Origin of the sequence: Seminibacterium arietis, from assembly GCF_042675725.1 — a bacterium.
Classification (GTDB): Bacteria; Pseudomonadota; Gammaproteobacteria; order Enterobacterales; family Pasteurellaceae; genus Seminibacterium; species Seminibacterium arietis.
The window spans coordinates 1-53,765 of the sequence record NZ_JBHTJN010000012.1; the positions used below are offsets into that span (position 1 = coordinate 1).

General features: G+C 35.7%; 71 protein-coding genes, 2 tRNA genes and 1 pseudogene (1 of these 74 running past the window's edge). 21 read left to right on the forward strand and 53 right to left on the reverse strand.

What is annotated here, in order from left to right; genetic code table 11:
• Positions 1–232: 232 nt before the first annotated feature.
• The 9 genes from ACFQ02_RS07040 to hflD all read right to left on the reverse strand — a co-directional run bounded on the left by ACFQ02_RS07040 (position 233) and on the right by hflD (position 8,204).
• Positions 233–308: transfer RNA gene (locus tag ACFQ02_RS07040), tRNA-Asn, on the reverse strand.
• A gap of 2 nt (positions 309–310) precedes the next feature.
• A tRNA-Phe gene (locus tag ACFQ02_RS07045) sits at positions 311–386 on the reverse strand.
• Positions 387–563: 177 nt separating this feature from the next.
• Positions 564–1,637: a membrane-bound lytic murein transglycosylase MltC gene (gene mltC / locus ACFQ02_RS07050; RefSeq protein ID WP_380821054.1), complete on the reverse strand. Its 1,074-nt coding sequence runs from the start codon at positions 1,635–1,637 to the stop codon at positions 564–566.
• 1 nt (position 1,638) lies between these two features.
• Positions 1,639–1,914: an oxidative damage protection protein gene (locus ACFQ02_RS07055; RefSeq protein ID WP_380821057.1), complete on the reverse strand. Its 276-nt coding sequence runs from the start codon at positions 1,912–1,914 to the stop codon at positions 1,639–1,641.
• Between the two features lie 3 nt (positions 1,915–1,917).
• The gene (gene mutY, locus ACFQ02_RS07060; protein WP_380821060.1) at positions 1,918–3,030 is read right to left on the reverse strand and encodes an A/G-specific adenine glycosylase; all 1,113 of its coding nucleotides are present in this window, start codon (positions 3,028–3,030) and stop codon (positions 1,918–1,920) included.
• A gap of 109 nt (positions 3,031–3,139) precedes the next feature.
• Positions 3,140–4,741, reverse strand: coding sequence for an ABC transporter substrate-binding protein (locus tag ACFQ02_RS07065; protein WP_380821063.1), 1,602 nt, complete (start codon positions 4,739–4,741; stop codon positions 3,140–3,142).
• Between the two features lie 198 nt (positions 4,742–4,939).
• Complete coding sequence (gltS, locus tag ACFQ02_RS07070; RefSeq protein ID WP_380821066.1) at positions 4,940–6,148, reverse strand: sodium/glutamate symporter; 1,209 nt, start codon at positions 6,146–6,148, stop codon at positions 4,940–4,942.
• 61 nt (positions 6,149–6,209) lie between these two features.
• Positions 6,210–7,580 carry an adenylosuccinate lyase gene (purB, locus tag ACFQ02_RS07075; RefSeq protein WP_380821069.1) on the reverse strand — a complete coding sequence of 457 codons (1,371 nt, stop codon included), beginning with the start codon at positions 7,578–7,580 and terminating at the stop codon, positions 6,210–6,212.
• A 12-nt stretch (positions 7,581–7,592) separates the two neighbouring features.
• Positions 7,593–8,204: a high frequency lysogenization protein HflD gene (hflD, locus tag ACFQ02_RS07080; RefSeq protein WP_380821072.1), complete on the reverse strand. Its 612-nt coding sequence runs from the start codon at positions 8,202–8,204 to the stop codon at positions 7,593–7,595.
• 122 nt (positions 8,205–8,326) lie between these two features.
• Between hflD and ACFQ02_RS07085 the strand changes: the two genes are divergently transcribed.
• Positions 8,327–8,728 (forward strand): copper chaperone PCu(A)C, encoded by a 402-nt coding sequence (locus ACFQ02_RS07085; RefSeq protein ID WP_380821075.1) that lies wholly within the window; start codon positions 8,327–8,329, stop codon positions 8,726–8,728.
• Positions 8,729–8,792: 64 nt separating this feature from the next.
• On the opposite strand, the gene mnmA is transcribed toward ACFQ02_RS07085, so the two are convergent.
• The 10 genes from mnmA to ACFQ02_RS07135 form a co-directional block, all read right to left on the reverse strand.
• The gene (gene mnmA, locus ACFQ02_RS07090; RefSeq protein ID WP_380821078.1) at positions 8,793–9,944 is read right to left on the reverse strand and encodes a tRNA 2-thiouridine(34) synthase MnmA; all 1,152 of its coding nucleotides are present in this window, start codon (positions 9,942–9,944) and stop codon (positions 8,793–8,795) included.
• Positions 9,945–9,971: 27 nt separating this feature from the next.
• Positions 9,972–10,211 carry a (Na+)-NQR maturation NqrM gene (nqrM, locus tag ACFQ02_RS07095; RefSeq protein ID WP_380821081.1) on the reverse strand — a complete coding sequence of 80 codons (240 nt, stop codon included), beginning with the start codon at positions 10,209–10,211 and terminating at the stop codon, positions 9,972–9,974.
• 2 nt (positions 10,212–10,213) lie between these two features.
• Positions 10,214–11,248 carry an FAD:protein FMN transferase gene (locus ACFQ02_RS07100; protein ID WP_380821590.1) on the reverse strand — a complete coding sequence of 345 codons (1,035 nt, stop codon included), beginning with the start codon at positions 11,246–11,248 and terminating at the stop codon, positions 10,214–10,216.
• 111 nt (positions 11,249–11,359) lie between these two features.
• Positions 11,360–12,583 (reverse strand): NADH:ubiquinone reductase (Na(+)-transporting) subunit F, encoded by a 1,224-nt coding sequence (nqrF, locus tag ACFQ02_RS07105; protein ID WP_380821084.1) that lies wholly within the window; start codon positions 12,581–12,583, stop codon positions 11,360–11,362.
• Between the two features lie 10 nt (positions 12,584–12,593).
• Positions 12,594–13,190, reverse strand: a complete 597-nt coding sequence (gene nqrE, locus ACFQ02_RS07110) for an NADH:ubiquinone reductase (Na(+)-transporting) subunit E (protein WP_380821087.1) — start codon at positions 13,188–13,190, stop codon at positions 12,594–12,596.
• 3 nt (positions 13,191–13,193) lie between these two features.
• Positions 13,194–13,817, reverse strand: a complete 624-nt coding sequence (locus ACFQ02_RS07115) for an NADH:ubiquinone reductase (Na(+)-transporting) subunit D (RefSeq protein WP_380821090.1) — start codon at positions 13,815–13,817, stop codon at positions 13,194–13,196.
• On the reverse strand, positions 13,817–14,590 hold the full coding sequence (locus ACFQ02_RS07120; RefSeq protein ID WP_380821093.1) for a Na(+)-translocating NADH-quinone reductase subunit C: 774 nt from the start codon (positions 14,588–14,590) through the stop codon (positions 13,817–13,819). The genes ACFQ02_RS07115 and ACFQ02_RS07120 overlap by 1 nt, the downstream gene beginning before the upstream one ends.
• A complete protein-coding gene (locus ACFQ02_RS07125) occupies positions 14,583–15,848 on the reverse strand; it encodes an NADH:ubiquinone reductase (Na(+)-transporting) subunit B (RefSeq protein WP_380821096.1) in 1,266 nt (421 codons plus the stop codon). Before ACFQ02_RS07125 ends, ACFQ02_RS07120 begins: the two co-directional genes overlap by 8 nt.
• A 2-nt stretch (positions 15,849–15,850) precedes the next feature.
• A complete protein-coding gene (locus tag ACFQ02_RS07130) occupies positions 15,851–17,191 on the reverse strand; it encodes a Na(+)-translocating NADH-quinone reductase subunit A (RefSeq protein WP_380821098.1) in 1,341 nt (446 codons plus the stop codon).
• A gap of 392 nt (positions 17,192–17,583) precedes the next feature.
• Positions 17,584–17,895 (reverse strand): BolA family protein, encoded by a 312-nt coding sequence (locus ACFQ02_RS07135; protein WP_380821101.1) that lies wholly within the window; start codon positions 17,893–17,895, stop codon positions 17,584–17,586.
• 101 nt (positions 17,896–17,996) lie between these two features.
• On the opposite strand from ACFQ02_RS07135, the gene ACFQ02_RS07140 reads away from it, so the two are divergent.
• Entirely contained in the window at positions 17,997–18,593 is a 597-nt protein-coding gene (locus ACFQ02_RS07140; RefSeq protein ID WP_380821105.1) for a YajG family lipoprotein, read from the forward strand.
• A gap of 512 nt (positions 18,594–19,105) precedes the next feature.
• Here the strand turns inward: ACFQ02_RS07140 and rplQ are convergent.
• The 31 genes from rplQ to rpsJ all read right to left on the reverse strand — a co-directional run bounded on the left by rplQ (position 19,106) and on the right by rpsJ (position 35,154).
• Positions 19,106–19,495 carry a 50S ribosomal protein L17 gene (gene rplQ / locus ACFQ02_RS07145; RefSeq protein WP_380821108.1) on the reverse strand — a complete coding sequence of 130 codons (390 nt, stop codon included), beginning with the start codon at positions 19,493–19,495 and terminating at the stop codon, positions 19,106–19,108.
• Positions 19,496–19,535: 40 nt separating this feature from the next.
• On the reverse strand, positions 19,536–20,525 hold the full coding sequence (locus tag ACFQ02_RS07150; protein WP_380821111.1) for a DNA-directed RNA polymerase subunit alpha: 990 nt from the start codon (positions 20,523–20,525) through the stop codon (positions 19,536–19,538).
• 32 nt (positions 20,526–20,557) lie between these two features.
• Positions 20,558–21,178: a 30S ribosomal protein S4 gene (rpsD, locus tag ACFQ02_RS07155; protein ID WP_380821114.1), complete on the reverse strand. Its 621-nt coding sequence runs from the start codon at positions 21,176–21,178 to the stop codon at positions 20,558–20,560.
• Positions 21,179–21,205: 27 nt separating this feature from the next.
• Positions 21,206–21,595 (reverse strand): 30S ribosomal protein S11, encoded by a 390-nt coding sequence (rpsK, locus tag ACFQ02_RS07160; protein ID WP_077415376.1) that lies wholly within the window; start codon positions 21,593–21,595, stop codon positions 21,206–21,208.
• A gap of 15 nt (positions 21,596–21,610) precedes the next feature.
• On the reverse strand, positions 21,611–21,967 hold the full coding sequence (gene rpsM, locus ACFQ02_RS07165; RefSeq protein ID WP_380821118.1) for a 30S ribosomal protein S13: 357 nt from the start codon (positions 21,965–21,967) through the stop codon (positions 21,611–21,613).
• A gap of 139 nt (positions 21,968–22,106) precedes the next feature.
• Positions 22,107–22,220: a 50S ribosomal protein L36 gene (gene rpmJ, locus ACFQ02_RS07170; RefSeq protein WP_380821121.1), complete on the reverse strand. Its 114-nt coding sequence runs from the start codon at positions 22,218–22,220 to the stop codon at positions 22,107–22,109.
• A 28-nt stretch (positions 22,221–22,248) separates the two neighbouring features.
• Positions 22,249–23,574, reverse strand: coding sequence for a preprotein translocase subunit SecY (gene secY, locus ACFQ02_RS07175; RefSeq protein ID WP_380821124.1), 1,326 nt, complete (start codon positions 23,572–23,574; stop codon positions 22,249–22,251).
• Positions 23,575–23,581: 7 nt separating this feature from the next.
• A complete protein-coding gene (gene rplO, locus ACFQ02_RS07180) occupies positions 23,582–24,016 on the reverse strand; it encodes a 50S ribosomal protein L15 (RefSeq protein WP_380821127.1) in 435 nt (144 codons plus the stop codon).
• Positions 24,017–24,019: 3 nt separating this feature from the next.
• Positions 24,020–24,199: a 50S ribosomal protein L30 gene (rpmD, locus tag ACFQ02_RS07185; RefSeq protein ID WP_103854522.1), complete on the reverse strand. Its 180-nt coding sequence runs from the start codon at positions 24,197–24,199 to the stop codon at positions 24,020–24,022.
• Positions 24,200–24,205: 6 nt separating this feature from the next.
• Entirely contained in the window at positions 24,206–24,706 is a 501-nt protein-coding gene (gene rpsE, locus ACFQ02_RS07190) for a 30S ribosomal protein S5 (RefSeq protein ID WP_380821130.1), read from the reverse strand.
• Between the two features lie 16 nt (positions 24,707–24,722).
• The gene (gene rplR, locus ACFQ02_RS07195) at positions 24,723–25,076 is read right to left on the reverse strand and encodes a 50S ribosomal protein L18 (protein WP_380821133.1); all 354 of its coding nucleotides are present in this window, start codon (positions 25,074–25,076) and stop codon (positions 24,723–24,725) included.
• A 13-nt stretch (positions 25,077–25,089) separates the two neighbouring features.
• Positions 25,090–25,623, reverse strand: coding sequence for a 50S ribosomal protein L6 (gene rplF, locus ACFQ02_RS07200; RefSeq protein WP_380821136.1), 534 nt, complete (start codon positions 25,621–25,623; stop codon positions 25,090–25,092).
• A gap of 15 nt (positions 25,624–25,638) precedes the next feature.
• Positions 25,639–26,031 carry a 30S ribosomal protein S8 gene (rpsH, locus tag ACFQ02_RS07205; RefSeq protein ID WP_380821139.1) on the reverse strand — a complete coding sequence of 131 codons (393 nt, stop codon included), beginning with the start codon at positions 26,029–26,031 and terminating at the stop codon, positions 25,639–25,641.
• A gap of 36 nt (positions 26,032–26,067) precedes the next feature.
• On the reverse strand, positions 26,068–26,373 hold the full coding sequence (gene rpsN, locus ACFQ02_RS07210; RefSeq protein WP_380821142.1) for a 30S ribosomal protein S14: 306 nt from the start codon (positions 26,371–26,373) through the stop codon (positions 26,068–26,070).
• 12 nt (positions 26,374–26,385) lie between these two features.
• Complete coding sequence (gene rplE / locus ACFQ02_RS07215; RefSeq protein WP_380821145.1) at positions 26,386–26,925, reverse strand: 50S ribosomal protein L5; 540 nt, start codon at positions 26,923–26,925, stop codon at positions 26,386–26,388.
• A gap of 17 nt (positions 26,926–26,942) precedes the next feature.
• Entirely contained in the window at positions 26,943–27,254 is a 312-nt protein-coding gene (gene rplX / locus ACFQ02_RS07220) for a 50S ribosomal protein L24 (RefSeq protein ID WP_380821148.1), read from the reverse strand.
• A 13-nt stretch (positions 27,255–27,267) separates the two neighbouring features.
• The gene (gene rplN / locus ACFQ02_RS07225) at positions 27,268–27,639 is read right to left on the reverse strand and encodes a 50S ribosomal protein L14 (RefSeq protein WP_017805535.1); all 372 of its coding nucleotides are present in this window, start codon (positions 27,637–27,639) and stop codon (positions 27,268–27,270) included.
• 163 nt (positions 27,640–27,802) lie between these two features.
• Positions 27,803–28,525 (reverse strand): hypothetical protein, encoded by a 723-nt coding sequence (locus ACFQ02_RS07230; protein WP_380821152.1) that lies wholly within the window; start codon positions 28,523–28,525, stop codon positions 27,803–27,805.
• Between the two features lie 104 nt (positions 28,526–28,629).
• On the reverse strand, positions 28,630–29,751 hold the full coding sequence (locus ACFQ02_RS07235; RefSeq protein WP_380821154.1) for a hypothetical protein: 1,122 nt from the start codon (positions 29,749–29,751) through the stop codon (positions 28,630–28,632).
• A 47-nt stretch (positions 29,752–29,798) separates the two neighbouring features.
• Entirely contained in the window at positions 29,799–30,002 is a 204-nt protein-coding gene (locus ACFQ02_RS07240) for a hypothetical protein (RefSeq protein WP_380821157.1), read from the reverse strand.
• Between the two features lie 192 nt (positions 30,003–30,194).
• Complete coding sequence (gene rpsQ / locus ACFQ02_RS07245) at positions 30,195–30,452, reverse strand: 30S ribosomal protein S17 (protein WP_380821158.1); 258 nt, start codon at positions 30,450–30,452, stop codon at positions 30,195–30,197.
• Positions 30,452–30,643: a 50S ribosomal protein L29 gene (gene rpmC, locus ACFQ02_RS07250; RefSeq protein WP_380821160.1), complete on the reverse strand. Its 192-nt coding sequence runs from the start codon at positions 30,641–30,643 to the stop codon at positions 30,452–30,454. The genes rpsQ and rpmC overlap by 1 nt, the downstream gene beginning before the upstream one ends.
• A complete protein-coding gene (rplP, locus tag ACFQ02_RS07255; RefSeq protein ID WP_380821163.1) occupies positions 30,643–31,053 on the reverse strand; it encodes a 50S ribosomal protein L16 in 411 nt (136 codons plus the stop codon). The genes rpmC and rplP overlap by 1 nt, the downstream gene beginning before the upstream one ends.
• A gap of 13 nt (positions 31,054–31,066) precedes the next feature.
• A complete protein-coding gene (gene rpsC, locus ACFQ02_RS07260) occupies positions 31,067–31,774 on the reverse strand; it encodes a 30S ribosomal protein S3 (protein WP_380821165.1) in 708 nt (235 codons plus the stop codon).
• 16 nt (positions 31,775–31,790) lie between these two features.
• Entirely contained in the window at positions 31,791–32,123 is a 333-nt protein-coding gene (gene rplV, locus ACFQ02_RS07265) for a 50S ribosomal protein L22 (RefSeq protein WP_380821168.1), read from the reverse strand.
• Between the two features lie 10 nt (positions 32,124–32,133).
• On the reverse strand, positions 32,134–32,409 hold the full coding sequence (gene rpsS, locus ACFQ02_RS07270; RefSeq protein WP_005539416.1) for a 30S ribosomal protein S19: 276 nt from the start codon (positions 32,407–32,409) through the stop codon (positions 32,134–32,136).
• A 25-nt stretch (positions 32,410–32,434) separates the two neighbouring features.
• Complete coding sequence (rplB, locus tag ACFQ02_RS07275; RefSeq protein ID WP_380821172.1) at positions 32,435–33,256, reverse strand: 50S ribosomal protein L2; 822 nt, start codon at positions 33,254–33,256, stop codon at positions 32,435–32,437.
• 20 nt (positions 33,257–33,276) lie between these two features.
• The gene (gene rplW, locus ACFQ02_RS07280; RefSeq protein ID WP_380821174.1) at positions 33,277–33,582 is read right to left on the reverse strand and encodes a 50S ribosomal protein L23; all 306 of its coding nucleotides are present in this window, start codon (positions 33,580–33,582) and stop codon (positions 33,277–33,279) included.
• Positions 33,579–34,181 (reverse strand): 50S ribosomal protein L4, encoded by a 603-nt coding sequence (gene rplD, locus ACFQ02_RS07285; RefSeq protein WP_380821177.1) that lies wholly within the window; start codon positions 34,179–34,181, stop codon positions 33,579–33,581. The genes rplW and rplD overlap by 4 nt, the downstream gene beginning before the upstream one ends.
• A gap of 15 nt (positions 34,182–34,196) precedes the next feature.
• The gene (rplC, locus tag ACFQ02_RS07290; RefSeq protein ID WP_380821180.1) at positions 34,197–34,826 is read right to left on the reverse strand and encodes a 50S ribosomal protein L3; all 630 of its coding nucleotides are present in this window, start codon (positions 34,824–34,826) and stop codon (positions 34,197–34,199) included.
• A gap of 16 nt (positions 34,827–34,842) precedes the next feature.
• Positions 34,843–35,154, reverse strand: coding sequence for a 30S ribosomal protein S10 (gene rpsJ, locus ACFQ02_RS07295; RefSeq protein ID WP_001181005.1), 312 nt, complete (start codon positions 35,152–35,154; stop codon positions 34,843–34,845).
• Between the two features lie 558 nt (positions 35,155–35,712).
• On the opposite strand from rpsJ, the gene ACFQ02_RS07300 reads away from it, so the two are divergent.
• Complete coding sequence (locus tag ACFQ02_RS07300) at positions 35,713–36,369, forward strand: TfoX/Sxy family DNA transformation protein (protein WP_380821183.1); 657 nt, start codon at positions 35,713–35,715, stop codon at positions 36,367–36,369.
• Positions 36,370–36,454: 85 nt separating this feature from the next.
• Here the strand turns inward: ACFQ02_RS07300 and ACFQ02_RS07305 are convergent, their stop codons facing one another.
• Entirely contained in the window at positions 36,455–37,954 is a 1,500-nt protein-coding gene (locus ACFQ02_RS07305) for a helicase HerA-like C-terminal domain-containing protein (RefSeq protein WP_380821186.1), read from the reverse strand.
• 125 nt (positions 37,955–38,079) lie between these two features.
• Between ACFQ02_RS07305 and ACFQ02_RS07310 the strand changes: the two genes are divergently transcribed.
• From ACFQ02_RS07310 to dtd, 9 genes are all read left to right on the forward strand, one after another.
• Positions 38,080–38,574, forward strand: a complete 495-nt coding sequence (locus ACFQ02_RS07310; protein WP_380821188.1) for a YchJ family protein — start codon at positions 38,080–38,082, stop codon at positions 38,572–38,574.
• On the forward strand, positions 38,550–39,398 hold the full coding sequence (locus ACFQ02_RS07315; protein WP_380821191.1) for a virulence factor BrkB family protein: 849 nt from the start codon (positions 38,550–38,552) through the stop codon (positions 39,396–39,398). The genes ACFQ02_RS07310 and ACFQ02_RS07315 overlap by 25 nt, the downstream gene beginning before the upstream one ends.
• Before the next feature lie 132 nt (positions 39,399–39,530).
• Positions 39,531–40,025, forward strand: a complete 495-nt coding sequence (locus ACFQ02_RS07320; protein ID WP_380821193.1) for an HvfX family Cu-binding RiPP maturation protein — start codon at positions 39,531–39,533, stop codon at positions 40,023–40,025.
• On the forward strand, positions 40,022–40,270 hold the full coding sequence (locus tag ACFQ02_RS07325; protein ID WP_380821196.1) for an HvfA family oxazolone/thioamide-modified RiPP metallophore: 249 nt from the start codon (positions 40,022–40,024) through the stop codon (positions 40,268–40,270). The genes ACFQ02_RS07320 and ACFQ02_RS07325 overlap by 4 nt, the downstream gene beginning before the upstream one ends.
• 83 nt (positions 40,271–40,353) lie before the next feature.
• Positions 40,354–41,280 carry an HvfB family MNIO-type RiPP peptide maturase gene (locus ACFQ02_RS07330; RefSeq protein WP_380821199.1) on the forward strand — a complete coding sequence of 309 codons (927 nt, stop codon included), beginning with the start codon at positions 40,354–40,356 and terminating at the stop codon, positions 41,278–41,280.
• Positions 41,273–41,980, forward strand: coding sequence for an HvfC family RiPP maturation protein (locus ACFQ02_RS07335; RefSeq protein WP_380821202.1), 708 nt, complete (start codon positions 41,273–41,275; stop codon positions 41,978–41,980). Before ACFQ02_RS07330 ends, ACFQ02_RS07335 begins: the two co-directional genes overlap by 8 nt.
• Positions 41,981–41,989: 9 nt before the next feature.
• The gene (locus ACFQ02_RS07340; protein ID WP_380821205.1) at positions 41,990–42,583 is read left to right on the forward strand and encodes a sigma-70 family RNA polymerase sigma factor; all 594 of its coding nucleotides are present in this window, start codon (positions 41,990–41,992) and stop codon (positions 42,581–42,583) included.
• Entirely contained in the window at positions 42,570–42,743 is a 174-nt protein-coding gene (locus ACFQ02_RS07345; RefSeq protein ID WP_380821208.1) for a zf-HC2 domain-containing protein, read from the forward strand. Before ACFQ02_RS07340 ends, ACFQ02_RS07345 begins: the two co-directional genes overlap by 14 nt.
• Before the next feature lie 105 nt (positions 42,744–42,848).
• On the forward strand, positions 42,849–43,283 hold the full coding sequence (gene dtd, locus ACFQ02_RS07350; RefSeq protein ID WP_380821211.1) for a D-aminoacyl-tRNA deacylase: 435 nt from the start codon (positions 42,849–42,851) through the stop codon (positions 43,281–43,283).
• Positions 43,284–43,342: 59 nt separating this feature from the next.
• On the opposite strand, the gene ACFQ02_RS07355 is transcribed toward dtd, so the two are convergent.
• Entirely contained in the window at positions 43,343–45,265 is a 1,923-nt protein-coding gene (locus ACFQ02_RS07355; protein WP_380821214.1) for an ABC transporter ATP-binding protein, read from the reverse strand.
• A gap of 83 nt (positions 45,266–45,348) precedes the next feature.
• Here ACFQ02_RS07355 and ACFQ02_RS07360 point away from each other — a divergent pair, with 83 nt between their 5' ends.
• From ACFQ02_RS07360 to ACFQ02_RS07385, 6 genes and pseudogenes are all read left to right on the forward strand, one after another.
• Complete coding sequence (locus tag ACFQ02_RS07360) at positions 45,349–45,966, forward strand: MarC family protein (protein WP_380821217.1); 618 nt, start codon at positions 45,349–45,351, stop codon at positions 45,964–45,966.
• A gap of 136 nt (positions 45,967–46,102) precedes the next feature.
• Positions 46,103–46,354, forward strand: coding sequence for an oxaloacetate decarboxylase subunit gamma (locus tag ACFQ02_RS07365; protein ID WP_380821220.1), 252 nt, complete (start codon positions 46,103–46,105; stop codon positions 46,352–46,354).
• A 15-nt stretch (positions 46,355–46,369) separates the two neighbouring features.
• Positions 46,370–47,029, forward strand: a complete 660-nt coding sequence (locus tag ACFQ02_RS07370) for a hypothetical protein (protein WP_380821223.1) — start codon at positions 46,370–46,372, stop codon at positions 47,027–47,029.
• On the forward strand, positions 47,017–48,177 hold the full coding sequence (locus ACFQ02_RS07375; protein ID WP_380821226.1) for a biotin/lipoyl-containing protein: 1,161 nt from the start codon (positions 47,017–47,019) through the stop codon (positions 48,175–48,177). The genes ACFQ02_RS07370 and ACFQ02_RS07375 overlap by 13 nt, the downstream gene beginning before the upstream one ends.
• Before the next feature lie 10 nt (positions 48,178–48,187).
• Positions 48,188–49,495, forward strand: coding sequence for a sodium ion-translocating decarboxylase subunit beta (locus ACFQ02_RS07380; RefSeq protein ID WP_380821229.1), 1,308 nt, complete (start codon positions 48,188–48,190; stop codon positions 49,493–49,495).
• A gap of 102 nt (positions 49,496–49,597) precedes the next feature.
• Positions 49,598–50,011: pseudogene (locus ACFQ02_RS07385) on the forward strand (PACE efflux transporter); the annotation flags it as partial.
• 102 nt (positions 50,012–50,113) lie between these two features.
• Here the strand turns inward: ACFQ02_RS07385 and ald are convergent.
• Positions 50,114–51,223, reverse strand: coding sequence for an alanine dehydrogenase (ald, locus tag ACFQ02_RS07390; protein WP_380821232.1), 1,110 nt, complete (start codon positions 51,221–51,223; stop codon positions 50,114–50,116).
• 255 nt (positions 51,224–51,478) lie between these two features.
• On the opposite strand from ald, the gene ACFQ02_RS07395 reads away from it, so the two are divergent.
• The 3 genes in view from ACFQ02_RS07395 to ACFQ02_RS07405 are tightly spaced (each overlapping or abutting the next) and all read left to right on the forward strand, a layout consistent with a single transcriptional unit that may run on beyond the window.
• Complete coding sequence (locus tag ACFQ02_RS07395) at positions 51,479–52,327, forward strand: heme/hemin ABC transporter substrate-binding protein (RefSeq protein ID WP_380821235.1); 849 nt, start codon at positions 51,479–51,481, stop codon at positions 52,325–52,327.
• The gene (locus ACFQ02_RS07400) at positions 52,327–53,316 is read left to right on the forward strand and encodes a FecCD family ABC transporter permease (RefSeq protein ID WP_380821237.1); all 990 of its coding nucleotides are present in this window, start codon (positions 52,327–52,329) and stop codon (positions 53,314–53,316) included. The genes ACFQ02_RS07395 and ACFQ02_RS07400 overlap by 1 nt, the downstream gene beginning before the upstream one ends.
• A protein-coding gene (locus tag ACFQ02_RS07405) for a heme ABC transporter ATP-binding protein (RefSeq protein WP_380821240.1) crosses the window boundary here: on the forward strand, positions 53,316–53,765 show its 5' portion. The gene runs 336 nt beyond the window's last position; only the first 450 of its 786 coding nucleotides appear in the window; it begins with the start codon at positions 53,316–53,318; its stop codon lies off the right edge, out of view. Before ACFQ02_RS07400 ends, ACFQ02_RS07405 begins: the two co-directional genes overlap by 1 nt.

The following is a 53,765-nucleotide window of genomic DNA, read 5'->3' on the forward strand; positions in this document are numbered from 1 at the left end:
TCATAACCCTACTAATCACTAACGTAATTTCTCAATGAATAATCAGTCAGCACTAATAAAGCTTAGTTAATTCAATATATCAATATACAAAAAAACAAATCTCCAAAGTGCCCACACAGATTGTCTACCAGTTGTTAAAGAACAAAAAACCATATCAAATTCACTTTGACATGCAATCAATTTTAACTTCAAAAATAAAACCACTAAATCTTTAGCGGCTTCATCTAGAATTTGGCTCCTCCTGCTGGACTTGAACCAGCGACATATGGATTAACAGTCCACCGTTCTACCGACTGAACTAAGGAGGAGTTGGTGCCTCGAGGCGGAATCGAACCACCGACACGGGGATTTTCAATCCCCTGCTCTACCGACTGAGCTATCGAGGCATAACGCTTAACTGCGTCAACGGCGTGTATTAAACTTTTTTTTAGCGTCCAAGTCAACAAATAATTTAAAAATTTATACTTTTTTTTTCTATTTGAACATTTAACAAACGAAAAGCATATAAATAAACCAAATTTACAGTGAAAAAATCACATTTTGAACCGCACTTCTGGCAATACCTATTTTCTTACTCTATAGCTTTTTTGTGCTTTATCTACTTTGATAAGATAATTCCTAGCCTGTTCTGAAGGGTGGTTTTGAGTCAGAATTCGATAAACTTGCTCTGGATAAAGGCTATTAATTTTTTCTATAGCTACTTCGCGGTCTTCATCAAAAACACGTAAAACTGCTCCCGCACCACTATTATATGCGGAAATCATGGCAAAACGCTTTGAAGCTGGATTCGTTATACCATCTAGATATTTATTCTGTAATATCCACAAATAAGCTGCTCCAGTATCAATGTTTTTTACAGGATCAAATAAATAGCGTTTTGATGGCTCACCACTTTCACCTTTCAGCTGAAATACATCACGTCCTGCTGTATGTGGAACTATTTGCATCAAACCAATAGCATTTGCATAGCTAATTGCATAAGGATTAAAGCTTGATTCTGTTTGCATAATTCCCAATATCAAACTTTCATCCAATCCATACCGCCGTGCTGTTGCTCGTACTATAGGAACATATTTCTTAGCCCGTACAGCAATATGGTTAGCAATCATTGGAATAGTAACAAACAATACATTTTTACCATTTTTTAATATTCGAGATTGCAATCTATTTTGAATTAAATATGAAGCAAAATTAGTAGCGACTGCAGGATCTTTAATCTGTCCCCCTAAATGATCAACTACTTGTCCAAGTAAAAATGGTCGATTGCTAATTGGCACATCGCCTGAATCAAATAAATCAATACCTTTCGCATCAGAACCCATCAATAAAGTATGCACGATAGCGTAATGTAATCGATTAACATCACTTTGAGTCTCAATACTAATTATCCCCTCATCGAAGCTAACATGACTTCTTGTATAATAATTATCGGTGTACTTTACGTAATCTTTACGACTAGCTACTAATAATTCGGTCACTCCCCAAATTTGATCAATATTATGAGAGAATTGTCCAGTTAAGATATCTAAGCCTTGAGTATCTTTTGCAAATGCTTCATCAAATTGTAATCCTTTTTTATTTGAGCTACCACATGCAAATAAAAAAGGGATTAAAACCATAATAATATATTTTTTCATCTTATTTTTCTGTAGGTGCAACATAGCCTTCAATATGAATATCTTTTCCTTCAAACAAAAAACGAACCATCTCTTGTTCTAACAATTTACGGTGTTCAAGGTTCATCATATTTAATTTTTTTTCATTAACTAACATTGTCTGTTTTTTGATCCACTCACTCCAAGCTTGTTTGCTGATTCCATTAAAAATACGCTTACCTAGTTCATTTGGATAAAGTTGGAAATCAAGTCCTTCTGCTTCTTGTTGTAGATATTCGCAAAATACTATTCTTGCCATGTGTTACTTCTCTCTTTGAAATTGAATTAATAAATTTTTTACAGGAGTTGCTAACCCTATTGAATCAGGATTTTTCAGATCATACCAATATTTGACCGCACTTGATACAGAAGATTCATATTCAACTAAATTTTCCTTAATTATCTTCCAGTCTGTACTCTGAGTTTTAATATGAATAGGCTGTAACTGAGCATAAATTGGATAAATATCTAAATGAAAATGACTAAACGTATGACGAAAGCTTTCTCCCTCTCGATAGTATTGCACTCCTAATTTTTTTAAATAAATCAGTAGGCTATCTTTTGTTTGAAATTGCGGGAAACAATATAAACCACCCCAAATACCCTTACTTTCACGCTGCTCCAACGCTACTTTTCCATTATCCGATAAAATTAAAAAATAAGATTTACGTTCTGGTAAAGTTTTCTTCGGTTTTTTTGCTGGATACCGATTCCAACTTTCCATTAGATTTGCCTGACAATCTATTTTTACTGGACATAAATTACACTTCGGGTTTGTTCTAGTACAAACCATCGAACCTATATCCATCATGGCTTGATTAAAATCAGCGACTCTTTCCGTTGGTGTAACTTGTGAACTTAATTGCCATAAACGATTCTCTACTATTTTTTCACCAGTCCAGCCCTCGACTGCAAAATATCTCGATAATACTCGTTTTACATTACCATCTAAAATAGGATAAGGTGCATTTAAACAAGAAGATAACACTGCTCCTGCGGTACTTCTTCCAATTCCAGCAAGCTGCAAAACCTGTTCAAAATCTGTAGGAAATTGCCCACTATATTGATCACGAATAGTCTGTGCTGTTTTATGTAAATTTCTTGCTCTCGCATAATAGCCTAATCCTGTCCACAAATGTAATACTTCATCTAAAGGTGAGTTGGCTAGTGCAATAATAGTTGGAAAAGTTTTAATAAAACGCTCGAAATAAGGAATAACTGTTGTGACTTGTGTTTGTTGCAACATAATTTCTGATAACCAGACTTTATAAAGAGTCTTATCTTGTTGCCAAGGTAAAAGCTTACGACCAAATCGATCATACCAAGTCAACACAGAACGAGCAAACAATGAGTCAACAGAAGCTTGAGCTAACATAACAAAAGTGCGGTTAAAATAAGGCGAAGTTTAACAGGGTTATTACTTTTGTCAAATCGACAAAAGAAAACTGCGATTGTATCAATCGCAGTTAATCCTTACTAATTAGTTATTCTACTCTTACTCCATAGAACGAACTATAACCAAATGGACTCAGTTTATAATCTTTTACTCTCAAACTTAGTGGAGTAAAAGTCACTGAATGAGCGATTGTAATCCAAGGTGCTTGCTCTTTTGCAATAACCTGTGCTTTTTTATACAATTCTGCACGTTGATTTTTGTCTTTTAAATGAATGGCTTTGTCTAACAAAGCATCAAATTCTTTATTTTTCCAGCGAGAGTAATTACTGTTCCCTGCATTATCTCCACCAAGTAGTGGTGATAAAAAGTTATCAGGATCACCATTATCACCCGACCAACCATAAATACCTGCTGTAAATAGCCCCTCTTTAGTTCGCTTAATGTAATCACCCCATTCATAGCTAACTAATTTTGCTTTTACACCTATCTTTTCCCAATCACTTTGTAAAATTTCTGCTGTACGGCGAGGATTTGGATTAGAATTCCGTACTACTGGTTGGACCCAAAGTTCTGTTTCAAATCCATTTGGATAGCCTGCTTCTGCTAATAACTGCTTAGCTTTTTCTAGATCATAAGGATAATCTTTAACTTCATCATTATAACTCCAAATTGTTGGTGGTAGCGGATTTTTCGCCACGATACCCGCACCTTGATAAACTACACTAATAATAGTTTTTTTATCTGCAGCGTAATTCAATGCTTGACGAACTTTGACATTATCAAAAGGCGGTTTTTCTGTATTGAACGCTATATAAGCAACATTCAACCCTTCTTGAGACATAAGCTGCACTTTTGGATCCTTTTTCATCTGTTCTAAATCAGCTGAATTTGGAAAATCCATCATATCGCAAGCTCCTGTGCGTAATTTTGCATAACGAGCTGTGGCATCTGGCGTAATACTGAAAATTAAACGATCAATAGGTGTTTTTCCTTTCCAATAATCTTTATTAGCAAAAAACCGAATAGCTTGGTCTAACTGATAGCCTGCAAATACAAAAGGACCAGTTCCAATTGGTGTAATATCAATAGTCTCTGGTTTACCTGCTTTCATCATTTTATCTGCATATTCTGCGGAATAAATAGAAATAAAATCCATTCCTAAACTTGCAAGAAAAGTAGCATCAGGCTTATTCAATGTAATCTTAATAGTATAGTCGTCTATTTTTTCAATTGATTTTAACAACTTATCAAACTTCATTGCTTTGAAATAAGGGTAGGTTCCACTTGATACATTATGATAAGGATGATTAGGATCTAATTGTCGATTAAAAGAAAACAGCACGTCATCAGCATTAAAATCACGACTAGGTTTAAATTCCTTACTAGAGTGGAATTTTACTCCTTTTCGCAAGTGAAAAGTATAAACTAACCCATCATCGCTGATATCCCAACTTTCAGCCAATCCTGGTTCTAAATCTGTACTTCCCCGTTTAAATTCGATTAAACGATTGTAAACTTGCTGTGAACTAGCATTATAAGAAATACCATCCATTACTAAAGCTGGACTAAACCCTGTAGGTGAACGACTAGTACAATTAATAAAAGTAGCTTCTTTAGCTTGTACTATTTGAGTAAAAGTAGCTAACGATACTGCTACAGCCGCTAATGATAATGCTGGTTTTAAATTCATATTTCCTCCGAATTATCAATATGATTATCAGAATAGCCTAACTATATAGTTAAAGTGCGGTTTATTTAAAGAATAAAATGATATTTACTATAACAAAACACTATAAAATTACGAAAAATTACTATTGTAGTATAATAAACATACAAAAATAAAAATGTAACTAAATTTTAATTTAGTCCACCGCACTTTGTATTTCACTTAATGAAAATAAGTAGCAATTTCTACAAAAATCTTAAGCAAACTCGCATTTAATAAGTCAATAAAAAATGCTCCGACCATAGGCACAATTAAGAAGGCCTTGTGTGATGGTCCATAGTGTGAAGTAATTACTTGCATATTAGCCACGGCCGTTGGTGTTGCTCCTAGACCAAAGCCACAATGTCCCGCACTTAATACGACTGAATCATAATCTTTGCCCATTGCTCTATAAGTAACGAAAGTGCTGTATAGTGCCATAATCAACACTTGAACTATTAATAAAATAAAGATCGGTAATGCTAATCCTGCTAACTCCCATAATTTTAATGACATCAATGCAATCGCTAAGAAAATAGATAATCCTACTGTACCTAAAACATCTACAGCTTCCTCTGCAACTTTAAATTTAAATAAATGAGAAAGCGTATTTCGAATAACTACCCCCGTAAATAAGCACCAAACAAACGTTGGTAATTGTAATATTGTACTTTTTGTTGAGGCATCTAAATATTGTCCTACAAATAGACAAATGGACATCATCGTTACTGTTTCAATAATAGAACGAGTATTAATTTTGCGACGATACTTTGGTTTCTCGAATGCTGCCTCTATATCATCGACACTTTCATCTTCCTCAATCTCAGCTTTCTTCATGCGTTTTAATAAAAAACGAGCAACAGGTCCTCCTATCAAACCTCCTGACACTAAACCAAAAGTGGCACAAGCCATTGCTAGCTCCATCGCTCCCTGAACGCCAAATTGTTCAGTAAATACTTCAGCCCAGGCTACACCTGTGCCATGACCACCAGTCAACGTTACGGATCCCGCAATTAGCCCATAGACAGGTTTAAGCCCCAATGCAATTGAACCTAAAATACCCACCGTATTTTGAATAATAATTAGCCCAGCTGCTACAAAAAGGAAAACGATTAAAGGCTTACCACCTTTAACCAAACGAGAAAAATTTGCACTTAGCCCAATAGAACTAAAAAACACAAGCATCATCGTACGCTGTAGATTAGTATCAAAAGTAAATGTCAACTCCCAAACCTGATTTAAGATTGTAACAGCTACCGCTACGATGAAGCCACCTACTACTGGCTCAGGGATATTAAAATCATTTAATAATTTTACTCGTTTTACTAAAAAGTAACCTAATAACAATGCCAAACAGGCCAATGCCAATGTTTCATAAATATCAAATATCATATAATCTTCTCCTTGATTATTTGCTTATATACTACTCTACAGCGAATAAAAAAGAATGAACTTAAACTAGTAGCTCAACCAAACTCTGAGACATACCAATATAAGTAGCTGGTGTCAGTTTCTGTAAACGATTTTTTTCCGATTCAGGTATTTCTAAATTATTAATAAATACTCTTATTGCTTGCTCATCAACCCGTTTACCTCGAGTTAATTCTTTTAACTTTTCATAAGGTTTTTCAATACCATAACGTCTCATCACTGTCTGTATTGGTTCTGCTAATACTTCCCAATTTTGATTAAGTTCGCTAAGCAAGTGCGGTTCATTTACTTCTAATTTACTGATTCCCTTGAGAGTAGCAGCATAAGCAACCAAACAATAACCCAATCCAATCCCAAGATTTCTCAATACAGTAGAGTCTGTTAAATCACGTTGCCAACGAGAAATTGGCAATTTAGCTCCTAAATGACTCATGATCGCATTCGCCAATCCCAAGTTACCTTCAGAATTTTCAAAATCTATTGGATTTACTTTATGTGGCATAGTGGAAGAACCTATTTCACCTGATATCGTACGTTGTTTAAAATGGTTAAGTGCAATATAACCCCATAAGTCACGATCAAAATCAATGATAATTGTATTAAACCGAATGATATTATCAAAAAGTTCCGCAATATAATCATGAGGCTCAATTTGAGTAGTATATGGATTCCAGCAAATACCTAGTGAAGTTACAAATTCTTCACTAAATTTGTGCCAATTTATATCAGGATAAGCAGATAAATGAGCATTATAATTACCAACAGCACCATTAATTTTTCCTAATATTTCAATTTGTTGTAGCTGTTTAAACTGACGTTTCAAGCGATACACCACATTTGCCATCTCTTTACCGATAGTTGTTGGTGATGCAGGTTGACCATGAGTACGAGATAATAATGGTATATTTTTATATTCCATTGCTAACCGACTAATTTCATCAATTAGTTTTTGCCACTGAGGTAAAACTATCTGTTCTCGAGCTGTTTTTAACATAAGAGCATGAGAAAGGTTATTAATATCTTCAGATGTACAGGCAAAATGTATAAATTCACTCACTTTAGCTAACTCAGATTTTGCCATTATTTTCTCTTTAAGAAAATATTCTACAGCTTTAACATCGTGGTTAGTTATTCGCTCAATCTCTTTGATACGTTGAGCATCTTCCAAATTAAATTGTTCTATAATGTGATTGAGATAATTTTGTGCTTCTTGCGATAAAGCTGGAACTTCTTTAATTTCTACAGTAGATGCCAATTTTTGTAGCCATCGAATTTCAACAATAACTCGAAACTTCAACAAACCAAATTCACTGAAGATACAACGTAAATCGTTGACTTTATCTTGATAACGTCCATCAATAGGGGAAAGTGCGGTTAATGCGGTCAATTGCATGTAAAATAGCTCCTAAAATGTTGAATGAATTTTTTGTGCAGTGTTAATAAGTTTGCCACGTGAAAATAGAATTTGCCATTTTGTACCACCTACTTGTCGCCACAAAACAGCTGATCGTATTCCCGATAACAAACAGGCTCTGATACGATGATGCATCGAAATTTGCTGTAAATATTTAGGCGAACCTTTAACTTGAATTTTATTGCCTAATGGACTAATAATATCAACGTAAATATCTGCTAACTTAGCTATAAATTCACTATCAAACGACTCATTGTGATATGACTGAATTGGTAAATGGCGTATTCTGTGAGCAAGAATAGCTTTAGCTTTACAGTTTTTATTTAATTTATTTTCTAATGCCAATATGTTCAACCAATATTGATTTAAATCTACATCATTACCATTTAATTGATTAATTAGAGTCTTCAATCCTAATGTTAAATTAGATTCTTGCCCACCATAAACATCTAGAACATCTTTTGGTGCAGTTTGTAACAAAGTACAAATACTGGTATTAAACGAATTTTCATCAGCTAGTCCTGTTATTGCTAGTTCCTGTACTAACTTTGCTGATTGACATACGCCAGCTAAGGCTAAAGTAATTTCGTAAAAATTTGCCATAGTCATGATGAAATAATAAAGAAATTGTCGGCAATATATCACTTTTCTGTTATCTTTTAAAGATAATCAAGGAATGGTATTATGGCTGCTCTACGTAATAAAACCTTATCAAGGACACTCCTATGAAAAAATATATCTTGTTATTAGCAGGGTTGCTACCAATAACTAGTTTTGCAACAATAATTGTTGAAAATCCTACTGTATTTGCAACAAATAGTTCTAGCGAACCAAGTGCCATATTTATGCGATTAAAAAATACGTCAACTCAACCTGTTAACTTACTAAGTGTTGAAAGTCCATTAAAATCTCGTTTGGAAATGCATGGGATGAAGAACAAAAAAATGACTCCTGTATCAATGATTGAGGTTGCACCTAAAAGCGTGACAGAGTTAAAACGAGGAGGGCTACATATTATGGTTTTTGATTCTGCTCAACCAATAAAAACAGGAACTGATTTCCCTCTTACACTTTATTTTGATAACGGCGAAATAATTTCTATACAAGCGAAGACAATTTCTCGCTAAAGAAAATTGCCAATCTTTACAAGCTCATTAAATGAGCTTGTTAGTGTAATACATTTTTACAAAATCACTTCAGTTTTTTCTCAATAGTGCCACCGCCAAGACAAACCTCACCTAAATAAAATACGGCTGCTTGACCTGGTGTAACGGCTATTTGTGGTTCATCAAATTGCACTATAATAGTATCATTATCCAATGGGGTAATTGTACATGGAATATCCACTTGACGATATCTAGTTTTTACTGTGCAACGTAGCATTTCTGTTACAGGATTGCGATTTACCCAGTGTAATTGACAAGCAACTAAACCACGAGATAGTAATGCGGAATTATCCAATCCTTGTCCCACTATCAATACGTTATTGATTAGATCTTTTTCAACAACATACCATGCGTTTTCGTCTTTTCCTTTGACACCACCAATACCAAGCCCCTTCCTTTGTCCAAGAGTGTGATACATTAAACCTTGATGACGACCTATAACTTCTCCTTCTGTGGTCTTAATATATCCAGGTTGTGCAGGCAAATAGCGAGAAAGAAATTCTTTAAACTTTCTCTCGCCAATAAAACAAATTCCTGTAGAATCTTTTTTCTTAGCAGTAACGAGGCTCAACTCTTCTGCTATAGCACGTACAATAGATTTCTCTACGCTTCCCACAGGAAACAAACTTTTTGCAAGCTGTTGATGGCTCAATGTATATAAAAAATAACTTTGATCCTTATTAGGATCTAATCCACGTAATAAGTGCGGTTGTCCATTAAGATCTTTTTGCCGAACATAATGACCTGTAGCTATAAAATCTGCACCTAAATCTTCCGTCGCATACTCTAAAAAAGCTTTAAACTTAATTTCTTTATTACACAAAATATCGGGATTTGGAGTTCGACCAGCTTTATATTCAGCTAAAAAATGTTCAAATACGTTATCCCAGTACTCTGCTGCAAAATTAATTTTATGTAAACAGATCCCCAACTTATCACAAACAGCTTGTGCATCTGCTAGATCTGCTGTAGCTGTACAATAATCCGAATCATCATCTTCTTCCCAATTTTTCATAAACAGTCCTTCCACTTGATAGCCTTGCTGTTGCAAGATATAAGCAGAAACAGAAGAATCAACCCCCCCAGACATACCAACTATCACTTTAATTTTGGCATTTGCCGCTAATTGTTCATTGGATATTATAGGAAAATACTGTTGATAAGTTATTGATTTCATAAATTCTCACTTGTCAGTAGGATATTGTTATTTCACTTCATAAAAATGAGATCTAAAGCGTTCAAGTTCTGCGGGATTAGCTTCTCCTTTAGCAACTTTAGTCTTTAAATTATCACAGGGCTCTTCACAATCGCACATTTTTTCCATACCGAGAGCCGTAATTCCACCACAACTACCTGTAATAGATTTTTTCTTCACTACATATCCTAAGGACATTGCTAAAATAACTAATAAAAAAAATCCGAATGTAACTAAAAATAGATGCATAATTATTCCTTATCAACGAGCTTTTTAAACGCTGATGACATTTTTGTTTCAAATCCATTATTTGTTTTAATGATTAAATAAACAGGTAAATTCTGTTTTTCAGCTAGTTCAAAGGCTTTATTTTCACCTAATACAAACAATCCTGTTGACAAACCATCGGCAGTCATAGAAAGAGGTGCTAACACAGTGATTGATGCTAATCGATGCTGAATTGGATAACCTGTCTTTGGATCTATTTCATGTGAAAAACGCTTTCCATTTTCCTCAAAATAATTGCGGTAATCACCAGAAGTTGCCATCGCAAAATCTTTTAAACCTAAAACATATTCTATCTCTCTTGCACCATCAAATTTTGGTTTTTCAATAGCGATTTGCCAGTGCTTACCTTTAGAATTTTTACCTTTAGCACGAATCTCCCCACCGATTTCAACTAGATAATTTTTAATTCCTTGGTTTTCCATATAATCAGCAACTTGATCAACACCAAAACCTTTGGCAATCGAACTTAAATCAACATAAAGTTGGGGAATGCTTTTTTGCAAATAAAATTTATCCGCACGTTGTGTTAATTTTAATTTATCAATGCCCACCCAACTTTGTCGCTGTGCTAATTCTTGTGCTGTTGGAGATTTCTCAATTCGTTTTTCTGGTCCAAATCCCCATAGATTCACTACAGGTCCAACAGTAATATCTAATGCTCCTTCTGTTAATTCATTTAACTCAATAGCTTTTTTAATTACTTTAGCAAGATCTGCAGAAATTTCTATAGGACTATTCACTTGCTGACTCTTATTAAAACGACTAAGTTCAGAGCTAGGAATATAAGTAGACATTTTATCATTAACATCTTGTAATATAGCTTTAATTTTTCCGTGAATTTGCTCTACGTTATACTTCGAATCCTCATCATTAAGGAATTGGACATGATAAGTTGTTCCCATTGTCCTACCATTAAGATGAACAGTTTCAGTTATGTTAGTTGATGCTATAGACAAAGAAGGAATAAAAATTAAAAACCAAGTAAATAAGTGTTTCATTTTCATGATTATTAGCCTAATAAATTTACTACTATAATAAAAAATTTCTTTGTTAAAAATAGATAAAACGGTCAGAAAACTGACCGCTCTTTTTAATTATATTATATTAAATTAACCACCAAAGTCATCAAGTAAAATATTTTCATCTTCTACACCGAGATCTTTCAACATACTAATCACGGCCGCATTCATTACAGGAGGTCCACACATATAGTATTCACAATCTTCTGGTGCTTCATGGTTTTTCAAATAATTTTCATAAAGCACATTATGAATGAATCCTGTATAGCCAGTCCAATTATCTTCAGGTAGAGCATCTGAGAGTGCTACATGCCATTCGAAATTATCATTTTCTGCTTGTAATTGATCAAAATCTTCTACGTAGAACATCTCACGTTTTGATCTAGCTCCATACCAAAAAGACATTTTACGTTTTGAATGGAGACGTTTAAGCTGGTCAAAAATATGAGATCGCATTGGTGCCATACCAGCACCACCACCAATAAATACCATTTCAGCATCAGTTTCTTTAGCAAAAAACTCTCCAAATGGTCCTGAGATTGTCACTTTATCTCCAGCTTTCAAAGACCAAATATAAGATGACATTTGACCTGGAGGCACATCTGGATTACGTGGCGGAGGCGTTGCAATACGTACATTAAGCATAATAATGCCTTTTTCTTCAGGATACGAAGCCATAGAGTAAGCTCTAACAATAGGCTCATCTACTTTTGACACATAACGCCAAAGATTAAATTTATCCCAATCCTCATGATACTCTTTTGGAATATCAAAATCTTTATACGCTACAGTGTGAGGCTCAGCTTCGATTTGAATATAGCCTCCAGCACGGAAAGGCACTTCCTCTCCCTCAGGAATCGCTAATTTTAATTCTTTAATAAATGTAGCTTTATTATCGTTAGAAATAACCGTACATTCCCATTTTTTTACACCAAATACTTCTTCGGGAAGTTCAATTTTCATGCTATTTTTAACGTTTACTTGACAAGAAAGACGATATCCCTCTTTAGCCTCTCGCTTAGAAATATGAGAAAGCTCTGTTGGTAAGATATCACCACCACCTTCTTTTACTTTAACAACACATTGCCCACAGGACCCCCCGCCCCCACAAGCAGAGGATACGAAAATACCTTTACTCGCTAATGCACCAAGCAGTTTTCCACCAGCAGGTAAATTAATAGCCTTGTTTGGATCATTATTAATTTCAATAGTAATATCACCTGAGTTTACTAGCTTCGATTTAGCAAATAAAATAACAATAGCTAATGCCAACACAATAACAGTAAACATTGCAATTCCAAGAGTAATTTCCATTTAATCCCCCTTACAACTGAATACCAGAGAAAGACATAAAGCCAAGAGCCATCAAACCAGCTGTAATAAAGGTAATTCCTAAACCACGTAAACCCGCTGGTACATCAGCATATTTCATTTTTTCAGTAATACCTGCAAGTGCCACAATAGCAAGCATCCAGCCGACTCCAGCACCCACGCCATATACTACTGATTCAACAAAATTGTAATCTCTCTGTACCATAAAAGAAACACCTCCAAAAATAGCACAGTTTACCGTGATTAGTGGTAGGAAAATACCCAATGCATTATAAAGTGCAGGAAAATATTTATCTAAAATCATTTCCAAAATTTGTACAAGTGCTGCAATAACACCTATAAATGTAATAAAATTCAAGAAACTTAAATCAACACCTTCCACTAAAGCACTATCTTTCAAAATTAATGAATATACTAATTGGTTTACTGGTACAGAAATACCTAAAACTACAATAACAGCTATTCCTAAACCGAAAGCTGTGGAGACTTTCTTCGAGACAGCAAGGAAAGTACACATACCTAAGAAGAAAGATAACGCCATATTTTCAATAAATACTGACTTAACGAAAAGACTAATGTAATGTTCCATAGACTATTTCTCCACCTGTTCTGGTTTCCAAGTGCGAATACCCCAAATAATAAATCCAATAATGAAGAAAGCACTTGGTGCAAGTAAAAATAAACCATTCGTTTGATACCAACCACCATCTTGGATAGTTTTTAAAATCGTAATACCAAATAGTTTTCCAGAACCAATTAACTCACGTAAAAAAGCAACGCTAATTAAAATCGCACCATAGCCCAAACCATTTCCAATTCCATCAACAAAACTTTCAATTGGTTTTGATTTCATTGCAAAGGCTTCAGCCCGTCCCATAACAATACAATTCGTAATAATCAACCCAACAAAAACAGAGAGTTGTTTTGATAAACTATAAGCATAAGCACGTAAAATTTGATCTACCAAAATTACTAACGATGCAATAATGGCCATTTGTACAATAATACGAATGCTATTAGGAATATAATTACGAATTAAAGAAATAAAAAAGCTCGAAAATGCTGTTACGAAGCTCACTGAAATAGACATTACAATAGCAGTTTCTAATTTAGTTGTTACAGCAAGTGCGGAACAAATACCCAAAATTTGCAAAGCAATCGGGTTATTATCTGCTATTGGTGATAATAGCAATTTTTTAAGATTTGAATTACCCATTATTTAGCCTCCGCTCTAAGTTTTGTAAGGTATGGAGCAAAGCCGTTTGTGCCAAACCAATAATCAAAAGTACCTTGTACCCCTTTAGAAGTTAAAGTTGCACCTGAAAGACTATCAATACCATGTTCATGGTCAGATGATGCTCCTTTAGCAATGCGAATCGCTGGTTCATTATTGCCATTAAATAATTTTTTACCAACAAAATGAGCTTGCCATTTTTGGTTTTCAATTTCACCGCCTAGCCCAGGTGTTTCACCATGTTCATAGTAAGTTATACCTTTTAGTGTATTACCATCAGGCTCAACTGAAACAAAACCATACATGACAGACCACAGACCCGTACCATAAATGGGCAATACGATTTGACTGATTTTTCTATCTTTACTTTTCACTAAATACACTTCTGCTAATTTAGCTCGTTCACGCAAACCTGCTTTATCTAATTCAGCAGGAATCGCGACATTTTGTTTTGGATCTTTAGCTGCTACTTTGGCGTCAAAATTAGCTGGACAATTTACATAGTTACCCGAATCTAATTCAACACAACGAGCTTCAATACTTTGATCAAAAATAGTTTTAATTTCACTATTCTTAGTTTCAGGTTTTAATAAACCAGCAACGCTTAGAATATTTTTTTGTTTATCAAGTTGCTTCTGCTCTTCTTGAGTTGGTTTTAATAACACTGCCGAACCTGCTACAATAATAGAGCAAGCTAAACTCACTAGGATCACGATTGAGATCGTGCCGCCAATACTGTCTTTATTTTTAAACATTGCGAGATCTCCGACGTTTGATATTCGCTTGGACAACAACATAGTCAAAGAGTGGAGCGAATAAGTTAGCGAACAAGATAGCAAGCATCATACCTTCAGGATAAGCTGGATTAGCTACTCGAATAAGTACACACATTACCCCTATCAACGCACCATACCACCATTTTCCTTTATTAGTAAACGCTGCAGATACAGGATCAGTTGCCATAAATAGCATACCCAAAGCAAACCCACCCAAAACTAGATGCCAGTACCAAGGCATAGCAAATAAATAATTAGTTTCTGAACCAATTAAATTAAACATGGTTGATGTTAAAATCATACCAATCATTACGCCTGCAATAATTCGCCAAGAGGCAATACGAGCAAATACAATAATTGCCGCACCAAACAATAATGCTATAGTAGAAACTTCACCAATAGAACCAGGAATATTTCCTAAAAACGCATCAAGCCATTGGATATTCTGACCTGTGGAAACATGTTTTAAGGCTGCTTCTCCTCCTGTTGCCCACTGTGAAAGTGCGGTCGCTCCAGAGAATGCATCAGCACCATTTGCACTTGCATGATAACCAGCTGTCCACACTAAATCTCCCGAAATCTGAGCTGGATAAGCAAAGAATAAAAATGCTCGTCCAGCAAGGGCGGGATTCATAAAGTTCTTTCCCACTCCACCAAATACTTCTTTAGCAACAACCACACCAAAAGTTGTAGCTAATGCAGCCTGCCATAATGGTAAAGTTGGTGGAACGATTAGTGCTAACAAAATAGAAGTAACGAAGAAACCTTCATTGATCTCATGCTTGCGAATAGTAGCAAACAAAACTTCCCAAAAACCACCCACTAAAAACACTGTAATATAAATTGGCAGAAAGAAAATAGCTCCTAATGCTATTTTTGCTAATACACCTGAGTCAAGAGAAATTAAACCAAGAAAATTGGCTAATGCAAAATGCCAATCATGAGTCACACTCGCTACTAAGTTTTGTGAAAAATCCCCAGTACTCGCCAATGCTAAAATGGACTGATTACCCACATTAAACATACCATAGAACATTGCAGGAAATAACGCGAGCCAAACCAACACCATCATACGTTTAGAATCTAGTGCATCACGTACATGGGAAGATTTCACCGTTACTGTACCTGGCGTATATAAAAACGTAGCTGTTGCTTCATACAAAGCATACCATTTTTCATATTTACCACCAGGTAAAAATGCAGGTTCCATTTTCTCTAAAAGATTTTTTAAACCCATTTTTAACCTTCCTTCTCAATCTTATCTAAGGCAGCACGCAACATTGGACCATATTCATTTTTACCAGAACAAACAAAAGTGCAAAGTGCTAAATCCTCTTCATCTAGTTCTAAACAACCTAAAAGTTGTGCACTATCTGTATCACCAACACTTAAATCACGCAATAGTAATGTTGGTAGTATATCCAACGGCATTACTCGTTCAAATGAACCAATAGGGACTATTGCACGATGCCCACCGTTTACCGACGAAGTAAAGTTAAATAACTTATTACTAAAATGTCCTAATACAGTGCGAGTAATTGAAAATTTATTTGAACCTGGTGCTATCCAGCCTAAAAATTCTTTATCGCGACCTTCTGAAATCACTGAAACTTGTAGAGCATAGCGACCTAAAAAATCTACTGCACCTTTTGCAGTTACTCCACTTAATACTGAACCAGAAATTACTCTGTTCTCACCATCTTTTAACTCATTAACAGTCAACTGAGACAAATTCGCACCAAGTCGAGTACGAATCAAAGTAGGATTTTTTACTTGAGGACCAGCAAGAGATATTACTCTATCAGTATAAATTTCACCTGTTGTGAATAATTTACCGATAGCAACTACATCTTGATAATTTATATACCACACTTGTTTAGTAGCACTCACTGGATCAATAAAATGTATGTGTGTACCACTTAAACCTGCAGGGTGAGGTCCTTGAAATTCATGGATTTGCAAATTAGTTAATTGAGTGGTAGGAATTTTACTTCCTGCTGCTTTACATAAATGCAACTTGCCATTATGTAAACGACTTAATACGGTTAAACCATTAATAAAATCTTCTTCCAGCCCTTGCAAAACTACTTCTGGATCTGCTGCCAATGGATTTGTATCCATTGCATTGACAAAAATCGATGCTGGTGTTGCATCAACCATTGGAATTTTACTGAATGGACGAGTACGAAGTGCGGTCCACAAACCAGAAGTTTGTAATTGTCGACGCACTTGTTCAGAACTTAATGTCCCTAATTCATCAGCGGAATATTGAGCAAAAGTTAATTGCTCATCACCGACGATTTGAATCACGACTGATTGTAAAACTCGCTTAGCTCCACGATTAATTGCTACTATCGTACCACTAGCTGGTGCAGTAAATACAACACCAAGATTTTTTTTGTCTTCAAAAATAACTTGGCCTTTCTTTACTATGTCGCCCTCACGCACTTTCATCGAAGGACGCATCCCCACATATTCTTCACCAAGCAAGGCAACTTCAGTCACAACATTACCATTACGGATTACTTGTTTTGGCTTCCCTGATATAGGAAGATTCAAGCCCTTTTTAATCGTAATCATATTGTTTGCTCTACTTTTATTAGATTAAAAATTACAGTTACCGCACTTCAAAATAAAAGCGACAATAACCTCTTCTTGAGTAATAGTTTTTGAATCTATATCTAAATGTCAGATAAATGAGACAATAACAAATTCTCCAACTATCTAAATCTAAAACTCAAATTTTATAAAATTTATATTTTGTATTTAGCAATAGCATAAACAAAATATAAGTTAAATTTTTGTTTTTGATAAAAAAATGATTTGCTATTTTAACTAAATAACAACGTCTATTCCACTTTATCGAGCACTTTTTTTATAGTTTTACTAAAAGAGGCTATTTTTTTGCTCTAAATCAAAAATTATTTCAAAATAAAATCAATTGTTACCTCATATTAGGTATAAAAACAAGATTACTTTTTTCTAGTAATACAGCTAGTTGATTTGGGGATAACTTTTTCTAACAATTCCCATTCTGATAACGTATAAATATGTAACGACAAAGCATGAAGTCCATTATGAAATTCATCAGATAATAGTTGATAAATTTGACGATGGCGGGAAATCTTAGTTATATTTTCAAAATAGTCACTCACAATGACTACTTTAAAATGAGACTCACCGCCCAACTCCAAGCTGTGTCTATGGCTTTCGTTTTCAACAAGAATAAAGTGCGGTGAAAATTTCTCGATCAACTTTGTTTGTAATATTTGCTGTTTTAACATATTTATTTTTTCATGTAACATGGCTTTATCAAGTAAGGACTATACATTATAAAAGAAGTTTGCAAAAATAAAGAGAAATCTTTTCATCGTTGAGGTCTAATATGAAATTTAAAAAATTATTTACAATATTTCTATCGTTATTTTCAGTATTACTTAGTGCCTGTCAGGGAGAAACTAATTCAGTTCTGTATTTTAATCCTCCATCACCAATAAACAATTTCAATCCGTTAAATCAAAATGCAATACTAAATATTGTTGTTCGTGACAACCGTAATAAACCTGAAGTATCAAATTATGTATCTGCTGGAAAAAATTTCAACCTTTACGCACAACCTCAAGTAGCACAATTATTTGATCAAGTTATAAAACAAGATCTGAATGCAAAAGGATTTCATATTGCAGCCACTCCCGTACAAGCTAATACAAATTTAATTGTAAATGTAAATCATTTTTATGCTAATGTTGAACAAGGCAGTTTGCGTCATAAGATAACTTCTAGCATTCAATTAAACATTCAAATTCAAGGAGTAAAAGGGCAATTTAACAAAAATATTGGAGGGACAAGGACAGTAGAAGGTGCCTTTAATGCAAAAAATGAAAAAATCCAAAAAGTATTGAGCGACACATTAAATGATGTAGTACGATCTATTTATCAAGATCAGGAAATTCCCAATGCAATTAATCGCTATTTAAATTAAATATCAAAATTACTATACTAAAATTATGAAATCTACACCTTATTAATCGACTTTAAAATAAGAAGTAAGGTGTGGATTTATTTATAATATAACTTAAAGTAATAAATCCTACTGGATTAAATTCTTTTTTGTTAGCTAAATAAACATTGGAAATAAAATAAAGCTTGTGTCTGTGCTAAAATAGTCTTTCTGTTATATCACTTAATAAATTTAATAATCATAATAACTTATTTCAGATAAACAATCTCTATATAGAATTCGTATCTTGCTTTCTAAGAAAAGTTGAGTTTTGAACAAATCTCTCATATCGCCTAGTATAAAAATGGTAATATCATCAATTCATAAAAATTTAGAAAATAAAATTATCATTGAACATATAAAACATATAATAAGAATAATTCATCAAAATCAATCACAAAGTGCAGAATAAAGGAAATAGGAAGAAAAAGAAAATAATAAAATAAAACCCCGATAATTATTAATAAATCGGGGTCAATTATTATATTTAGATTTTATTCCGCTGCTGAAACTTCTTCAGAAACAGCTGGGCGATCAACCAACTCAATATAAGCCATTGGTGCGTTGTCACCAGCACGGAAACCACATTTTAAAATACGGGTATAACCACCTGCACGTTGTGCAAAACGTGGACCTAAATCATTAAACAATTTTGCAACAGTATCAATGTTGCGAGTACGAGCAAAAGCTAAACGACGATTTGCAACGCTATCTTCTTTTGCTAGTGTAATTAACGGTTCAACTACACGACGTAATTCTTTTGCTTTTGGCAAAGTAGTCTTGATGATTTCATGACTTACTAATGAACTTGCCATGTTACGAAACATCGCTTGGCGATGGCTGCTATTACGGTTTAGTTGACGACCACTCTTACGATGGCGCATGATCTTATCCTTCTCAGAAAAATCTTAACCTATGACTAAATTAGTCCTCAGCAATACTAGCTGGAGGCCAATTTTCAAGTCGCATACCTAGTGTTAGACCACGTGAAGCTAAAACATCTTTAATCTCAGTAAGAGATTTTTTACCTAAATTAGGGGTCTTTAATAGCTCAACTTCTGTACGCAATACTAAATCACCGATATAATGAATTGTTTCTGCTTTCAAACAGTTAGCAGAACGAACTGTCAATTCTAAGTCATCAACAGGACGTAACAGAATTGGATCAAATTCTGGTTTTTCTTCCTTGACTTCAGGTTGACGAACATCTCGCAAATCAACGAATGCATCTAATTGCTCTGCTAAAATTGTTGCTGAACGGCGTATTGCTTCTTCAGGATCAAGTGTTCCATTTGTCTCTAATTCAATAACTAATTTATCCAAATCAGTACGTTGTTCAACACGAGTTGCTTCTACATTATAAGCAATACGGTTAACTGGACTATAACAAGCATCAACCAATAACCGACCAATTGGTCTTTCTTCATTTTGACTATGAACTCTAGTAGATGCTGGAACATATCCTCTACCACGCTGAACTCGAATACGCATATTAATTGATGCATTTTCATCTGTCAGGTTGCAAATAACATGATCAGGATTAACAATTTCAACATCACCGTCATGAATGATGTCAGCCGCAACAACAGGGCCAATTCCAGACTTGTTAAGTGTCAGAAATACATCATCTTTATTCTGCACTCTTACCGCTAGACCTTTTAAGTTTAGAAGGACTTCAATAATATCTTCTTGAACACCCTCTTTACTGCTGTATTCATGCAATACGCCATCAATTTCTACTTCCGTTACGGCACAACCCGGCATTGAAGATAAAAGAATACGACGTAATGCATTTCCTAGAGTATGACCGAAACCACGCTCCAACGGTTCTAAGATCACCTTAGCATGAGTAGAACTAATTTGTTCAATATCAACTAACTGTGGCTTTAAAAATTCTGTAACAGAACCCTGCATTTTATCCTCTCTTTGCTATGAAACTTTAACTATTATTTAGAGTAAAGCTCAACGATCAGATGTTCGTTAATGTCTGCTGATAAATCAGAACGCTCAGGAACACGTTTGAATACACCTTCCATTTTAGCTGAATCAACATCCAACCAAGTTGGTTTTTCTCTTTGTTCTGCCAATTCCAATGAAGCTTTAATACGAGCCTGTTTCTTGGACTTTTCACGAACAGCGATAACATCATCAACTGAAACTTGGAAAGATGGGATATTAACCACACGACCGTTTACAACAATAGCTTTGTGGCTCACTAACTGGCGAGCTTCAGCACGAGTTGCTGCGAATCCCATACGGTAAACAACATTATCCAATCTACCCTCTAATAATACTAATAAATTTTCACCAGTATTACCTTTCAAACGGTTTGCTTCTTTATAATAGTTACGGAACTGACGTTCTAAAATACCATAGATACGACGAACCTTTTGTTTTTCACGTAACTGACTACCATAGTCTGATAAACGTGGTTTGCGAGCACCATGCTGACCAGGTGCTGTATTAATTTTACATTTTGAATCAATCGCACGTACACCTGACTTAAGAAATAAGTCAGTGCCTTCGCGACGGCTTAGCTTGAGTTTAGGACCCAAATATCTTGCCATTTTACTTTCTCCAACTATCTTACGCCATTAAACACGACGTTTTTTCGGTGGACGACAACCGTTATGTGGAATCGGAGTCACATCAGTAATGTTCGTGATACGGAAACCCGCAGCATTCAACGCACGAATTGTTGACTCACGACCAGGACCCGGTCCTTTAACCATAACTTCCAAGTTCTTTAAGCCGAATTCTTTAACAATTTCAGCACAACGTTCAGCAGCAACCTGTGCTGCAAATGGAGTTGATTTACGAGAACCACGGAAACCAGAACCGCCAGCTGTAGCCCACGCAAGAGCATTACCTTGGCGATCAGTAATAGTAACGATAGTATTGTTGAAAGAAGCGTGGATATGAGCTACGCCATCTACAACTTGTTTTTTTACACGCTTACGTGTACGAACTGGTGTTTTAGCCATTTAATTTACCCCGACTTATTTTTTGATCGGCTTACGTGGACCCTTACGGGTACGCGCATTAGTTTTAGTACGTTGACCACGTACTGGTAAACTACGACGATGACGTAAACCACGATAACAGCCTAAATCTAATAAGCGTTTTATGTTAAGTGTTACTTCACGGCGTAAGTCACCTTCAACGGTAAATTTACCAACTTCGTCACGCAGCTTATCAATCTGCTCTTCAGACAATTCTCTGATCTTCACATCTTCAGCAACACCAGCTGCTGCACAAATGGCTTTTGAGCGTGTTTTGCCAATACCATAAATTGCTGTCAAAGCAATCACTGTATGTTTGTGATCAGGAATGTTAATGCCTGCAATACGGGCCACTATGCACTCCTATTATTTTAACTAATTGATACACTGATCTTGAAAAGCCCGTTCTCAGGATACTCAAACAGTATATCAAGGACATAAATGAGCTGAGCATTTTACATGCTCAGCAGTTTTTTTGCAAGAAAAATATTAATTAACCTTGACGTTGTTTATGTTTTGGATCACTACACAAAACACGAACAACACCATCACGTCTAACAATTTTGCAATTACGACATAATTTCTTTACGGAAGCACGTACTTTCATTGCCTATCCTTTCTTTCTATTGGGACAATTATTGTCCAAAACCTTTAAGGTTTGCTTTTCTCAACGCAGATTCATACTTCGTTGACATTAAATGACTTTGAATCTGAACGATGAAATCCATAATTACCACAACAACAATCAATAATGATGTTCCACCAAAATAAAACTGGACATTCCATGCTGATGTCATGATATAAGGAACTAAACATACAAACGTAATATAAAGACCACCAATCAATGTTAAACGGATCATGATCTTATCTATATAGCGTGAAGTTTGTTCACCTGGTCTAATTCCGGGGATAAATGCATTAGATTTTTTCAAATTATCTGCTGTATCTCGCGGATTATATTGCATTGCAGTATAAAAGAAACTAAAGAAGATAATCGCTACTGCATACACAATCAAGTATAAAGGTTGACCTGGATGCAATAACATCGACAAATCAGTCAACCAATCTAAACTTGAACCCTGTCCAAACCAAGATGTAATGGTAGCAGGGAACAATATTATACTCGAAGCAAAGATTGCAGGAATAACGCCAGCCATATTTACTTTTAATGGCAAATGAGAAGTATGCCCTCCCAAAATTTGGCGACCTTGCTGACGCTTAGCGTATTCAACTTTAATTCTTCGTTGTCCTCGTTCAACAAAAACAACGAAATAAGTTACTGCAAACACAATAACTGCAATTAACAAAAGCACTAAAACATGCATTTGCCCTTGACGTGCTTGCTCAATAGTTTGACCAATTGCAGAAGGAAGACCTGCTACAATACCAGCAAAAATGATTAAAGATATTCCATTACCTATACCTCTTTCTGTGATTTGTTCACCTAACCACATAAGAAACATAGTCCCAGTTACAAGACTAATTACTGCGGTAAAGTAGAAGCCAAAACCCAAATTTGGTACAAGATCAGGCAACATATTAGGTAACCCAGTTGAAATACCAATTGCCTGAATAGTTGCTAAGGCAAGCGTCGAGTAACGAGTGTATTTACTGATTTTACGTCGACCGCTTTCTCCCTCTTTCTTTAATTCAGCTAATGCTGGATGAACCGTTGTCAATAATTGAATGATAATCGATGCCGAAATATAAGGCATGATACCCAAAGCAAAAATCGAAGCTCGGCTTAGTGCACCACCAGAAAACATGTTAAACATATCAATGATAGTGCCCTTTTGTTGTTCAAGTAATTGAGCTAACACGGCTGCATCAATACCAGGGACAGGAATAAAAGAGCCAATGCGAAACACAATCAACGCACCTAAAACAAATAATAACCTGCGTTTAAGCTCGCTTGTGCCACTTTGGGTACTCCTTGTTTGATAACCTGGTTGCTTAGCCATCTCTTAATTATTCCTCAATTGAGCCACCAGCAGCTTCAATCGCTGCTTTTGCACCTTTAGTTACACGCAATCCACGAACAATTACCGCACTTTTCACTTCACCTGCAAGAATTACTTTTGCAAATTGAATATCTTTAGTGATAATGTTCGCAGCTTTTAGTGAATCTAAAGTAACAATATTGCCCTCAACTTTAGATAGTTCATTCAAACGAATTTCTGCAGTAACAGCAGACTTCATTGAAGTAAAACCAAACTTTGGTAAGCGACGGTATAAAGGCATTTGTCCACCCTCAAAACCGCGACGGACACCGCCACCAGTACGAGCTTTTTGACCTTTATGACCTTTACCACTGGTTTTACCTAAACCAGAACCAATACCGCGACCTAAACGCTTAGCAGAATGCTTAGCACCCTCAGCCGGAGATAGAGTATTTAAACGCATCTATTACTCCTCCACTTTAACCATATATGAAACTTGGTTAATCATACCACGCACTGCAGGGGTATCAATTAATTCTACAGTATGATGCATACGGCGAAGACCAAGACCACGCAACGTAGCTTTATGCTTCGGTAAACGAGCAATTGAACTACGAACTTGTGTTACTTTAATAGTTTTAGCCATTTTCAATTACCCCAAAATTTCATCAACAGTTTTACCACGTTTTGCAGCAACCATTTCTGGTGATTTCATATTTTCTAAAGCATCAATAGTTGCACGAACAACATTGATCGGATTCGTTGACCCATACGCTTTAGAAAGAACGTTACGTACACCTGCTACTTCCAGTACTGCACGCATAGCACCACCAGCGATGATTCCTGTACCCTCACTAGCTGGCTGCATAAACACACGTGAGCCTGTGTGGGATCCTTTAATAGGATGTTGTAAAGTACCTTCATTCAATGCGATATTAATCATATTGCGACGTGCTTTTTCCATCGCTTTTTGGATTGCTGCCGGAACTTCACGGGCTTTACCATAACCAAAACCTACACGACCATTTCCATCACCTACTACTGTTAAAGCAGTAAAGCTCATGATACGACCACCTTTTACAGTTTTTGATACACGGTTTACCGCGATTAGCTTCTCTTGCAGTTCACCAGCTTGTTTTTCGATGTTTGCCATCTAAAATTACCCTCTATTAGAACTGTAGACCAGCTTCACGGGCAGCGTCCGCTAAAGATTGGACACGACCATGATATTTAAAACCAGAACGATCAAAGGCTACATTTGTAATGCCTTTAGCCAATGCTCTTTCTGCAACAACTCTACCTACTGCTGCAGCAGCATCTTTATTTCCAGTATATTTCACTTGCTCACTAATTGCTTTTTCAACTGTAGAAGCAGCAGCAAGCACTTCCGAACCGTTTGGTGCGATCACCTGTGCATAGATATGACGAGGAGTACGGTGAATAACTAAACGAGTTGCACCTTGCTCTTTCATCATATGACGTACACGAGTTGCACGACGGATACGAGCTGATTTCTTATCCATAGTGTTACCTTAATTATTTCTTCTTAGCCTCTTTTGTACGTACTACTTCATCAGCATAACGTACACCTTTACCTTTATAAGGCTCAGGACGGCGATAAGCACGAATATCCGCAGCCACTTGACCGATTAACTGTTTGTCCGCACCTTTCAACACGATTTCAGTTTGAGATGGACATTCAGCCGAGATACCAGCGGGTAATGCATGCTCAACAGGGTGAGAATAGCCTAAACTTAACGCAACGACATTGCCTTTAATTTGAGCTCTGTAACCAACACCCACCAATTGTAACTTTTTAGTAAAGCCTTCTGTAACACCGATAACCATTGCATTGACTAACGCACGTGCTGTACCAGCTTGAGCATTAGCACCTACTACACCTTCACGAGGTGAAAAGGTTAATTCATTATTATCTTGTTTAACTTCGACTGAATTGTGAATAGTACGAGACAACTCACCATTTTTTCCTTTAACTGTTAGTAACTGACCGTCAAGTTTTACCTCAACGCTGGCAGGAATACTAACAGGTGCTTTTGCAACACGAGACATCTTCCTACCTCTCTATTAAGCTACATAACAGATAACTTCACCGCCTAAGCCTGCTTGACGAGCAGCACGGTCAGTCATCACACCTTTTGATGTAGAAATAACAGCGATTCCCAATCCACCCATTACTTTCGGTAATTCATCTTTACGTTTATAAATACGTAAACCAGGACGACTTACACGCTGGATACTTTCTACAACTGGTTTTCCTTGGAAATATTTTAAAGTAATTTCCAATTCAGGTTTAACACCTTCTAAAATTTTGACGCTATCAATATAACCTTCATCCGCTAATACGTTGGCAATTGCCACTTTTAGCTTGGAGGAAGGCATAGTGACCGCAACTTTATTCGCAGCTTGACCATTACGAATTCGAGTCAACATATCTGCGATTGGATCTTGCATACTCATTGTGCTTTTTCTCCGATTCCAAAATAAAGTGGTAAATTACCAACTTGCCTTTCTAAGACCTGGAACTTCACCACGCATCGCTGCTTCACGAAGTTTTATCCGGCTTAAACCAAACTTACTTAAAACACCATGTGGGCGACCAGTTTGGCGACAACGGTTACGTTGACGGCTTGGGCTTGAATCACGCGGTAGGGTTTGTAATTTTAACACCGCATTCCAACGTTCTTCATCAGAAGAATTAACGTCAGAAATGATTTTTTTCAACTCTACACGTTTAGTATAGAATTTTTCAGCCAATTTTACGCGTTTTACATCGCGTGCTTTCATTGATTTTTTAGCCATTTGTAACCTGCCTTATTTACGGAAAGGGAAATTAAAGGCAGCTAATAGTGCTTGACCTTCTTCATCACTTTTCGCAGTGGTTGTGATAGTAATATCTAAACCACGAACACGATCCACTTTATCATAATCGATTTCAGGGAAGATGATTTGCTCACGCACACCCATACTATAGTTACCACGTCCATCAAAAGATTTCGCACTTAAGCCACGGAAATCTCGAATACGTGGAACAGCAATAGTAATTAAACGTTCTAAGAATTCCCACATACGCTCACCACGTAGTGTCACCTTACAACCGATCGGATACCCCTGACGGATTTTAAAGCCAGCAACAGATTTGCGTGCTTTTGTTACTAAAGGTTTTTGACCGCTAATTGCCGCTAAATCTGCTACCGCATTATCAAGCAATTTTTTATCGGTCAATGCTTCACCCACACCCATATTCAGGGTAATCTTTTCGATTCGTGGGACTTGCATGACAGAAGCGTAGTTGAATTTCGCTTTCAATTCATTTACTACCGAATCTCTGTAGTAATCATGCAGTTTCGCCATCGCATTACTCCAGTTTGTTAAATAATTTCATTATTAGATTTAAAGAAACGCACTTTTTTTCCGTCTTCAAATCTAAAACCTACACGGTCAGCTTTATTTGTTTTTGGGTTGAATATAGCAACATTTGAACCATCAATTGGTGCTTCTTTTTTCACTAAACCACCTTCTTTTCCTAATGCAGGAACTGGCTTCTCATGTTTAGTGATGATATTAACGCCTTCAACAACCACTTTACCGTTTGGTAACACTTTAGTTACCTTACCACGTTTGCCCTTGCTTTTGCCAGCAAGTACAATCACTTCATCATTTTGACGAATTTTTGCAGCCATTTTTCACTTCTCCTTACAGTACTTCTGGTGCCAAAGAAATGATCTTCATGAATTTCTCAGAACGAAGTTCACGAGTCACTGGTCCAAAAATACGAGTACCGATTGGTTGCTCACTGTTATTATTTAAGATAACACAAGCATTACCATCGAAGCGAATGACAGATCCATCTGGGCGACGAACACCCTTCTTGGTGCGCACAACAACTGCTTTTAACACATCACCTTTTTTCACTTTACCGCGAGGAATTGCTTCTTTAACAGTAATTTTAATGATGTCACCTATAGCAGCATAACGACGGTGCGATCCACCTAGAACCTTGATACACATTACACTGCGAGCGCCTGAGTTATCAGCAACGTCCAGCATAGTCTGTTCTTGGATCATCTTAGTACTCCGCTAAAATTAATAACACCCTTTCGGGACGAACCTATTTACCCCAATGTAAATAGGGAGCGTAGTCTATCAAATTCAAAAAAAAAAAGCAAATGTAATTTTGTATAGAAGAAAGAGGAAAAATGCAGTTTAAAAAAACTGCATTTTTAAAAATTTAAAGTAAAGATGCTAAAAAACCACCAATCAACTGTATTGACTGGTTACGTAATAATCCATTAGGAATATTCGGGAAAGGTAAGACCGCTACAATCGTTCCATTTTTATTTCGTTTCCATTTTACTTTTAGTCCATCAATCAGCTCCGTATCAAATCCAACATCATCATCATCAGAGAAAGCTTGATGAAATTCATTTTCATAAGATAAACCAAAGCAAATAACTAATCTAGGCTGATGCTTTTGTGCTAATTCATTAATTACTGGAAAACGATGACGTTGGCACCAATTAAGATATTCATTTTTATCCCTAAACGAAAGTAAATCAGATAATTCTTTCGTCCAACGATTCTCATCTGTATCTTTAAACCACAACGGATACAAATTCAATTTTAAGTAGCCCGTTTTTGCTCCCTTATGCAAAACCTGATGTTGCTCAGCAAACTGCTCATAGTCTTCTACTTGTCCACCTTGAATGGCACAAAGCAATTTGCATAAACTTATGTTGTAACGCGCTTTGATATAACCATCATCAGGCTCAAATCCCCCAATTTGCTCCCAATCACGGCTCTCAAAATAATCCAGTACCGCTTTTTCATTAATACCATCTCCACCCCACTCAATACCACAACACCAAATTGACGGACGTTCAGGTGAACCAATATCGCCACCGCAATATCCTGAATAGCCTAATAAAAACGATTCAATTTCTTCTTTATTCATAATTTTTCCTTATTCCTTGCTCACATTTTCATCTATCTACTTAAGATAGCTATTAAAATCAGCTTAATCTCATAAATAAAAGTGCGATAGTTTTTTTATGAATTTTACAGTTCTCGTTCCATTGCTAATTCTTTGAATTTTTTGATGTAAATATCCATTTCTTCAGCAATTTGGCACATTAAACGTTCACATTTACGTGGATTTTGTAAGTATAAAAAAGCAGGCGAATCCAGCTTCCAAAAATCAAGCTGATTACGATCTGGTTTCCGCCAACCAAACCACCAAGGTGAAGTAGAAAATCCTACGATTTCATCAACACAACTTTGAACATTTTGATTCTCTTCATTTTCATATTGACGAATAAGTCCATAATAAAACTCGTTTTCTAACTCCACAGCAAACTTAACAGTATATCCATTTTTTAAAGTAAAAATGGGGAATTCCAATCGATAATAACGGTGACGATTTTTCGATCTCGCATAGTATAAGGTCACATCTGAAGAAAAATCTTTTTTATCAAACTGATAACCTAATTTCAATAACTGATTTTGCAGTTCATCCCAAAAATAATTCTGAACTTCATACCTATCAAGCTCTTGTTCATCTATAAATAAATCACAGCTTTCTAACAACGCTTTCACTGTTTTCGATTCAATAGCACTTGCAGACTTGCCATATAAGTCTGCTTTCAAAATCGCAACAATTTCAAATAAATGAGAGGAAAGCTGAGAATAAAAATGAGGCAACTCTCTTTGCTTATGAATACCTTCAGTTTCATATTCATTTAGCACTTGAATAATTTCGGTGACCTTCTTAAAAATTGCTTGTGTATTTTCTTCTGAAGTATGCAACTGTACATAACCTAACTGAAAAAGCAAATCCTTGAGTTCATCAATTGTTTCTTGCTGATTCTCTTTTTGGGTTGCAATAGTAATTTCACTATCCATCACAATTTTCTTAAAATTTTCTAGAAAGTTATGGTAGACCTCTTGCTTTTTTTCAAATACCAACAAATTCTTATCTCGATTTTCTTCAGAAGCAGACTGACCATTTAACAATAACACAGTAATGATTGCTGTCACTACTACTTCAAATAACGTACCACTGATTTGAGAAGGAAGCTCACCTATATCAAGCAATCGAAAGAATATAGAAATTACGAGAAAAACGATAGTAAAAACCATAATCCCATAAATCCATTTATTTGATTTATCTGATTTATTCATTTTTTACACCCTAATAATGAGCATAGGCAAAGCTATGCTCAATTCGATTACCACAAATTTAAAACTAATTGACCCCATACTACAAGAATAGAATAACCATTTGTATCATAAGTATTCCGAGATGTTGCACCAAACTTAGGCTTAATCTTATCAGCTACTTTTTCCCAAGTATTTGATGAATTAGCCCCTATTTTCGGTTTTAAAATATTACCATCACAAACCCAATTACGAGACAAAGTTATCTCAGGCATAATTATCTCCTTATTTATTATCAGCATGGTGTTTTACTTGTTATGTCAATAACAAGTAAAAGGAGTATACTCCTTTTGAAATTAACTCTTTTTTAAAAAAAAGTGCGGTCAAAAATTAAAATTTTTTGACCGCACTTTTAAAAATAAAAAAGCCCCAAAGTATTAGAGGCTTTTAATTATTTAATGTAGAAATCAAGCATTAACTGCTTTTTCAACTACACGAACTAAAGTCCAAGATTTGGTTTTAGAAATAGGGCGACATTCACGCACCTCTACAACATCACCAAGTTTTGCTTCATTGTTTTCATCATGTACATGTAATTTAGTTGTACGACGGATAAACTTACCATAAAGTGGATGTTTAACTTTGCGTTCAATAGCAACTACAAATGATTTTTCCATTTTGTCGCTAACAACTTTACCTTGCACGCTACGAATTTTATCAGTCATTACTCACCAGCCTTTTCAGTTAATACAGTTTTTACTCGTGCAATATTGCGACGCACTTGTTTCAACTGATGGGTTTGTTGAAGTTGACCTGCGGCTACTTGCATGGATAACTTGAATTGTTCACCAGCAAGGTTAAGCAACTCAGCATTTAGCTCCTCAACAGTTTTTGTACGTAGTTCTTGAGCTTTCATTACATCACCGTCTTAGTTACGAACGTTGTTTTAATTGGTAATTTCGCTGCTGCTAATGCAAAAGCGTTTCTTGCAATTTCTTCAGACACACCGTCCATTTCATAAAGTACTTTACCCGGTTGGATTAAAGCTACCCAGTACTCAACGTTACCTTTACCTTTACCCATACGGACTTCTAATGGTTTTTCAGTAATCGGTTTATCTGGAAACACACGAATCCAAATTTTACCTTGACGTTTCACTGCACGAGTCATCGCACGACGAGCGGCTTCGATTTGACGAGCAGTTAAACGCCCACGACCGATAGCTTTCAAACCAAAGGTACCGAAACTAACTTCTGTACCTCCAGCAATACCACGGTTACGACCTTTGTGGACTTTGCGGAATTTTGTACGTTTTGGTTGCAACATTTAACAGTTCTCCTTACTTACGACCTTTGCCACGTGGTGCTTTTTTAGGCTGGGCAGGTTGCTGTTCAGTTTTTTGTGTAATTGCAGCCATTCCACCAAGAATTTCACCTTTGAAGATCCATACTTTTACGCCAATAACGCCGTAAGTAGTGTGAGCTTCTGCAGTGTTATAATCGATGTCTGCACGTAATGTATGTAGTGGAACACGACCTTCACGATACCATTCGGAACGTGCAATCTCCGCACCACCAAGACGACCGCTTACCTCAACTTTGATGCCTTTAGCACCTGATTTCATCGCATTTTGTACCGCTCTTTTCATAGCACGGCGGAACATTACACGACGCTCAAGTTGTGACGCGATACTGTCTGCAACTAATTTTGCATCTAATTCAGGTTTTTTAACTTCAGCAATATTGATTTGTGCTGGAACACCTGTAATTTTCGCAACAGCGTTACGTAACTTTTCAACATCTTCACCTTTTTTACCGATTACGATACCAGGACGAGCTGTGTGAATAGTAACACGAATACTTTTTGCTGGACGCTCAATAGTAATGCGTGAAACTGAAGCATTCGCTAATTCCTTATTCAAGAATTTACGTACGTTAAAATCGCCTTCTAGATTAGAAGCGAAGTCTTGTGTATTCGCAAACCAAGTAGAGCTCCAAGGCTTAACAATACCTAGGCGAATACCATGTGGATGTACTTTTTGACCCATTGTTATTCCTCTACGATTAACGATCTGACACAACCACAGTAATGTGGCTTGTACGTTTTAAAATACGATCCGCACTGCCTTTAGCACGCGGCATAACACGTTTCATACTAGGACCTTCATCAACGAAAATCTTAGCAACTTTGAGATCATCGATATCTGCACCATCATTATGCTCTGCATTAGCAATTGCAGATTCAAGCACTTTCTTCACTAACGCCGCAGCTTTTTTGTTAGTATAAGTTAAAATTTCTAATGCTTGAGCTACTTTTTTACCACGGATCAAATCCGCAACTAATCGAGCTTTTTGTGCTGAAGTGCGAGCGTAACGATGTTTAGCAATAGTTTCCATCTTTTACCTCTTACTTCTTAGCTTTCTTATCCGCAGCATGACCGCGGTAAGTACGAGTCGGTGCAAATTCACCTAATTTATGTCCGATCATTTCATCAGAAACATAAACTGGAACGTGCTGACGACCATTATGGACTGCGATGGTCAATCCGATCATTGAAGGAATGATCATTGAACGACGGGACCAAGTTTTAATTGGTTTTTTATCCCCGCTTTCCACCGCCTTCTCTACCTTCTTCAACAAGTGTAGGTCAAGGAAAGGACCCTTCTTGAGAGAACGTGGCATGGCTTATCCTCTTTAATTAATTAAATTATTTGCCACGACGACGTACGATAAATTTATCAGTACGCTTGTTGTGACGAGTTTTCTTACCTTTGGTTTGAACGCCCCAAGGAGTAACTGGATGCTTACCAAAGTTACGACCTTCACCACCACCATGTGGATGGTCAACTGGGTTCATTGCAGTACCACGAACAGTTGGGCGAATACCTCTCCAACGACTAGCACCTGCTTTACCAAGTACGCGAAGCATATGCTCTGAGTTACCAACTTCACCAATAGTAGCTGAACATTCTGCTAACACTTTACGCATTTCACCAGAGCGAAGACGTAAAGTCACATAATTACCTTCGCGTGCGATAATTTGTACATACGAACCAGCGGAACGTGCTAATTGACCACCTTTACCTGGTTTCAATTCAACGTTATGCACTGTTGAACCAACTGGAATATTACGCATCGGTAAAGCATTTCCCACTTTGATCGGTGCATTTATACCAGCTTGGATCTGATCCCCTGCACTTAAACCTTTAGGTGCTAAGATATAGCGACGTTCACCGTCTTTATAAAGCACTAAAGCAATGTTCGCAGAACGGTTTGGATCATATTCAAGACGCTCAACAACCGCTGGGATATCTAATTTGTTACGTTTGAAATCAATTAAACGGTAATGTTGTTTGTGACCACCACCGATATGACGGGTTGTGATTCTTCCTAAATTGTTACGTCCACCAGTTTTAGATTTAGTATCTAACAATGGAGCATAAGGTTTCCCTTTATACAACTCAGGGTTTACGATTTTAACAACGTGTCGACGACCAGCGGAGGTCGGCTTACATTTAACGATAGCCATAATATATTATTCCTCCGTAATTACTCTGCCGCACCTTCAATGAAGTCAAGTGTTTGACCATCTTGAAGAGTAACATAAGCTTTTTTCCAGTCACTACGGCGACCTAATTTAGCACCACGACGTTTAGTTTTACCTTTAACTAAAACAGTGCGAACAGAATCAACCTTTACTTCAAACAATTGTTCAACTGCGTTTGCAATTTCTACTTTATTTGCGTCTACTGCTACTTTGAAAACAATAGTATTTGATTTTTCTGCATTATTTGTCGCTTTTTCAGATACATGAGGTGCCTTTAACACTTTAAACAAACGTTCTTGTTGAATCATGCTAACATCTCCTCAACTTGTTTTACTGCATCAACAGTCATAACCACTTTATCAAAAGCAATAAGACTTACAGGATCAATACCCTGAACATCACGAACATCAACTTTATAAAGATTACGAGCTGCTAAAAATAGATTTTCATCAAGATTTGCAGTAATGATAAGTGCGTCAGATAACGCCATATCTTTTAATTTTTGAACTAAAATTTTAGTTTTAGGTGCTTCAATTTCAAATTTTTCAACAATAACTAAACGTTCTTGACGAACAAGTTCAGAAAGAATGCTTTTGATTGCACCACGGTACATTTTTTTATTCACTTTTTGGCTGTGATTTTGTGGTTTCGCTGCAAAAGTTACACCACCAGAACGCCAAATTGGCGATTTCACATCACCAGAACGTGCACGACCTGTACCTTTTTGACGCCAAGGTTTTTTACCTGAACCAGACACTTCTGCACGAGTTTTTTGTGCACGTGAACCTTGACGAGCACCTGCTGCATAAGCAACAACTACTTGGTGGATCAATGCTTCATTAAACTCACGTCCGAAGGTAGTTTCAGAAACAGCGAGTGCATTTGCACCAACAACTTGTAATTCCATCTCTATCTCCTAGACTTATGCTTTAACTGCTGGTTTAACGATAACATCACTGTTAGTCGCTCCAGGTACAGAACCTTTAACTAACAATAATTTACGCTCAGCATCTACACGGACAACTTCAAGTGATTGAACAGTCACACGTTCAGCACCTAAATGTCCAGCCATTTTTTTACCTTTAAACACACGACCCGGAGTTTGGTTTTGACCAATAGAACCGAGAACACGGTGTGATAAAGAGTTACCATGAGTAGCATCTTGAGTACGGAAATTCCAACGCTTAACACCACCTTGGAACCCTTTACCTTTTGATGTACCAGTAACATCTACTTTTTTAACATCTGCAAAGATGTCAACGTTAATTTCTTGACCTAGAGTGAATTCTTCACCTTCAGTAGTACGAAATTCCCATAAACCGCGACCAGCTTCAACACCTGCTTTCACGAAATGACCTGCTTCAGGCTTAGTTACACGACTTGCTTTTTTAGAACCTGTGGTAACTTGAATTGCAGTATAGCCATCGTTTTCAAGAGTTTTAACTTGAGTCACACGGTTGGCTTCGATTTCGATAACGGTAACTGGCACTGAAACACCGTCTTCTGTGAAGATACGGGTCATACCAACTTTACGACCGATTAAACCAATCATTGTAATAACCTCTTAATTAACCTAGGCTGATCTGCACGTCAACGCCGGCAGCCAAATCTAAACGCATTAATGCATCAACAGTTTTTTCTGTTGGCTCTACGATATCCACTAAACGCTTGTGTGTACGAATTTCGTATTGATCACGTGCATCTTTATTTACGTGTGGAGAAATCAACACGGTAAAACGTTCTTTGCGAGTTGGCAAAGGAATCGGTCCACGAACTTGCGCACCAGTACGTTTAGCTGTTTCTACGATCTCCGCTGTAGATTGATCAATTAAACGATGATCAAATGCTTTTAAGCGGATACGGATTCTTTGGTTCTGCATTAGACCAGAGCTCCAATAAATTTAGCTAATAATAAAACTGACACCGCCATTTCTTCTAAAACTGAAACAAGAATGGAGTGCAGTAACCTGTTTGTAGCCTCCAAATCGGAAGCATTTTATGTATTGTTTAACACAATACTCTCTTTAATAAATGATTACATTAAAGGACTCTAATACCGAGTGGGGCGGATTATACGCAAAATACATGCACATTGCAAGCTATTTTGTTTATTTTTTGTATTAAATATACATTGTGATATTTTTTACTTCAATAAAACCGAATTTAAAATTCACTCTCAGTTAAAGCTTTAATATCTGGCAAAAACGAAAACCCAAAGCAATATTGATCAGTTTTTAATCTATCACAATAAAAAATCATCTATTTTTATAGAAAAAAATTTTATTTTCTCGATCTATATCGCAAATATCAATTATTATACTGGAAATTTTTTTCATAAAGAACATTATAGAAATGTAAATCAAGAACCAGCTTATTCTAGTATATTGATTTTTTTAAATTATTTTAAACCGAAAATAGTTAAATAAATGGAGGTAACGATGAGTAAAACGGAAAAAAATACACTAGAAATTAGAAAAATTCTTAGTGAATTGATCGGAGAGGTGACAGCTAAAGGTTTGTTTACTGGCTACGGTATATTTTACGGTGGTGATATGTTTGGTTTATACCAAAACAATCGTTTTTACTTGAGGGCAGAACAAGATTTTGCAAAAAGCTTAGAGGAGCAAGGAGCAGTATCTTATTCAGATATAGCAATGAGTTCTAAACTCAATATCAGTAATTATTACCGTTTACCTGCTTCTATTCTACAAGATAAAGAGCGATATAAAGCTGTGCTTATTCTTTCTATTCAACAAATTAAATCACAAAAATTGGCTAATGCTTTGGCAAAAAAATCTCGTATTAAGGAATTACCCAATCTAACAATCAAGCACGAAAGATTACTTGCTAAAATAAATATTAGAACTGTAATGGGATTAAAAGCTGTTGGTGCTGCTAATTGTTACGTAAGGCTAAAAAAATTGGGCATCTCTGTAAATATTACTTTTTTCTTTAATTTAACTGCTGCACTTTTGAATAAAAATACTATTTTATTATCAAAAGAGGAATGCAAAGAAGCTATCGAAACGTTAAATAGGACATTACGAGATGCTGGACTAAGACCTGTTGTTAATAGCATTGATTTTATCAATTAATGTCATCTACTACTCATATTTATTTCAAAGTGCGGTTTAAAATAAAAAATTTTATATTTTTAAACCGCACTTTTACTATAATAAGTTATTTTTTCAGAGTACCTAAAATTCCACGCATAATTTGCTTAGTAATTTGGTTACGAATATTACGTCCTATAGATTTACTCACGCCACTGACTAATTGCTCAGTTACTGTCAACTGCTCACCTTTTTTCTTTGTCCCAAAAATCATACGATTTAAACTAGCCATAATCCCATGCTCTTCTTGTTGATGAACTTGCTCAGCTTGTTTTTTTGTTACTGCATCAAGGTCTGCTTTTTGTTGCAACACTTCAAAAGCGGAAATATTGTCAACATAATTTTTGTAAAATTGATAGAGTTCATCATCTTTTACCCAATTCCAACGTTGCTCAGCTGTAATTGGTGAGAGTTGGCTCTTAGGCGGATAAATATAAGCAATCTCTACTGGCGTTGGCATTCCTTTATCATCTAAAAATGATACTAAAGCTTGACCGACTCCAAGAATAGAAATACTTTCAGCTACGTCAATACTAGGATTTGAGCGAAAAGTTTCTGCTGCAGATTTTACTGCCTTTTGATCACGTGGAGTAAATGCACGTAATGCATGTTGCACTCGATTACCAAGTTGCCCAAGTATACTATCTGGCAAGTCAAGTGGGGTTTGTGTAACAAAATAAATACCCACTCCTTTAGATCTGATTAACCTTACAACTTGCTCTATTTTATCAATTAACGCGGCAGGAGCATCATCAAATAACAAGTGAGCTTCATCAAAGAACATCACGAACTTTGGCTTATCAGGATCACCAACTTCTGGAAGTTGATCAAATAATTCCGACATTAACCATAATAAAAATGCACTGTACATTCGAGGAGAATTGATCAATTTATCTGAATTAAGGATATTAATAACGCCTTTTCCATTACGGGTTTGCAACCAATCATCAAGATTGAGTGCTGGCTCACCAAATAGATTTCCTGCCCCCTCATTCTCTAATACCAGTAAAGCACGTTGAATCGCACCAACACTAGCGGCAGATACATTTCCGTATTCAAGTTGATAACTTTTAGCGTTTTCTGCAATGTGTTTGAGCATTGCTCGCAAATCTTTAAGATCAATTAGCAATAACCCTTTATCATCAGCTAGTCGAAAAACTAAATTAAGCAATCCTTCTTGAGTTGCGTTCAAATTTAATAAACGAGAAAGGAGCAAAGGCCCCATTTCAGAAATAGTAGTCCTCAACGGAATTCCTGATTCGCCAAAAACATCCCAAAAAGATACAGGATACCCACTTAAATAATTCTCTCCTCCTAAATTGAACTGCTCTATACGTTCTGCAATTTTTCCTTGTAATTTTCCTGCTTGAACTAAACCTGACAGGTCTCCTTTTACATCAACTAAAAAAACTGGGACCCCACTATCACTAAAACTTTCAGCAATTTTTCTTAGTGTAACTGTCTTACCTGTTCCTGTCGCACCAGCAATTAAACCGTGACGATTTGCCATATTTGCACTAATACCCAAAGCTCGACCCTGTTCTGTTTGTGCTAATAAATATTGCATAATTTCTCCTTTTTGTATCTTGCTAATTTGTTCTATAATAAGGAAAAAAAATAGTACGGTCAAAATTATAGAGAATTTGTGATACGCTAAGCATAAATTAAACTACATAGCTAATGACGTTAAAAATGAACGCAAAAACGACTTCCTTTTGCCCTTGTCAGTCGGGTAAACATTACGATGAATGCTGCCATTTATTGCATTCTAGTCAGAAAATTGCTGAAACAGCAGAAATGTTAATGCGATCTCGTTATGCGGCATTTTCACTACACTTGATCGATTACATCGTAAAAACGACCGTGCCAAGTCAACAACATTTATTAGACCAACATGCTCTACTAGCTTGGGCAACAAATACTCAATGGATAAAGTTGAAAATATGTAACACAATGTTATTAGACAAAATTCATAGTGCGGTCGAATTTCAAGCTTTTTTTATTGCCAATGAAAAAGAACAAGTTCATCACGAAAAATCCCTATTTGTGAAAATTAAAGGACAATGGTTTTTTGCCGATCCTAGTGTTTCACTGCCAGCAATGAAACAACCTTGTATCTGTGGTTCAGGGAAAAAATTTAAACATTGTTGTGGAGAAATGTTATGCACGTTTTATGCGGAAATATAAAAATATTTTTTAATGTATTAAATCAACGTGTTCGACAAAACAAACTAACTCAGGCTGCTGGATATTTGACTTATAGTACAATGCTCGCTCTCGTACCACTAATTATGGTCATGTTTTCAATTTTTTCTGCTTTCCCCGTCTTTAACGAAGTGACTGATGAGATAAAACATTTTATTTTTGCTAATTTCGCACCAGCTACAGGTGATGTAGTAGGAGAATACCTTGACCAATTTGTTGCTAATTCTAAACAGATGAGTGCGGTGGGAACTGTCAGTTTAATTGCTGTAGCATTAATGCTAATCAATTCTATTGACCGCACTTTAAATTCTATCCTACGCGGTGGAGAACATCGACCGCTTATGTTCTCTTTTGCTGTGTATTGGCTTATTTTAACTTTAGGTCCTTTAATTGTAGCTCTTAGTATAGGCATCAGTTCTTACGTAGCAACTAAAGCAGATCAAGTTTTAGGCAATGAAATAGGTATCTTTGGAATTCAAATATTAAGTATCGTTCCATTTATTTTAACTTGGTTTATTTTTACTCTAATTTACACAATTGTTCCAACTAAAAAAGTGAGCATAAAACACTCTATGGTAGGGGCATTAGTTGCTGCAATCTTTTTTACTTTGGGTAAGCAAGCTTTTACTTGGTATATTACTCACTTTCCCTCTTATCAATTAATATACGGGGCAATGGCTACATTGCCAATAATGCTGTTATGGATTTATCTTAGCTGGACCGTAGTTTTAATTGGTGCCCAAATTTCTGCTACTCTTGATGAGATCTATCCATTGCATAATGTTAATCAAGATATTTTGGAATAACACATTGATTTTAAATTTAAATCAACCAAATTGATTAAAACATAATCAATTGATATTTATTTTTAAAATTTTTTGTCAGAATTTTTCACCTGCTCCGTCTAACAGTTATTTCAAGAATTGACGGAGTATTGAATGTCAAACTATTCATTCCAACCTAATGCAAAGCAAATTGCCACTCAAGGCGTAAGCTTTCTTATTTTACGTTTATTTTTAGCCTATGAGTTTTTTGAATCAGGGCTAAGTAAGTTTCAAGGAGAAAATTGGTTTTCTGATATTCAAGCAATTTTTCCTTTTCCATTTAATTTATTGCCTGCTGACATAAATTGGTTATTGGCAATGAGTGCGGAATTATTATGTCCTATTTTATTACTGCTCGGATTATTCACCCGTTTAAGCAGTTTTACTTTAATAATTGTAACTGTCGTTGCATGGTATAGCGTTCATGCGGGATCTGGCTATAACGTTTGCAACAACGGCTATAAAATGGCGTTAATCTATTTAGTGATGCTATTACCACTATTATCACAAGGCGCTGGTTCAATTTCTGTTGATTTTCTATTACAGAAAACTCATTCAAGCAAATATTGCTTGAAATTTATTAACTTTAATTTTTGGAGAACTAAATGAAAAAATCAAATTTATTAATTGCTCTTGCTGGAGCTTTAACCGTGGCAACTATGGCACAAGCTGAAACAATGATGACTAATAGCAAAACCCAACAGTGCATGGAAATGAAAGATGGTAAATGTGTGAAAGCATCCAAAACAACTGAAGGTAAATGTGGTGAGGGTAAATGCGGTAGTGCAATGCCTGTACAAACTAAAGCTGCTGAAGGTAAATGTGGCGAAGGTAAGTGCGGTGCTAATCACTAATTTTTTAATTAGATGAAATTAATCCCTCTTAATTTTTAAGAGGGTATTTTCCATATCACTTATTGCATAGGAATATATAAACAATGAAGGCATCAATTATTACAGGATCAGGCTTAGGTTATCGACGTGATTTAGCAGATGGTTTCTTAAATTTAGAAGATAATAACCTTGTTAATTTTATGGAGGTTTCCCCTGAAAATTGGATTAAAATGGGAGGTCAGGCTCGCTATTATTTTGAACGCGTTGTAGAGAAAATTCCGCTTGCGATTCATGGATTATCACTTTCACTAGGTGGACAATCTCCTCTAGACTTTGAGCTATTAAAAAATATAAAAAAAATGATGAAACAATACAATTGTCATTTTTTTTCTGATCACTTAAGTTACTGTGAAAGTGATGGACATTTGTACGACTTATTACCAATGCCATTCACAGAAGAGGCTGTAAAACATGTTGCAAACCGCATTAAACAAGTACAAGATTTTTTAGAGATCCAGATTTCTCTTGAAAACACATCATATTATTGGCATTCGCCCCTTGCGACAATGAATGAAGTAGAGTTTTTAAATGCTATTGCACAAGAAGCAGATTGCGGTATTCATCTTGATGTGAATAATATTTATGTTAATGCAGTAAATCATGGCTTGCTCGATCCTTTTGTATTCATTGATTGTGTAGATAAAAAAAGAGTCAATTATATTCATATTGCAGGACATGATGCAGAACATAATGCAGCTCGTGAAATTTGCTCACCAACAACTGATTCTTTTAATTTAATTAAAGGGCAATATCGACATCTGCCTAGCTTATTAATTGATACTCATGGAGAGACAGTACAAAAAACTGTTTGGGATTTACTTGAATATACTTATCTTCATTTACCCCATATTCCACCCACTTTATTAGAGCGTGATTTTAATTTCCCTCCTTTCGCTGATTTACTCAAAGAAGTAGAACACATTGCGGCTTTACAACAAAAATATGCAAAAATGGAGGTGAAATGTGCTTAACCTTGCAGATTCACAAATTGCACTTGCACAAGCAGTTCGTCAACAAAACGCTAGTTTTTTAGGAGAAAATACTGACCGACATCGGATCAATATTTATGCACGCTTGGTACGCAATAATACTTTTAGCTTTATTGATCGCTGTTATGTAGAAACACAAAAACACATATCACCATCGGATTGGTTGCATCTAAAAGAGCGGTTTGTTTGTGAGGGAAAATCTAATTCCCCTTATTTTCAAGATATTGCTGAGCAGTTTTTACAATTTTGCAGAAAAAAAAGTGCTGTTTCAGCAACTATCTTAGAACTAATGGATTTTGAACAAGCTCAACTACTAGCTGAAGTTGCTATAGCAGATGTACCACAGGAATTTGAGTGGGATAACAACGTAATCATGCAATTATCTAGTGCTACACAGCTACGGCAATACAGCGTTAATTTTATTAGTAGTCATTTTAATGTACTAGAAAAAATGCCAGTTTATGTGATCATATGGCGTAACAGTAATTTTGATGTGATATATCAACGTGTTGATGAATTAGATTTTTTATTATTTAATTTATTGAGTGACAACCCACTTTCTTTTAATTCTATAGCAACAAAATTAAATGAAATTGGTTATAATTCACTTAAATTATTACAAGTTTTACAACAACGCTGGCAAACTTGGATTGAACAAGACGTTATTTATCCTTTTAAATGAGTGAGCAATATGAACTCTGTTTCTTTATGGCAAATATCATCATCACAGCTGGAAGAAATTCGATTACACATGCTGAAATTTGCACAATTACAACTTAAAAATTATGACCTAGCTGAAGATATGGTACAAGAAGCCTTTTTAAATGCTTATAAATATGCAGAACAATTTAAAGGTGAAGCAGCACTAAAAACATGGATTTTTGCAATTTTAAAGAATAAAATTTTGGATTTCATACGAAAAAAACAAAAAGAACTGCATTTCTCTGAATTAAATGATGATGATCGAGATTTGAGTGATAAATTGTTTAAAAGTGACGGTGAATGGGATCAAACTCTTTACCTTTCAAAGCATTGGCAACACACAGATAGTGCAGTTTATTCAGATCAATTTTGGCAGGTATTTGAGCTTTGTTTAAATCATTTACCATCAAAACAAGCCCAAGTCTTCATGATGCGATCTCTACTAGAAATGCAGACTGAAGAAATTTGCCAAGAGTGCCATATATCTACTGCTAACCTACACACTCAACTTTATCGAGCCAGACTACAGTTACAAGTTTGCCTTTCACAAAAATGGTTTGGAGAAAACAATGTTAAAATGTAATCGCATTACTCGTCTAGTTTCTCAACAACAAGAACAATCACTGCCTTTTAGTCAATTAATACAAGTAAAAATGCATCTGGCTATATGTAGTCGCTGTCGTGCTTTTGATAAAAATAATCAAAAACTCACCGCACTCATGAAAAAATTTAGCGAGAAGTAAAAGGCTGAATACCAAAAATTTTCCTTGAATGAACTTATAGAAATCGTCATAATTCAACTAGTTACTATAAACTTTATTAAACTTAAATAATATTGGAAAGACTAAATGATCGCATTAATTCAAAGAGTTACTGAAGCTAGCGTTGAAGTAGAGAATAAAATAGTCGGACAAATCAAACAGGGACTTTTAGTTTTACTAGGAGTAGAAAAAGAAGACTCTCAAGAAAAGGCTGAACGTTTAGTGCAAAAAGTGCTTAATTACCGTGTTTTTGCTGATGACCAAGGAAAAATGAATTTAAATGTGCAACAAATTAATGGTGAAGTGCTAGTTGTATCTCAGTTTACTTTAGCTGCAAATACACAAAAAGGATTGCGTCCAAGCTTTTCTGACGGAGCTTCCCCTTTGTTGGCTGAAAATTTATATCACTATTTTATTCAAAAATGTGGTGAAAAAGTACCAGCTTCTACAGGCGTATTTGGAGCTGATATGAAAGTGAGCTTAATTAACGATGGACCCGTTACTTTTTGGCTAACTGCATAATTTACCCCTTTACAAAATAAACAGTACATAATCGATTTTTATCTAGAAGATCAAAAAAATTAATCTAACATTTCTTCTAATAACTCTTGTTGCTCAAACCATTCAACTTCAATTTGTTCTAGCTGTTTTTTATATTGGTTTTGATCAAATAAAATTTTAGTTAGTTTTTGCTTATTTTCTAGTAAGTAAATACTAGCATCAGATAATTGCAATGTAATCTGCTCTAGTTTTTCATTATATTCAGTTATTTTCTGCTCACACTCCACAATTTTTTTACGAATAGGTGCCGATTTTTGCCTAAGTTCAGCTTCACGACGTTTTTGTTCTTTGCGGTTGCTTTGAGTCGAATTTTCTTTAGGATTTATGACCGCACTTTCTGATTTTTCTATTTTTTCTAACTTATCAATTTCTGCTAGCCACTTTTGGTAATCCAATAAATCGCCTTTAAATTCTTCAACTTTCCGATTATGAACTAAATAAAACTGTTCTACTGTACTACGCAATAAATATCGATCATGAGAAACAACAACAAGCGATCCTTGATAATCAACTAAAGCCTCTGTTAGTGCTTGCCGCATATCTAGGTCTAAATGATTTGTTGGCTCGTCTAAAAGCAATAAATTTGGACGTTGCCATACAATTAATGATAAAACTAAGCGGGCTTTTTCTCCACCCGAAAAAAATTTAACTAATTGGTTAACTTTATCACCGTGAAAAGCAAAACTACCTAAGTAATCGCGTAGTTGTTGTTCTGTTTGTTGAGGAGCAATTTTTTGTAAATGCCATAATGCAGTTTCATCACATCGCAAAATATCTAGTTGATGTTGAGCAAAATAGCCAATTTTAACTCCTTTTGCAACTTCTACTGAACCTGAAATTGGGCTTAATTCTCCTGCTAATAATTTAATTAAAGTAGATTTTCCAGCACCATTTCTGCCTAATAAACCTATTCTTGATCCTGGCACTAGATTCAGCTTAATTGCATTTAAAATTTCTACCGCACTTTCTATGTTTTTATATCCAGCCACTGCTTTATCAATCGACATTAACGGATTTGGTAGCGAAATAGGATCGCGAAATTTAAATGTGAACGGATTATCTACGTAAGCAGGAGCTATTAGCTCCATTCGCTCTAAAGCTTTAATCCTACTTTGAGCTTGTTTCGCTTTCGTTGCCTTTGCTTTAAAGCGATCTATATATTTTTGTAGATGAGCTACTTTTTGTTGTTGCTGACGATAAAGTGCGGTCTGTTGTGCTAATTTTTCTGCTCTTTGGATTTCAAAAGAAGAATAATCTCCCGTATATTCATTAAGCTGTTGGTTCTCAATATGCAATATTTTATTTACTATAGGATCAAGAAAATCCCTATCGTGAGAAATTAAGATTAGTGTTCCTTGATATTGCATTAACCAGCGTTCTAACCAAATTACAGCATCAAGATCTAAATGGTTAGTTGGTTCGTCTAATAGCAATAAATCAGATGGACAAAGTAGAGCTTGAGCCAAATTTAGTCGCATACGCCAACCACCCGAAAAAGATTTAACAGGAAGTTGCAATTGTTGCTGTGAAAACCCTAAACCATGTAAAAGAGTCGCCGCTCTAGCTTGAATTGTCCAGGCATCAATTAAATCAAGTTTTGCATGAATGCGAGCAATATCTTCACCATTATTACGTTCATTTGCATTTTTTAGTTCTAATTGTAAGCGACAATATTCACGATCCCCTTCAATAACATAATCCAAAGCTGTTGTTTGTAGAGATGGAGTTTCTTGATTTACCCAAGACAAAGCCCAATTAATAGGATATTTGATGTCTCCACTTTCTGCTACTATTTGTTTTTTTAACAAACTAAGCAATGATGATTTTCCACAACCATTTTTCCCCACTAATCCTACTTTTTGTTTTGGATTAATAGTTGCAGTAGCATTTTTTAATAATAAAGTTTGACCTTGTTTTAAGGTCAGATTAGTAAAAAAAATCATTATTTTTAGCTATTTTGTTATAAGATATTAATCAGTGTTCCACTTATTTTTGACTATTTTCCACTTTTTTCTCGGAGTTGCCAATGTTTGATTCCCTTATTGTTCAATTTGTTGTGTTATGGGCTGTAATTGATCCTATCGGTTCACTACCTGTTTACTTAACTAAAACGGTTGGTTTATCAGTAGAAGATCGTCAAAAAATAGCTCTTAAAGCAATTTTAATTTCAACTGGTATTTTATTATTTTTCTTAATATTCGGACAAATTTTATTAGAAGCTATGCAAATTCCACTCACTGCATTTCAAATTGCAGGAGGTTTGGTGTTGCTGCTTTTTGCATTAACAATGATTTTCGGTGAAGGGAAACCAGAACAAGAAATTAAAATGTCTGCTAGCTTGAGTGAACTAGCAGTTTATCCTTTAGCTGTTCCCTCAATTGCTTCACCAGGAGCTATGATGGCAATTGTATTACTAACGGATAACCATCGTTTTAATTTATTTGATCAAGCAATGACTACTTTAATAATGTTGACTGTATTACTTATTACTTATTTGCTTTTTCTAGCGGCTAATAGAATACAGCGAATTATAGGTAATACTGGAGCTGCTGTTATCAGTAGAGTTATGGGACTTATTCTTGCCGCTGTGGCTATCAATAATATGTTAGTTGGAATTCGAGATTTTTTTACACAAATAGGCTAATTAGGACATCTATAGGATAAAGTTTAATTTTACGGCATTCTGCTTTAATCTTTTTCAATTATGTGATCCACTTCAAAAAAATTTTTTGTAAAAAAGGTTATCATAGCAAGGTTGTTTTTTATGCTGAGGTATAACAATGACTAATGCACAGCTTATGCAAGAAGGTATTAATCTAATGATTGCAGGCATGGGATTCGTCATGCTTTTTCTTTGGATTTTAATTATTGCCGTTGGCTTAATGTCAAAAATCATTAATAAATTCTTCCCTGAACCTGTAACAATTACAGCGGATTCACCAACAATCCATTCACAAACTAACGATGCTCAATTACGAGCAGTGATAGCCGTGGCAATAGCTCACCATCGTCGTTGTAAAGGTCTTAAATAATTTGGAGTTGATAAAATGAATACACAAAATAGAAAAATTGATGTTACTGATGTTGTATTACGTGATGCTCATCAATCGTTATTTGCTACTCGCTTACGTCTTGAAGATATGTTGCCAATTGCAGCGGAGCTAGATTCTGTAGGATACTGGTCTTTAGAAGCTTGGGGGGGAGCAACTTTTGATGCTTGTATTCGTTTTTTAGGAGAAGATCCTTGGGTACGTTTACGTGAATTAAAAAAAGCTATGCCAAAAACGCCACTACAAATGTTATTACGTGGTCAAAATTTATTAGGTTATCGTCATTATGCTGATGATGTAATAGATCGTTTTGTTGAAAGAGCAGTGGAAAATGGTATGTCAGTATTCCGTGTTTTTGATGCTATGAACGATCCACGTAATATGCAACAAGCATTAAAAGCAGTGAAAAAATGTGGTGGACATGCTCAAGGAACATTAAGTTACACAACTAGCCCAGTACACACATTAGAAACTTGGTTAGACACAACAGAACAATTGCTAGAGATTGGAATAGACTCTCTAGTTATCAAAGACATGTCGGGAATTCTAACCCCTGTTGAAGCTTATAAATTAGTGAGTGAAATAAAAAACGCTATGAAGTACGTTTACATTTACACTGCCATGCTACTACAGGTATGGCTGAAATGGCATTATTGAAAGCTGTAGAAGCTGGTGCTGATTGTATTGATACTGCAATTTCATCTATGAGTGGTACTTATGGTCATCCTGCGACTGAAGCTATGGTTGCTACATTACAGGATACCCAATATGATACGGGACTTAACATTCCTCAATTAGAAAAAATAGCAGCTTATTTTCGTGAAGTGCGGAAAAAATACCATAAATTTGAAGGGCTATTAAAAGGAGTAGATAGTCGAATTTTAGTTGCTCAAGTGCCAGGTGGAATGCTTACTAACTTAGAGGGTCAATTAAAACAACAAAATGCAGCCGATAAGTTGGATTTAGTGCTACAAGAAATTCCAAAAGTTAGAAAAGATTTGGGCTATATTCCATTAGTTACTCCGACATCGCAAATTGTTGGTACACAAGCAGTAATCAACGTTTTGATGGGAGAACGTTATAAAACTATTGCCAAAGAAACAGCAGGTATTTTAAAAGGAGAATATGGGCGAACACCAGCACCAGTAAATCTTGAACTACAAGAAAAAGTACTAAATGGTAAACAACCAATTACTGATCGTCCAGCAGATCATCTTGCACCAGAAATGGATAAGCTTACTGCAGAAGTAAAACAACTTGCTAAAGATAAAGGTATCTCTTTATCAGAAAATGAAATTGATGATGTGCTGATAGTAGCGTTGTTCCCACAAGTGGGATTAAAGTTCTTAGAAAATCGCCACAATCCTGCTGCATTTGAAGCGAAACCAAGCATTGAAAAAACCACAGAAAAACCTGCTTCACCTTGTCCACCAAAAGACAACAAATCTTCAGTTTATACTGTTGAATTAGAAGGTAAAGCTTTTGTTGTAAAAGTGAGTGAGGGGGGAAGCATTGATAACATCAGCGTAGTTACTCCAGCTGCACAATCACCCGTAATTTCTCCAGAAAACAAATCACCTGCTACAGCAAGTGGTACATCTGTGAATGCACCAATGGCAGGTAATATTTGGAAAGTAGTTGCAACAGAAGGGCAAACTGTCGCAGAAGGAGACGTGCTATTAATTTTAGAAGCTATGAAAATGGAAACTGAAATTCGAGCAGCTTGTGCGGGAACAGTGCAAGGTATTAAAGTAAAAGCAGGCGATGCTGTTAGTGTAGGCGATTCACTAATGACCATTGCATAAGGTGGTAAATATGGGAGAAAGTATTTTAGCCTTAATTAATGGTATGGGCATAATGCACTTAAGTTTGGGACAAGCAGTGATGATAGTAATCAGTTGCTTATTGCTATGGCTTGCTATTGCTCGTAAATTTGAACCGCTCTTGCTATTACCAATTGGTTTTGGAGGATTACTATCTAATATTCCTGAAGCTGGCTTAGCAATGACAGCATTAGATAATTTACTTCATCATGGAAATATGCAACAGCTTTTAGTAATTGCAAAAAAATTAAACACTGTTGCTGATCCTGTTGCAATAAAGACCGCACTTAGTAGTGCATTACCGTCAGTAGTCAATGAACTCGAAGCAATAGCTGGGGATATGGGATACAGCGCAGGTGTATTAGCATTGTTTTATAAAATAGCTATTGGTTATGGTGTCGCTCCTTTAATTATTTTTATGGGAGTAGGTGCTATGACTGATTTCGGACCATTGCTCGCTAATCCACGTACACTACTATTAGGTGCTGCGGCACAGTTCGGCATTTTTGCTACTGTATTAGGTGCATTAGGTTTAAATTGGCTAGGTATTATTAATTTTACACTACCACAAGCTGCAGCAATAGGTATTATTGGTGGGGCAGATGGTCCAACAGCGATTTATTTAGCAGGTAAATTGGCTCCTGAATTACTTGGTGCAATAGCTGTAGCGGCCTATTCTTACATGGCTCTTGTACCGTTGATTCAGCCGCCCATCATGAAAGCTTTAACAACAGACAAAGAGCGTAAAATCAGAATGACTCAATTACGCACCGTCAGTCAGAGAGAGAAAATTCTATTTCCTATCGTACTATTGGTTTTAGTTGCATTATTACTACCAGATGCAGCCCCTTTATTAGGCATGTTCTGTTTTGGTAACTTAATGAGAGTGAGTGGCGTAGTTGAAAGATTAAATGATACAGCTCAAAATGCTTTAATTAACATCGTAACTATTTTTCTCGGATTATCAGTCGGTGCAAAATTAGTGGCAGATAAATTCCTACAACCGCAAACAATAGGAATTTTAGCATTAGGTATTATCGCTTTTGGAATTGGTACAGCTAGTGGGGTGATTATGGCTAAATTAATGAATAAATTTAGTAAAAATAAAATAAATCCTCTTATTGGTGCTGCGGGTGTTTCTGCTGTGCCGATGGCTGCTCGAGTAGCAAATAAAGTTGGTTTAGAAGCCGATCACCAAAATTTCCTGTTAATGTATGCAATGGGTCCAAATGTTGCTGGAGTAATAGGATCTGCTATAGCTGCGGGGGTAATGTTGAAATACATTTCTGCCATGTTATAATCCAAGCTTATTAATTGATCAACAAGGCGGTTTTTCCGCCTTTTATTTTAGCAACAAAATTTTTTAAAACTCACCGCACTTAGCACGGAAAATATAACTATCATGTCGTACTTAGAACGCGTTTTTCATGCTATTTTGTTTGAAGTTAGCGTTATTATTTTATCTATTTTCGCTTTATCTGTTTTTATACAAAACCAAACAGGTTCAGTCTCTATTGCTGTCATTTTAATATCTGTTATCGCCATGTTATGGAACTTTATTTTTAATATTGGGTTTGATTACTTTTTTACAGAACCAAGAGAGCAAAGGACAATTTTAATTAGAATATTACATACTGTTTCATTTGAAAGTGGACTATTAATTTTTACGTTGCCACTCATTGCTTATATTCTTAATATGGAGCTTATAACTGCTTTTATTACGGATATTGGATTAACACTAATTATTATGTCATACACTTTTATTTTTAATTGGGCCTATGATCATCTTCGAGCTTTAATAATAAATAAAAAATCAGAAATATCTGCTAAAACGCACCGCACTTTAGAACGGAAAAATATAACGCTATCAAGTAAAAACAAAAAGCGACAATAAATCGCTTTTTGTTTTTCTAAATTATTAGCCTAAAGCTACTCTAGCTTCTGTGTAAGGATAGTCAAAAGCTTCTGAAACACCTTTAAACGTACATTTTCCATTATAAGTATTTAAACCTTCTAAAATAGCAGGATCACTTAAACAAGCTGATTTAACTCCCATGTTAGCAATTTTTAGCCCAAATTCTAACGTTGAATCCGTTAACCCCAAAGTAGCCGTATGTGCAACACTACCTGGCATATTGGCGACACAATAATGAACAATACCATCAATCAAATAAACAGGGTCATCATGAGTTGTTGGATGTGAACTTTCAACCCCCCCCCCCTGATCAATTGATACATCCACTAAAATTGTCCCTTTCTTCATTAAGTTAAGATCAGATTTATTAACTAAATGCGGTGTTTTTGCACCAGGAACCAGTACTGCACCAATTACTACATCAGCTTCTTTGAGACATTTTTCAATATTTCCCCTTGAAGCGACTAACGTTGTAACCTTCATACCAAAAATTTGGTCAAGATAGCTTAATCGCGATGCATTAATATCTAAAACTGTAACATCAGCACCAATTCCAACTGCAATTTGTGCTGCATTTAATCCAACAACTCCCCCACCAAGCACGACAACTTTTGCTTTAGGTGTACCTGCTGTACCACTCAACAAAATACCTGAACCGCCATATTTTTTTTGAATAAATTTAGCAGCTTCAAGCGTTGCCAAACGTCCTGCAATTTGGCTCATTGGCGTTAAACAAGGTAATCCCAATGATGTTTTGATCGTTTCATAAGCAATAGCTTGAATTTTTTTAGCAAGTAGCATGTCTGTTAATTCTTTGTCCGCAGCTAAATGGAGATATGTATATAAAATTTGTCCCTCACGAAAATAATCATACTCACAAGCGATTGGTTCTTTCACTTTAATAATCATTTCACTTTTAGTGAATAATTCAGCTTTATCAGTAATAACTGCACCCGCTTGTTGATACATTTGATCAGTAAAACCGATGGCTGCTCCTGCGTCTTTTTCTATATAGACTTTGTGTCCAGCAGCAACATAACTTTTAACATTTGCTGGAGTTAATCCAACACGGAATTCTTGAATTTTTATTTCTTTCGGACAACCAATAATCATATAAATTCTCCTATTGATGCAAGATAAGATAAACGAGAGGATAACAACTTTAATCAATATTAACGTTGTATATATGTTTGATAATTATGCAACTTTTTAACCTCTTTTGTCTGTGAACTTCGTCACAGATTTGATTAAATATACGAAAAGGATTAATTTCTAATTAAACAAGAACTTTTGATTGTCGTATTCTAGTTAGAAGCATAAAATACGAGTTGTTATCATTTTTATAAAATTTGTAGGTAATTCGAATTTATGAAATTCAAAAAACTCACTTTTATTTTGACCGCACTTTTTGCTTTACTTTCTAATAGCTCCATTGCAAAAGAGAGAATAATAAGTATAGGCGGTGATGTAACAGAGATCATTTATGCATTAAATGCTGAACAAGATTTAGTTGGTCGAGACAGTACAAGTTTAATTCCAGAACAAGTTAAAAAATTGCCCGATATTGGTTATATGAGACAATTAAATACAGAAGGAATTTTAGCCCTAAAACCAACAAAAGTTATTACAACTTCTGTAGCACAGCCTTCAATTGTTTTAGAACAGTTGAAAGCCGCTGGAGTCACAGTAGAACAAGTTCCATTACAATATACGACAGAAAGCGTAGTGACAAAAATTAAACGAATTGGCGAAATTGTAGGTAAAACCAAACAAGCTAATATATTGACAGAAGAGTTTACTAATAAAATTAATGCTATAGAAAAAACACCTCTTGATGTAAAAATTATGTTTATTTTAAATCGATCAGGATCTACTCAAATGGTTGCTGGAGCTGGAACTGTTGCTGATACAGCTATTCGACTTATTGGAGCAAAAAATGCTGTGGGAAATGTTGCTCGTTTTTCCCCAGTATCTCAAGAAGGCGTGATAGCTGCTAACCCTGATTTAATTGTAATAACTAATTTAACTTTAAAAAGTTTGGGCAATATTGATAATGTTTGGAATTTACCTGGAATGGCTATGACCAATGCGGGGCAACAAAAAGCAGTTTTAGTGGTTGATGATATTGCATTTTTAGCTTTTGGACTAAGCATTCCAAATGAACTTCAAAAAATTCGTCAAGCTGCTGAACAAGTCAATAAAAGTGCGGTGAAATAATGAGAAAATCCTATTATCTCATTCTGCTTTTAATTTTTTTGTTACTCACTTTATTGATTACTTCTAATATTGGTGCCGTTTCTTTGACATGGCAAGATTTATGGCATACCGATATAAATAGTAGTCAATGGCAAATTTGGTTGCATATTCGTTTGCCTCGCCTATTTTTAGCATTAATTGTTGGACTCGCTTTAGCTGTATCTGGCACCCTATTTCAAGGTTTATTTCATAATCCAATGGCAGATCCTTCATTAATTGGCGTTAATAGTGGAGCGTCTTTAGCTGTGGGATTATCTATTATTTTACCTAGCATATTACCTTCGCAATTTACTTTGTACAGTACAATGGTTTCCGCCTTTATTGGTAGCCTTACAGTATCTGCTTTAATCTATGGGCTGAGTTACCGATCATATGGTTCCATAAACAAATTGCTACTGTCTGGAATTGCTGTCAATGCTTTGTGCTTTGCTACAGTAGGAATACTAACCTACATCAGTAATGATCAACAACTTCGTCAATTTAGTTTATGGACAATGGGAAGTCTCGGACAAGCACAATGGGAACCCTTGTTAATAGCCACAATATTGATTTTACCTACCGCACTTTACACCTTTACATTAGCGAATAAATTAAATTTATTACAACTTGGAGATGAAGAAGCTCATTATTTAGGAGTAAATGTACTTAAATTAAAAAAACAATTAATAGTGCTTGGTGCGTTATTGGTGGGATCTGCCGTGGCAGTCAGTGGTGTAATTGGATTCATTGGTCTTGTTATTCCTCATTTAGTAAGATTTAAATTGGGAGCTGATCATCGCTGGGTTTTACCTGCTTCTGCATTATGTGGAGCAACTTTATTGATTATTGCAGATACACTAGCACGAACAGTCGTTAGTCCAGCAGAATTACCTGTAGGCATGCTAACCAGCTTTATTGGTGCACCTTATTTTTTATGGTTAGTAATAAATTCTTCTGAAGGAAAACAATAATGGACTATCAATTTCCACTGATTGTAGAAAATGTCACCTTAACTTTGTCGGGAAAAACTTTACTTAATAATATTAATTTTGCTTTACCAAAAGGAAAAATTACAGCACTTATTGGACCAAATGGTGCAGGAAAATCCAGTTTAATCAAGGTGTTATCTGGTTACCTAAAACCACAAAAAGGGCAATGTGTATTTCATGCCAAACCTTTATTAGATTTTTCTACTTTAGAACTAGCAAAATGGCGAGCAGTGATGCGTCAAAATAACCAAATTAATTTTGCGTTTTCTGTAGAAGAAGTTATTCGTATGGGAGCTTATCATCGCTGTAAAAAAGAGATTGCAATTCATTTAGAAGAAGTTATCAAATTGACTGATTGTGAATCTCTTCGACGCAAATTTTATCATCAACTTTCTGGTGGAGAACAACAACGTACTCAATTAGCACGGGTA

What these genes read in the sequence shown, in the direction of transcription:
- mltC (WP_380821054.1), bottom strand. Translation starts at nt 1,637, where the DNA reads ATGAAAAAATATATTATTATGGTTTTAATCCCTTTTTTATTTGCATGT.
- ACFQ02_RS07055 (WP_380821057.1), bottom strand. Translation starts at nt 1,914, where the DNA reads ATGGCAAGAATAGTATTTTGCGAATATCTACAACAAGAAGCAGAAGGA.
- mutY (WP_380821060.1), bottom strand. Translation starts at nt 3,030, where the DNA reads ATGTTAGCTCAAGCTTCTGTTGACTCATTGTTTGCTCGTTCTGTGTTG.
- ACFQ02_RS07065 (WP_380821063.1), bottom strand. Translation starts at nt 4,741, where the DNA reads ATGAATTTAAAACCAGCATTATCATTAGCGGCTGTAGCAGTATCGTTA.
- gltS (WP_380821066.1), bottom strand. Translation starts at nt 6,148, where the DNA reads ATGATATTTGATATTTATGAAACATTGGCATTGGCCTGTTTGGCATTG.
- purB (WP_380821069.1), bottom strand. Translation starts at nt 7,580, where the DNA reads ATGCAATTGACCGCATTAACCGCACTTTCCCCTATTGATGGACGTTAT.
- hflD (WP_380821072.1), bottom strand. Translation starts at nt 8,204, where the DNA reads ATGGCAAATTTTTACGAAATTACTTTAGCCTTAGCTGGCGTATGTCAA.
- ACFQ02_RS07085 (WP_380821075.1), top strand. Translation starts at nt 8,327, where the DNA reads ATGAAAAAATATATCTTGTTATTAGCAGGGTTGCTACCAATAACTAGT.
- mnmA (WP_380821078.1), bottom strand. Translation starts at nt 9,944, where the DNA reads ATGAAATCAATAACTTATCAACAGTATTTTCCTATAATATCCAATGAA.
- nqrM (WP_380821081.1), bottom strand. Translation starts at nt 10,211, where the DNA reads ATGCATCTATTTTTAGTTACATTCGGATTTTTTTTATTAGTTATTTTA.
- ACFQ02_RS07100 (WP_380821590.1), bottom strand. Translation starts at nt 11,248, where the DNA reads ATGAAACACTTATTTACTTGGTTTTTAATTTTTATTCCTTCTTTGTCT.
- nqrF (WP_380821084.1), bottom strand. Translation starts at nt 12,583, where the DNA reads ATGGAAATTACTCTTGGAATTGCAATGTTTACTGTTATTGTGTTGGCA.
- nqrE (WP_380821087.1), bottom strand. Translation starts at nt 13,190, where the DNA reads ATGGAACATTACATTAGTCTTTTCGTTAAGTCAGTATTTATTGAAAAT.
- ACFQ02_RS07115 (WP_380821090.1), bottom strand. Translation starts at nt 13,817, where the DNA reads ATGGGTAATTCAAATCTTAAAAAATTGCTATTATCACCAATAGCAGAT.
- ACFQ02_RS07120 (WP_380821093.1), bottom strand. Translation starts at nt 14,590, where the DNA reads ATGTTTAAAAATAAAGACAGTATTGGCGGCACGATCTCAATCGTGATC.
- ACFQ02_RS07125 (WP_380821096.1), bottom strand. Translation starts at nt 15,848, where the DNA reads ATGGGTTTAAAAAATCTTTTAGAGAAAATGGAACCTGCATTTTTACCT.
- ACFQ02_RS07130 (WP_380821098.1), bottom strand. Translation starts at nt 17,191, where the DNA reads ATGATTACGATTAAAAAGGGCTTGAATCTTCCTATATCAGGGAAGCCA.
- ACFQ02_RS07135 (WP_380821101.1), bottom strand. Translation starts at nt 17,895, where the DNA reads ATGTTAAAACAGCAAATATTACAAACAAAGTTGATCGAGAAATTTTCA.
- ACFQ02_RS07140 (WP_380821105.1), top strand. Translation starts at nt 17,997, where the DNA reads ATGAAATTTAAAAAATTATTTACAATATTTCTATCGTTATTTTCAGTA.
- rplQ (WP_380821108.1), bottom strand. Translation starts at nt 19,495, where the DNA reads ATGCGCCATCGTAAGAGTGGTCGTCAACTAAACCGTAATAGCAGCCAT.
- ACFQ02_RS07150 (WP_380821111.1), bottom strand. Translation starts at nt 20,525, where the DNA reads ATGCAGGGTTCTGTTACAGAATTTTTAAAGCCACAGTTAGTTGATATT.
- rpsD (WP_380821114.1), bottom strand. Translation starts at nt 21,178, where the DNA reads ATGGCAAGATATTTGGGTCCTAAACTCAAGCTAAGCCGTCGCGAAGGC.
- rpsK (WP_077415376.1), bottom strand. Translation starts at nt 21,595, where the DNA reads ATGGCTAAAACACCAGTTCGTACACGTAAGCGTGTAAAAAAACAAGTT.
- rpmJ (WP_380821121.1), bottom strand. Translation starts at nt 22,220, where the DNA reads ATGAAAGTACGTGCTTCCGTAAAGAAATTATGTCGTAATTGCAAAATT.
- secY (WP_380821124.1), bottom strand. Translation starts at nt 23,574, where the DNA reads ATGGCTAAGCAACCAGGTTATCAAACAAGGAGTACCCAAAGTGGCACA.
- rplO (WP_380821127.1), bottom strand. Translation starts at nt 24,016, where the DNA reads ATGCGTTTAAATACTCTATCTCCGGCTGAGGGTGCTAAGCATTCTGCT.
- rpmD (WP_103854522.1), bottom strand. Translation starts at nt 24,199, where the DNA reads ATGGCTAAAACTATTAAAGTAACACAAGTTCGTAGTTCAATTGCTCGT.
- rpsE (WP_380821130.1), bottom strand. Translation starts at nt 24,706, where the DNA reads ATGGCAAACATCGAAAAACAAGCTGGTGAACTGCAAGAGAAGCTAATC.
- rplR (WP_380821133.1), bottom strand. Translation starts at nt 25,076, where the DNA reads ATGGATAAGAAATCAGCTCGTATCCGTCGTGCAACTCGTGTACGTCAT.
- rplF (WP_380821136.1), bottom strand. Translation starts at nt 25,623, where the DNA reads ATGTCTCGTGTTGCAAAAGCACCTGTTAGTATTCCTGCCAGCGTTGAG.
- rpsH (WP_380821139.1), bottom strand. Translation starts at nt 26,031, where the DNA reads ATGAGTATGCAAGATCCAATCGCAGATATGTTGACTCGAATTCGTAAT.
- rpsN (WP_380821142.1), bottom strand. Translation starts at nt 26,373, where the DNA reads ATGGCTAAAAAATCAATGAAAGCACGCGATGTAAAACGCGTAAAATTG.
- rplE (WP_380821145.1), bottom strand. Translation starts at nt 26,925, where the DNA reads ATGGCGAAACTGCATGATTACTACAGAGATTCGGTAGTAAATGAATTG.
- rplX (WP_380821148.1), bottom strand. Translation starts at nt 27,254, where the DNA reads ATGGCTGCAAAAATTCGTCAAAATGATGAAGTGATTGTACTTGCTGGC.
- rplN (WP_017805535.1), bottom strand. Translation starts at nt 27,639, where the DNA reads ATGATCCAAGAACAGACTATGCTGGACGTTGCTGATAACTCAGGCGCT.
- ACFQ02_RS07230 (WP_380821152.1), bottom strand. Translation starts at nt 28,525, where the DNA reads ATGAATAAAGAAGAAATTGAATCGTTTTTATTAGGCTATTCAGGATAT.
- ACFQ02_RS07235 (WP_380821154.1), bottom strand. Translation starts at nt 29,751, where the DNA reads ATGAATAAATCAGATAAATCAAATAAATGGATTTATGGGATTATGGTT.
- ACFQ02_RS07240 (WP_380821157.1), bottom strand. Translation starts at nt 30,002, where the DNA reads ATGCCTGAGATAACTTTGTCTCGTAATTGGGTTTGTGATGGTAATATT.
- rpsQ (WP_380821158.1), bottom strand. Translation starts at nt 30,452, where the DNA reads ATGACTGATAAAATTCGTAGCGTGCAAGGTAAAGTTGTTAGCGACAAA.
- rpmC (WP_380821160.1), bottom strand. Translation starts at nt 30,643, where the DNA reads ATGAAAGCTCAAGAACTACGTACAAAAACTGTTGAGGAGCTAAATGCT.
- rplP (WP_380821163.1), bottom strand. Translation starts at nt 31,053, where the DNA reads ATGTTGCAACCAAAACGTACAAAATTCCGCAAAGTCCACAAAGGTCGT.
- rpsC (WP_380821165.1), bottom strand. Translation starts at nt 31,774, where the DNA reads ATGGGTCAAAAAGTACATCCACATGGTATTCGCCTAGGTATTGTTAAG.
- rplV (WP_380821168.1), bottom strand. Translation starts at nt 32,123, where the DNA reads ATGGAAACTATTGCTAAACATCGTTACGCTCGCACTTCAGCACAAAAA.
- rpsS (WP_005539416.1), bottom strand. Translation starts at nt 32,409, where the DNA reads ATGCCACGTTCTCTCAAGAAGGGTCCTTTCCTTGACCTACACTTGTTG.
- rplB (WP_380821172.1), bottom strand. Translation starts at nt 33,256, where the DNA reads ATGGCTATCGTTAAATGTAAGCCGACCTCCGCTGGTCGTCGACACGTT.
- rplW (WP_380821174.1), bottom strand. Translation starts at nt 33,582, where the DNA reads ATGATTCAACAAGAACGTTTGTTTAAAGTGTTAAAGGCACCTCATGTA.
- rplD (WP_380821177.1), bottom strand. Translation starts at nt 34,181, where the DNA reads ATGGAATTACAAGTTGTTGGTGCAAATGCACTCGCTGTTTCTGAAACT.
- rplC (WP_380821180.1), bottom strand. Translation starts at nt 34,826, where the DNA reads ATGATTGGTTTAATCGGTCGTAAAGTTGGTATGACCCGTATCTTCACA.
- rpsJ (WP_001181005.1), bottom strand. Translation starts at nt 35,154, where the DNA reads ATGCAGAACCAAAGAATCCGTATCCGCTTAAAAGCATTTGATCATCGT.
- ACFQ02_RS07300 (WP_380821183.1), top strand. Translation starts at nt 35,713, where the DNA reads ATGAGTAAAACGGAAAAAAATACACTAGAAATTAGAAAAATTCTTAGT.
- ACFQ02_RS07305 (WP_380821186.1), bottom strand. Translation starts at nt 37,954, where the DNA reads ATGCAATATTTATTAGCACAAACAGAACAGGGTCGAGCTTTGGGTATT.
- ACFQ02_RS07310 (WP_380821188.1), top strand. Translation starts at nt 38,080, where the DNA reads ATGAACGCAAAAACGACTTCCTTTTGCCCTTGTCAGTCGGGTAAACAT.
- ACFQ02_RS07315 (WP_380821191.1), top strand. Translation starts at nt 38,550, where the DNA reads ATGCACGTTTTATGCGGAAATATAAAAATATTTTTTAATGTATTAAAT.
- ACFQ02_RS07320 (WP_380821193.1), top strand. Translation starts at nt 39,531, where the DNA reads ATGTCAAACTATTCATTCCAACCTAATGCAAAGCAAATTGCCACTCAA.
- ACFQ02_RS07325 (WP_380821196.1), top strand. Translation starts at nt 40,022, where the DNA reads ATGAAAAAATCAAATTTATTAATTGCTCTTGCTGGAGCTTTAACCGTG.
- ACFQ02_RS07330 (WP_380821199.1), top strand. Translation starts at nt 40,354, where the DNA reads ATGAAGGCATCAATTATTACAGGATCAGGCTTAGGTTATCGACGTGAT.
- ACFQ02_RS07340 (WP_380821205.1), top strand. Translation starts at nt 41,990, where the DNA reads ATGAACTCTGTTTCTTTATGGCAAATATCATCATCACAGCTGGAAGAA.
- ACFQ02_RS07345 (WP_380821208.1), top strand. Translation starts at nt 42,570, where the DNA reads ATGTTAAAATGTAATCGCATTACTCGTCTAGTTTCTCAACAACAAGAA.
- dtd (WP_380821211.1), top strand. Translation starts at nt 42,849, where the DNA reads ATGATCGCATTAATTCAAAGAGTTACTGAAGCTAGCGTTGAAGTAGAG.
- ACFQ02_RS07355 (WP_380821214.1), bottom strand. Translation starts at nt 45,265, where the DNA reads ATGATTTTTTTTACTAATCTGACCTTAAAACAAGGTCAAACTTTATTA.
- ACFQ02_RS07360 (WP_380821217.1), top strand. Translation starts at nt 45,349, where the DNA reads ATGTTTGATTCCCTTATTGTTCAATTTGTTGTGTTATGGGCTGTAATT.
- ACFQ02_RS07365 (WP_380821220.1), top strand. Translation starts at nt 46,103, where the DNA reads ATGACTAATGCACAGCTTATGCAAGAAGGTATTAATCTAATGATTGCA.
- ACFQ02_RS07370 (WP_380821223.1), top strand. Translation starts at nt 46,370, where the DNA reads ATGAATACACAAAATAGAAAAATTGATGTTACTGATGTTGTATTACGT.
- ACFQ02_RS07375 (WP_380821226.1), top strand. Translation starts at nt 47,017, where the DNA reads ATGGCATTATTGAAAGCTGTAGAAGCTGGTGCTGATTGTATTGATACT.
- ACFQ02_RS07380 (WP_380821229.1), top strand. Translation starts at nt 48,188, where the DNA reads ATGGGAGAAAGTATTTTAGCCTTAATTAATGGTATGGGCATAATGCAC.
- ald (WP_380821232.1), bottom strand. Translation starts at nt 51,223, where the DNA reads ATGATTATTGGTTGTCCGAAAGAAATAAAAATTCAAGAATTCCGTGTT.
- ACFQ02_RS07395 (WP_380821235.1), top strand. Translation starts at nt 51,479, where the DNA reads ATGAAATTCAAAAAACTCACTTTTATTTTGACCGCACTTTTTGCTTTA.
- ACFQ02_RS07400 (WP_380821237.1), top strand. Translation starts at nt 52,327, where the DNA reads ATGAGAAAATCCTATTATCTCATTCTGCTTTTAATTTTTTTGTTACTC.